Source organism: Paracoccus saliphilus, assembly GCF_028553805.1.
Classification (GTDB): domain Bacteria; phylum Pseudomonadota; class Alphaproteobacteria; order Rhodobacterales; family Rhodobacteraceae; genus Paracoccus; species Paracoccus saliphilus.
The window spans coordinates 3,634,664-3,692,334 of sequence record NZ_CP067140.1 but is presented as its reverse complement, the minus strand read 5'-3'; the positions used below and the strand labels follow the sequence as shown (position 1 = coordinate 3,692,334).

44 protein-coding genes and 8 pseudogenes (2 of these 52 running past the window's edge) are annotated in these 57,671 nt (G+C 59.0%); 25 read left to right on the top strand and 27 right to left on the bottom strand.

Going from position 1 to position 57,671, the window contains the following annotated elements:
- A pseudogene (locus tag JHX88_RS17715) lies at window positions 1–527 on the top strand (IS5 family transposase) (its annotated part extends 437 nt beyond the left edge of the window); the annotation flags it as partial.
- 134 nt (window positions 528–661) lie between these two features.
- On the opposite strand, the gene JHX88_RS17710 reads toward JHX88_RS17715, so the two are convergent.
- From JHX88_RS17710 to JHX88_RS17675, 8 genes and pseudogenes are all read right to left on the bottom strand, one after another.
- Complete coding sequence (locus tag JHX88_RS17710) at window positions 662–3,769, bottom strand: efflux RND transporter permease subunit (RefSeq protein WP_076529153.1); 3,108 nt, start codon at window positions 3,767–3,769, stop codon at window positions 662–664.
- A complete protein-coding gene (locus tag JHX88_RS17705; protein ID WP_076529155.1) occupies window positions 3,769–4,992 on the bottom strand; it encodes an efflux RND transporter periplasmic adaptor subunit in 1,224 nt (407 codons plus the stop codon). The genes JHX88_RS17710 and JHX88_RS17705 overlap by 1 nt, the downstream gene beginning before the upstream one ends.
- 254 nt (window positions 4,993–5,246) lie before the next feature.
- Window positions 5,247–5,699 carry an EF-hand domain-containing protein gene (locus JHX88_RS17700; protein ID WP_076529157.1) on the bottom strand — a complete coding sequence of 151 codons (453 nt, stop codon included), beginning with the start codon at window positions 5,697–5,699 and terminating at the stop codon, window positions 5,247–5,249.
- A gap of 112 nt (window positions 5,700–5,811) precedes the next feature.
- Window positions 5,812–6,309, bottom strand: a complete 498-nt coding sequence (locus tag JHX88_RS17695; protein WP_076529159.1) for a periplasmic heavy metal sensor — start codon at window positions 6,307–6,309, stop codon at window positions 5,812–5,814.
- 5 nt (window positions 6,310–6,314) lie between these two features.
- On the bottom strand, window positions 6,315–6,662 hold the full coding sequence (locus JHX88_RS17690) for a hypothetical protein (protein ID WP_076529161.1): 348 nt from the start codon (window positions 6,660–6,662) through the stop codon (window positions 6,315–6,317).
- A complete protein-coding gene (locus JHX88_RS17685; protein WP_076529163.1) occupies window positions 6,659–7,240 on the bottom strand; it encodes a sigma-70 family RNA polymerase sigma factor in 582 nt (193 codons plus the stop codon). Before JHX88_RS17685 ends, JHX88_RS17690 begins: the two co-directional genes overlap by 4 nt.
- Before the next feature lie 346 nt (window positions 7,241–7,586).
- Window positions 7,587–8,006 (bottom strand): RcnB family protein, encoded by a 420-nt coding sequence (locus JHX88_RS17680; RefSeq protein ID WP_076529165.1) that lies wholly within the window; start codon window positions 8,004–8,006, stop codon window positions 7,587–7,589.
- Window positions 8,007–8,514: 508 nt separating this feature from the next.
- Window positions 8,515–9,081 (bottom strand): annotated as a pseudogene (locus JHX88_RS17675) (transposase); the annotation flags it as partial.
- Between JHX88_RS17675 and tnpC the strand changes: the two are divergent.
- Window positions 9,073–9,693, top strand: a pseudogene (gene tnpC / locus JHX88_RS17670) (IS66 family transposase); the annotation flags it as partial. The pseudogenes JHX88_RS17675 and tnpC sit on opposite strands and share 9 nt — an antisense overlap.
- Window positions 9,694–10,124: 431 nt before the next feature.
- Here tnpC and JHX88_RS17660 read toward each other — a convergent pair.
- Genes JHX88_RS17660 through JHX88_RS17625 form a run of 8 tightly spaced genes read right to left on the bottom strand, consistent with a single transcriptional unit; the run spans window position 10,125 to window position 18,625 of the window.
- The gene (locus JHX88_RS17660; RefSeq protein ID WP_076528963.1) at window positions 10,125–11,231 is read right to left on the bottom strand and encodes an ABC transporter ATP-binding protein; all 1,107 of its coding nucleotides are present in this window, start codon (window positions 11,229–11,231) and stop codon (window positions 10,125–10,127) included.
- Window positions 11,232–11,273: 42 nt separating this feature from the next.
- Window positions 11,274–12,683 carry an NAD(P)/FAD-dependent oxidoreductase gene (locus JHX88_RS17655; protein ID WP_141225955.1) on the bottom strand — a complete coding sequence of 470 codons (1,410 nt, stop codon included), beginning with the start codon at window positions 12,681–12,683 and terminating at the stop codon, window positions 11,274–11,276.
- A gap of 1 nt (window position 12,684) precedes the next feature.
- Entirely contained in the window at window positions 12,685–13,560 is an 876-nt protein-coding gene (locus JHX88_RS17650) for a PfkB family carbohydrate kinase (RefSeq protein ID WP_076528961.1), read from the bottom strand.
- Window positions 13,557–14,411: a sugar phosphate isomerase/epimerase family protein gene (locus JHX88_RS17645; protein WP_076528959.1), complete on the bottom strand. Its 855-nt coding sequence runs from the start codon at window positions 14,409–14,411 to the stop codon at window positions 13,557–13,559. Before JHX88_RS17645 ends, JHX88_RS17650 begins: the two co-directional genes overlap by 4 nt.
- A gap of 20 nt (window positions 14,412–14,431) precedes the next feature.
- Window positions 14,432–15,286 (bottom strand): carbohydrate ABC transporter permease, encoded by an 855-nt coding sequence (locus JHX88_RS17640; RefSeq protein ID WP_076528958.1) that lies wholly within the window; start codon window positions 15,284–15,286, stop codon window positions 14,432–14,434.
- Between the two features lie 2 nt (window positions 15,287–15,288).
- The gene (locus JHX88_RS17635) at window positions 15,289–16,251 is read right to left on the bottom strand and encodes a carbohydrate ABC transporter permease (protein WP_076528956.1); all 963 of its coding nucleotides are present in this window, start codon (window positions 16,249–16,251) and stop codon (window positions 15,289–15,291) included.
- A 12-nt stretch (window positions 16,252–16,263) separates the two neighbouring features.
- On the bottom strand, window positions 16,264–17,625 hold the full coding sequence (locus tag JHX88_RS17630) for an ABC transporter substrate-binding protein (protein WP_272848090.1): 1,362 nt from the start codon (window positions 17,623–17,625) through the stop codon (window positions 16,264–16,266).
- The gene (locus JHX88_RS17625) at window positions 17,612–18,625 is read right to left on the bottom strand and encodes an SIS domain-containing protein (protein ID WP_076528952.1); all 1,014 of its coding nucleotides are present in this window, start codon (window positions 18,623–18,625) and stop codon (window positions 17,612–17,614) included. The genes JHX88_RS17630 and JHX88_RS17625 overlap by 14 nt, the downstream gene beginning before the upstream one ends.
- Before the next feature lie 435 nt (window positions 18,626–19,060).
- On the opposite strand from JHX88_RS17625, the gene JHX88_RS17620 reads away from it, so the two are divergent.
- Window positions 19,061–20,113: a LacI family DNA-binding transcriptional regulator gene (locus tag JHX88_RS17620; protein ID WP_076528950.1), complete on the top strand. Its 1,053-nt coding sequence runs from the start codon at window positions 19,061–19,063 to the stop codon at window positions 20,111–20,113.
- 44 nt (window positions 20,114–20,157) lie between these two features.
- On the opposite strand, the gene JHX88_RS17615 is transcribed toward JHX88_RS17620, so the two are convergent.
- A complete protein-coding gene (locus JHX88_RS17615; RefSeq protein ID WP_272848089.1) occupies window positions 20,158–21,342 on the bottom strand; it encodes a LacI family DNA-binding transcriptional regulator in 1,185 nt (394 codons plus the stop codon).
- Window positions 21,343–21,412: 70 nt separating this feature from the next.
- On the opposite strand from JHX88_RS17615, the gene JHX88_RS17610 reads away from it, so the two are divergent.
- The 4 genes from JHX88_RS17610 to JHX88_RS17590 all read left to right on the top strand — a co-directional run bounded on the left by JHX88_RS17610 (window position 21,413) and on the right by JHX88_RS17590 (window position 26,061).
- On the top strand, window positions 21,413–22,225 hold the full coding sequence (locus tag JHX88_RS17610; RefSeq protein ID WP_076528964.1) for an ABC transporter substrate-binding protein: 813 nt from the start codon (window positions 21,413–21,415) through the stop codon (window positions 22,223–22,225).
- A gap of 107 nt (window positions 22,226–22,332) precedes the next feature.
- Complete coding sequence (locus JHX88_RS22250; RefSeq protein ID WP_076528946.1) at window positions 22,333–23,847, top strand: amino acid ABC transporter permease/ATP-binding protein; 1,515 nt, start codon at window positions 22,333–22,335, stop codon at window positions 23,845–23,847.
- A 25-nt stretch (window positions 23,848–23,872) separates the two neighbouring features.
- Window positions 23,873–24,883 (top strand): Gfo/Idh/MocA family protein, encoded by a 1,011-nt coding sequence (locus JHX88_RS17595; protein ID WP_076528944.1) that lies wholly within the window; start codon window positions 23,873–23,875, stop codon window positions 24,881–24,883.
- A 50-nt stretch (window positions 24,884–24,933) separates the two neighbouring features.
- Window positions 24,934–26,061: an NAD(P)/FAD-dependent oxidoreductase gene (locus JHX88_RS17590; protein WP_076528942.1), complete on the top strand. Its 1,128-nt coding sequence runs from the start codon at window positions 24,934–24,936 to the stop codon at window positions 26,059–26,061.
- A gap of 94 nt (window positions 26,062–26,155) precedes the next feature.
- Here the strand turns inward: JHX88_RS17590 and JHX88_RS17585 are convergent.
- The 3 genes and pseudogenes from JHX88_RS17585 to JHX88_RS17575 all read right to left on the bottom strand — a co-directional run bounded on the left by JHX88_RS17585 (window position 26,156) and on the right by JHX88_RS17575 (window position 28,687).
- Window positions 26,156–26,931 (bottom strand): annotated as a pseudogene (locus JHX88_RS17585) (IS5 family transposase).
- 140 nt (window positions 26,932–27,071) lie between these two features.
- On the bottom strand, window positions 27,072–28,100 hold the full coding sequence (locus tag JHX88_RS17580; RefSeq protein WP_272848088.1) for a sulfotransferase: 1,029 nt from the start codon (window positions 28,098–28,100) through the stop codon (window positions 27,072–27,074).
- Complete coding sequence (locus JHX88_RS17575) at window positions 28,097–28,687, bottom strand: TetR/AcrR family transcriptional regulator (RefSeq protein ID WP_076528934.1); 591 nt, start codon at window positions 28,685–28,687, stop codon at window positions 28,097–28,099. The genes JHX88_RS17580 and JHX88_RS17575 overlap by 4 nt, the downstream gene beginning before the upstream one ends.
- Before the next feature lie 92 nt (window positions 28,688–28,779).
- On the opposite strand from JHX88_RS17575, the gene JHX88_RS17570 reads away from it, so the two are divergent.
- The 5 genes and pseudogenes from JHX88_RS17570 to JHX88_RS22365 form a co-directional block, all read left to right on the top strand.
- Entirely contained in the window at window positions 28,780–29,781 is a 1,002-nt protein-coding gene (locus JHX88_RS17570; protein WP_076528932.1) for a 3-oxoacyl-[acyl-carrier-protein] synthase III C-terminal domain-containing protein, read from the top strand.
- Window positions 29,781–30,713, top strand: coding sequence for an NAD-dependent epimerase/dehydratase family protein (locus tag JHX88_RS17565; RefSeq protein WP_076528930.1), 933 nt, complete (start codon window positions 29,781–29,783; stop codon window positions 30,711–30,713). Before JHX88_RS17570 ends, JHX88_RS17565 begins: the two co-directional genes overlap by 1 nt.
- The gene (locus tag JHX88_RS17560) at window positions 30,701–31,288 is read left to right on the top strand and encodes an MBL fold metallo-hydrolase (RefSeq protein WP_272848087.1); all 588 of its coding nucleotides are present in this window, start codon (window positions 30,701–30,703) and stop codon (window positions 31,286–31,288) included. The genes JHX88_RS17565 and JHX88_RS17560 overlap by 13 nt, the downstream gene beginning before the upstream one ends.
- Before the next feature lie 241 nt (window positions 31,289–31,529).
- Window positions 31,530–32,816 carry a F390 synthetase-related protein gene (locus JHX88_RS17555; protein WP_076528929.1) on the top strand — a complete coding sequence of 429 codons (1,287 nt, stop codon included), beginning with the start codon at window positions 31,530–31,532 and terminating at the stop codon, window positions 32,814–32,816.
- Window positions 32,817–33,121: 305 nt separating this feature from the next.
- Window positions 33,122–33,220: pseudogene (locus tag JHX88_RS22365) on the top strand (hypothetical protein); the annotation flags it as partial.
- A 198-nt stretch (window positions 33,221–33,418) separates the two neighbouring features.
- On the opposite strand, the gene JHX88_RS17550 reads toward JHX88_RS22365, so the two are convergent.
- From JHX88_RS17550 to JHX88_RS17540, 3 genes are all read right to left on the bottom strand, one after another.
- Entirely contained in the window at window positions 33,419–33,793 is a 375-nt protein-coding gene (locus tag JHX88_RS17550) for a hypothetical protein (protein ID WP_272848086.1), read from the bottom strand.
- Window positions 33,794–33,862: 69 nt separating this feature from the next.
- The gene (locus JHX88_RS17545) at window positions 33,863–34,282 is read right to left on the bottom strand and encodes a hypothetical protein (RefSeq protein WP_076528926.1); all 420 of its coding nucleotides are present in this window, start codon (window positions 34,280–34,282) and stop codon (window positions 33,863–33,865) included.
- 134 nt (window positions 34,283–34,416) lie between these two features.
- Window positions 34,417–35,292 (bottom strand): tetratricopeptide repeat protein, encoded by an 876-nt coding sequence (locus JHX88_RS17540; protein WP_176011507.1) that lies wholly within the window; start codon window positions 35,290–35,292, stop codon window positions 34,417–34,419.
- Window positions 35,293–35,497: 205 nt separating this feature from the next.
- Between JHX88_RS17540 and JHX88_RS17535 the strand changes: the two genes are divergently transcribed.
- Window positions 35,498–36,997, top strand: coding sequence for a hypothetical protein (locus JHX88_RS17535; protein ID WP_076528922.1), 1,500 nt, complete (start codon window positions 35,498–35,500; stop codon window positions 36,995–36,997).
- A 278-nt stretch (window positions 36,998–37,275) separates the two neighbouring features.
- Here the strand turns inward: JHX88_RS17535 and JHX88_RS17530 are convergent.
- Window positions 37,276–38,646 (bottom strand): annotated as a pseudogene (locus JHX88_RS17530) (IS3 family transposase).
- A 130-nt stretch (window positions 38,647–38,776) separates the two neighbouring features.
- Between JHX88_RS17530 and JHX88_RS22360 the strand changes: the two are divergent.
- From JHX88_RS22360 to JHX88_RS17505, 6 genes and pseudogenes are all read left to right on the top strand, one after another.
- A pseudogene (locus JHX88_RS22360) lies at window positions 38,777–38,947 on the top strand (IS6 family transposase); the annotation flags it as partial.
- 223 nt (window positions 38,948–39,170) lie between these two features.
- On the top strand, window positions 39,171–41,057 hold the full coding sequence (locus JHX88_RS17525; protein WP_076528738.1) for a sensor histidine kinase: 1,887 nt from the start codon (window positions 39,171–39,173) through the stop codon (window positions 41,055–41,057).
- Entirely contained in the window at window positions 41,054–42,406 is a 1,353-nt protein-coding gene (locus tag JHX88_RS17520) for a sigma-54-dependent transcriptional regulator (RefSeq protein WP_076528736.1), read from the top strand. Before JHX88_RS17525 ends, JHX88_RS17520 begins: the two co-directional genes overlap by 4 nt.
- Window positions 42,407–42,590: 184 nt before the next feature.
- A complete protein-coding gene (locus tag JHX88_RS17515; protein ID WP_076528734.1) occupies window positions 42,591–43,565 on the top strand; it encodes a TAXI family TRAP transporter solute-binding subunit in 975 nt (324 codons plus the stop codon).
- A 139-nt stretch (window positions 43,566–43,704) separates the two neighbouring features.
- A complete protein-coding gene (locus tag JHX88_RS17510; RefSeq protein ID WP_076528732.1) occupies window positions 43,705–45,891 on the top strand; it encodes a TRAP transporter permease in 2,187 nt (728 codons plus the stop codon).
- A gap of 104 nt (window positions 45,892–45,995) precedes the next feature.
- A complete protein-coding gene (locus JHX88_RS17505) occupies window positions 45,996–47,558 on the top strand; it encodes an argininosuccinate lyase (protein ID WP_272848085.1) in 1,563 nt (520 codons plus the stop codon).
- Between the two features lie 496 nt (window positions 47,559–48,054).
- Here the strand turns inward: JHX88_RS17505 and JHX88_RS17500 are convergent, their stop codons facing one another.
- Window positions 48,055–48,420, bottom strand: coding sequence for a winged helix-turn-helix transcriptional regulator (locus JHX88_RS17500; protein WP_076528730.1), 366 nt, complete (start codon window positions 48,418–48,420; stop codon window positions 48,055–48,057).
- Between the two features lie 97 nt (window positions 48,421–48,517).
- Between JHX88_RS17500 and JHX88_RS17495 the strand changes: the two genes are divergently transcribed.
- Window positions 48,518–49,264: an SDR family NAD(P)-dependent oxidoreductase gene (locus JHX88_RS17495; protein ID WP_076528728.1), complete on the top strand. Its 747-nt coding sequence runs from the start codon at window positions 48,518–48,520 to the stop codon at window positions 49,262–49,264.
- A 443-nt stretch (window positions 49,265–49,707) separates the two neighbouring features.
- On the opposite strand, the gene JHX88_RS17490 is transcribed toward JHX88_RS17495, so the two are convergent.
- Window positions 49,708–50,601, bottom strand: coding sequence for a LysR family transcriptional regulator (locus JHX88_RS17490; RefSeq protein WP_076528726.1), 894 nt, complete (start codon window positions 50,599–50,601; stop codon window positions 49,708–49,710).
- Window positions 50,602–50,703: 102 nt separating this feature from the next.
- Here JHX88_RS17490 and JHX88_RS17485 point away from each other — a divergent pair, with 102 nt between their 5' ends.
- Window positions 50,704–51,519, top strand: coding sequence for an SDR family NAD(P)-dependent oxidoreductase (locus JHX88_RS17485; RefSeq protein ID WP_076528724.1), 816 nt, complete (start codon window positions 50,704–50,706; stop codon window positions 51,517–51,519).
- A 585-nt stretch (window positions 51,520–52,104) separates the two neighbouring features.
- Here the strand turns inward: JHX88_RS17485 and JHX88_RS17480 are convergent.
- Window positions 52,105–53,455 (bottom strand): annotated as a pseudogene (locus JHX88_RS17480) (IS701 family transposase).
- 174 nt (window positions 53,456–53,629) lie between these two features.
- Here JHX88_RS17480 and JHX88_RS17475 point away from each other — a divergent pair.
- From JHX88_RS17475 to JHX88_RS17460, 4 genes are all read left to right on the top strand, one after another.
- A complete protein-coding gene (locus tag JHX88_RS17475; protein WP_076528722.1) occupies window positions 53,630–54,058 on the top strand; it encodes a MarR family winged helix-turn-helix transcriptional regulator in 429 nt (142 codons plus the stop codon).
- The gene (locus JHX88_RS17470; protein ID WP_076528720.1) at window positions 54,055–55,704 is read left to right on the top strand and encodes an efflux MFS transporter permease; all 1,650 of its coding nucleotides are present in this window, start codon (window positions 54,055–54,057) and stop codon (window positions 55,702–55,704) included. The genes JHX88_RS17475 and JHX88_RS17470 overlap by 4 nt, the downstream gene beginning before the upstream one ends.
- Window positions 55,701–56,747, top strand: a complete 1,047-nt coding sequence (locus JHX88_RS17465) for an HlyD family secretion protein (RefSeq protein ID WP_076528718.1) — start codon at window positions 55,701–55,703, stop codon at window positions 56,745–56,747. Before JHX88_RS17470 ends, JHX88_RS17465 begins: the two co-directional genes overlap by 4 nt.
- An 823-nt stretch (window positions 56,748–57,570) precedes the next feature.
- Window positions 57,571–57,671: the 5' portion of a Hint domain-containing protein gene (locus JHX88_RS17460; protein WP_076528716.1), read on the top strand. Its footprint extends 1,102 nt past the window's final position; only the first 101 of its 1,203 coding nucleotides appear in the window; it begins with the start codon at window positions 57,571–57,573; its stop codon lies beyond the right edge, outside the window.

The following is a 57,671-nucleotide window of genomic DNA, read 5'->3' as shown; positions in this document are numbered from 1 at the left end:
CAAGCACGGCACCCACCGCAGACGCCAATACCGCAAGGTTCATCTTGCGATGGACACGGGCACCGGAGACATCCGGGCCGTAGAATTCACGTCACGCCGCGAGGGTGACAGTCCCGTTCTGCCAGGCCAGCTGGACCAAATCCCGCCGGATCAGCAGATCGGGACCGTGACTGGTGATGGGGCCTTCGATACCCGTCGCTGCCACAGCGCGATCCTCGCGCGCGGCGCGGCACTGCCATCATACCCATCCGCAAGAACGGTCGCCTCTGGAAGGAAGATTGCCCCGCGGCAATGGCTCGCAATGACATTTCCAGGGCGACCCGGCGCCTTGGTCGGGCGATCTGGAAGCGGTGGACGGGCTATCACGTCCGAAGTCGGATCGAGGCGAAGATGCGCGGCCTCAAATTCTTCGGAGAGAGGATCGCCTCGCGAGACCCCGACCGGCGGACCGCCGAAGTCGAGGCGAGCTCCGCATCGCCCTCATGAACCGCTTCAACGCACTCGGCCAGGCCGAGATTGAACGCGTGACCCAAGGTCATCGGGGAAAGGGGAAAGCCCGTCCCGACGACGCATTCTGCAACAGCGCCAGCCTCCGGACAAAGCGGACGCTCAAAGGTCTGTTTCGTCAATGTTCCCGTTGTGGTTTGCAGTCCTGCACCTGCTAAAGCGGTTCAGAGCCTGCGCGCGCCGCGGCAATCTCGGCGTCGAGCGCTGATGCAGCCGCGCCGGGCGCCATTCCAAAGCCGGCGATCAGCCGATATGCGGCAGGGGTCAACACCAAGGTAAAGACTGTGGCGAACCCGAGGCCACCGACGATCACCCAACCGACGGCGACGCGAGCCTCTGCCCCGGCACCGCTAGCCAGAACGAGCGGCAGCCCCCCGAGCACGGTGGAGACCATCGTCATCATGACCGGCCTGATTCTCAGGCGCATGGCGTCCCGAATAGCGCTGTCGATGTCCTGTCCGGCAGCGCGGAGTTGGTTCGCGAACTCCACAATGAGGATACCGTTCTTGGCCATGACGCCGACAAGGAGCACGAGACCGATCTGGCTATAGTAGTTCAGTGAGCCGCCCGAGAAGGAAATGGCGAGCACTGCGGCGGCGATGCCGAAGGGCACCGTCACCATGATCGAAACTGCGCTGGTTATGCTCTCGAATTGCGCGGCCAGCACGAGCAGCACGATCAGGAATGCCACGCCAAAAACCAGCATGAATCCTTGCGTACTCTCGTCGATCGCGGCCGCCTCGCCGAGCAGCACGAGATGTGTGCCTTCAGGTAGGACCTCGCCCGCGATCGCTTCCAGCCGCTCGGCCGCTTCGCCCAAGTCGATACCCGCGCCGAGATTCGCCTGTGCCGATATGGCGGGAGACTGTGCCTCCCGATCAAGCGAAGAAGGGGCCACGACCTGATTCAAACTGGCGACTGAGGAGAACGGAATATATTGCCCGTCGGCAGTGCGTGTGAAAATTGCCTCCAGGTCGGAGGGGTCTTCGATCGCAGGGTCACCGGGAACGAGGGTTACGTCGACCTCCTCACCCTCCAGAAACACTGTGATGGCCGTCTGGCCCTGGGTCATCATGCTGATCGAACTGGAGATGCTGGCACTATCCAGACCCAGATCGCGGGCCGCCTCACGGTCGACTTCAACTTCGAGAACGGGCTGGACCTGCTCGCTCGAAAGTTGAGGATTGAGGAATGTGCTATCCGATTGCATCGCTGATATAAGAGCGTCGGTCGCATCTTCCAGAGCGTCCCGATCCTGCCCGGAAACCGCAAACTCGAGTCCTCCTCCACCGCCACCGCGGATGTTGAGGCTGTTGCTGGATCGCACGAATGCGGTAAGGCCGGGAATATCTCCCATTTGTCGGCTGACATCTGCCATGACCTCCTGCTGCGGGGTGTCGCGGTCGGCCCAGTCCGCCAATCGTACGATCACGAAGGCCATGCCGCTGCCGCCCCGGCCGGTCAATGACTGGACCGTGCTGATGACCTCTCTCTCGCGGTAGGGCGCCAGGACGCCTTCGATTTGCGATATGACGGTCTCGAGCACCTCGACGCTGTCGCCGGACGACGACCGTGCCATAACCATGAAGAACCCGCGGTCTTCGCTCGGGGTGACTTCCGAAGGCATTTCACGGGCTGCGCCCAGTGCGATGATCGCGACAGCCCCGGCAATGCATATGGCAAGGATCGGGGACCTGATGGTCCGATCGACGAGCGCATCGAAGCCGCGCGCGAGAAAGGATGGACGCGACGCTTGCCCGCTGGCCAGATCGTGTCGGCCGGGATCGACGATTGCGGCAAGCACCGGCGCAAGGACGAGAGCCGCGATGGATGAAAGCGTGACGCTGAAGGCAAGAACGAAGCCGAACTCCTTGAAAATGCCGCCGGCCTGGCCGGGGAGGAAGGAGATCGGAATGAAGACGGCCGCGAGCGTTGCTGTCGTTGACAGCACTGCAAAGAAGACCTCGCTGGTGCCCGCGACTGCTGCGGCGCGTCGGCCCATCCCTTCACGACGCTTTCGGACGATGTTTTCGACGACGACGATAGCATCGTCGACCACCATGCCTGTCGCCAACACAAGGGCAAGAAGCGTGATGGTGTTGATCGAGAACCCGGCCATCCAGATGGCCCCGATGGTTCCAACCAGGGCAACGGGTATCGTGAATGCCGGAATGATCGTCGCACGCGCGGAGCCGATGAAGGCATAGATGGTCAGGATCACGATGGCCGTGGACATAATGATCGAGCTCAGGACCTCCTTGATCGATTGTTCTATGAAGACACCATCGTCGGAGGTGACGGCTAACGAGACTCCCTCTGGCAGGACCGATGCAAGTTCGGCAACGGCCTGATTTACAGCTTGGGAAATGGTTAGGGTGTTGCCCACCGACTCGCGAACGATATCGATGCTGACGGAGGGTTGACCGTCAATATAGGCGCTTGAGCTCTGGTCCTCGGATGTCAATTGGACGAATGCCACGTCGGAGATCCGAGTGGTGCGATCGATCCGCAAGGTTGCGATATCCTCGACCGTGGCATCCGGGCTCGCCGAGCGCAGGGTCAATGTTTCGCTTCCTGTATCCAGCGAGCCGAGAGGGGTGTCATCGCGCAGAGCCTGGAGTGCCGTTTCCACGTCGTCGAGTGACAGCCCGCGGCTTTGTAGGGCGGTCATATCGATCTCCACCCGAAATTCCTGAAGTTGGTTGCCAGTTACGGTGATCTCGGCAACCCCTTCGATGACCGATAGTCGATCGGTAACGATGCCTTCGGCAATGCTCGTCAGCTCCGGGATGTCTGCGGTTCCGGAAAGGGCGAGCCTGACGATGGGCTGCGCATCGGAATCGTTCTGCGACACGCTCGGCTCGTCCATATCCTCGGGCAGTTCCCGCATCGTTTGAGACACGATTTCGCGCGCATCGTTCGTCGCGGTATCTATGTCGACGCCATCATTCAGATCGATCGAAATCTGGCTCGATTCATAGCTGGAGGTGGAAGAGATGTTCTTTAGCCCTTCCATTCGGCTTAGGGACGCTTCGAGAACTGCCGTCACCTGACGGTCGACGATTTCCGCCGAGGCCCCATCATAGCTTGCGCGAACTGACAGCACCGGCTGGTCTACTTGCGGCATTTCCCGTACATCGACGCCGAACAGTGCGACTGCGCCTGCAATGAGGATGAGAAGGTTGATGACAATCGCAAGCGTGGGTCTGCGCACGAAGAGATCGATCATGCCGGCCCGGGGCATGCTGGGTGCAATCTTCATCAGCTTGCCTCTCTTTCGCCGGCTCTGCTGCTGCTCGGGACGGGCGCCATGCGTTCCGCGGCCCCGATCAACGGCTGAGGCTCACCCGAAGCGCCATTGCCCGCGGGCGGCTCGTTTTCCGAGGTGATCTGCGCGCCTTCCTGAATTTGGGCGCTCCCGTCGAGAACGATCTGCTCGTCCGCACCGAGGTCGCCTTCAATCCAGGCCATATCGCCTTCGCGCATGCGCAGTTCCACGGGAACGGAAGTGGCGATACCATCACGCACCGCCCAGACTTGGGCGCCCTCATTGGTCCAGCTCAAGGCGGACGACGGGACCTGTGGTAGCGGCTCACTCTCGTTGGCGAGCTGCACAGAAAAGCTCATCCCCGGCCATAGCTTACCGTCGTCATTTTCGATCTCGGCCTCTACCGTCACAGTGCGTGTGGTCTCGTCTATCCGGCTATCGAAGGCAGAGATCGTTGCGGTGAAGTTTCGGCCAGCAAGGGCGGGTGTCGTGGCGTTAAGCTCGCGGCCCACCTCAAGCAGATCGACTGCGCGTTCGGGAAGTTCAAAGGAGAGGACGATTTTGCTGGTGTCGTCGATCGTAACGATCGCGTCGCCCGCGGAGAGCCGGTTTCCGACCCGGGCTTCGGATAATCCGATCTTGCCGGAAATGGGCGCCTCGACGATAAGTTGATCCAGAGCATTTTGCGCGCGTGCCAAATTTGCCTCGGCAAGCAGCACGGCCGTCTCGGCCTCCTGCACGGTCGTGTCGGCAACTGCCCCACTACCCGTGCCCGCGAGCGTGCGGTAGCGTTCGAGAGTTTGCCGGGCACTCTCAAGTTCGACCTCCGCAGCCGTCAGTTCGATTTCTTCCAGGTCGGACGCAAAGCGGAGAAGAACATCACCCTGTTCAACATGTTCGTTGGCAACCAGATCAACCTCTACGATCCGCCCTTCGGTTTCGGTCGTCACTGAAACACTATTGCCTGCGCGAGAGGTGCCAATCGCTGTCAGGACTTCCTGAAACGACGTCGAAGTAACCGCAACCGTTTGCACGCTGGAAGAAGCGCCCCCGCCACGTGGACCTCCAGGGCCGCCCCGGCCGGGACCGGGACGCGAGAGAGAGCTCGCGGATTCTTCGGAGCTCGGTAAGTCGCCACCGATCGGAATCCCAAAGGTCCAGAAGAAGGCCGCGGCCAGTATCGCCGCCCCGAGGGCTGTTTTCAGAAGGTGAACCATGTGGGGATATTCCTTGGGGCCGATGCAATGGAGGCGATGTATGCCGATGCAGGAGGAACTTTTGCGGTGAGATATCGGAAAGAAGGTCTGCGCGGGCCAATAAAGGCCGCCCGCGCAGACCGCTGCTCGATGAATGGAGGAACTTCGCCCGAGCGCTCATCATTCCCAATGGAGACGATGAACTCCGGCACAAGGATCGCCCTTGGTCGCCAGAGCCTCCGCGGGTAGGCGCGCGGCGAACCGCGCGCCGCCCGTCAGTTTCCGCGCTGGTGGCCCCGATGACGTTTGCCGACGCCTTCGCGCATCTCCTCAGGGCTCAGGGCCCCATCCTCGTCGGCATCGAAGCGTTCGATCATTTTGTCGACCCGCGCTTCATTCCGTGCGAGCAGCTCGGATCGAGACAGAGCGCCGTCACCGTCGGAGTCGGCCTGCTCGAAGGCAGCCTTGGCGCCTGCGCCACGTTCTCCGCCTTTGCGTTCATGTTTCTTCGATCGCCGCGTGTCGCGTTTTTCTTTCGCCGCGGCTTGCGCCTGTTCCATCTCCTCACGGGTGATAGCGCCGTCGCCGTTAGCGTCGAAGCGTTCAAACATGTCCACTTTCTGATTGGTTTCGGCGTCTTGGGACTGGGCGAGCGCAGGCGTGGCGAATGCGCCAAAGCCAGCGAGCAACACGGCCACGGAAAGGGTCAGAGAAGGAGTTCTTGTCATTGATATGTCCTGCCTTATTTTCTGGTTGCGACATAACTTATACGAAGCTCAGCCTCTTTTCCGTCGCCGCCACCAGAAAAAAATTACAAACGTCTCAGGCGGACATTGCGGGTCACCGGCGGGCGCAGCGCTTTTGGTTCTGCAGCATCTCTTCCAGCTGATCGGCATAGGCGCTGCGCTCGGCCGTGCTCATGGCAGCAATGCCGCGCGACACGGCCTCCTCGATCTTCGCCAGGCGCTCGTCGCGCGATTGCCGGATTTCGCTGAGGACATCGACAAATGCCTGCGCGTCAAAATCTTCCGAGCGCAATTCATCGAGCAGGTCTGGCATGGCAGAAAGGCGATCTCTGTTTTTGTCAAACTCGCCGTCTTGCTTTAACTCCTCGCGCAGGGCGTGACGCGTGTCGCGTGGCAATGCCATGATGACCGTAGCACCGATGTCGCCCCGTCCCGCAGAACCCCGATGATCTCCAGAGGGGGACTGCCTGATCAGTCCACCAACGAAAAGACCAGCCACCAAAAGGTTGAGCGCAAGCGAGACGCACAAAATAAGCTTCACGCTACTCCAGCGCCGGGTCGGTTCTGCGGGTTCAGGAGGGATCTTGGTCATGGCATTCACTCGCTCCAGAGCGCGGCTTCATAGTCGGCCTCGCTGTAAAGATCTGCGGGAAGGAAGCTCGAATCCGCGGCAAGCATACCGGCCGGATCGACAGCGCCGGGGAAATACAACCCAATGGCTAAACCGGCGACACCAGCGGCGGCAAGCCCCGATGCTGGACGCCAGAGGTCGCTGACCCATGCCTGCAGCCGGCCGAGAGCATTTGGCGGGCGCCGTGTTTCGGGCACTCGTTGCGCGGCTTCGGCATCGGCCATGATCCGGGCGAACAGCGCGTCCGATGGCTGCGGTGCAGCGCGCCGTGCGGCGGTGAAAAAAACCTCGAGTTCGGTGTCCGGATCGGTCATCGCTTTTGTTCCTGTTTCGGGAGAGCCGAACCATGGGCGGTCAGGATCTCGGCAAGTTTGCGTTTACCCCGGGCGGTCAGACTCTCGACCGCGGCCACATTGATCCCGAGGATTTCAGCAATCTGAGGGTTTGATAGTCCCTCCAGATGCCGCAACTCAACTGCACGGCGCTGCCGCTCCGGCAATTGCTGGAGCGCAGAGTTCAGCGCTCGCACCCTATCGTCGTCTTCCATGCGCTCTGCAGCGCCTCGCCCGGGGTCTTGCGGCTCCGGGATGGTCTCGAGAGGAACCCCTCGCACAGATCGCCGAAGCCGATCCCGGCAAAGATTGAGCACGACGGTGTAGAGCCATGTGGTGACCCGGGCTTCGCCCGACCGCCAGCTCGGTGCAATCCTCCAGAGCCTTATCATGGCTTCCTGCACGACGTCCTCGGCGTCCGGGGCATTGCCTAGCTGCCTGTGGGCATAGGCATAGGCCACAGGCGTCAGGCGAAGCGTAAGGGCTCGGGCGGCGCGCATATTCCCCTGCCCAGAAGCGACCAATAACATCTCATCGTCATCTTCTGTCATGTCATCCATGAGTATCGGGCCTGTCCGCCGGACTGTTCCGGCACAGATCCGGACATTGTTTCACTGATTATACGGACGAACCGACGATTTCCGTCGCTCGCCGATGAAAATATTCTCGTGGCTTGCCCGGAGCATCCTTCAGTCGGCACCTGAGCAAGCGGCAGGGCTCATGCGATAGCAAACAAAGTCGTTCATGTCAGCTTCCTTCAGCTCAGGTGAAAAAGCTATCGGGTCCGAACCGCGGTTTTGGCCAGTGAGTGACACCGAGCGCCGCGCCGCTTCGGCAGCACGTCGCGTTCATTATACCATCGACCGCCGGAGCGGACCCGCCATTCATGAGTGAGGGTGCTTCAAATCAGCGTAGTGCAGCCAGCGCGCCGATTAACGCAGCCACTGTATTGGTCTCTGTCGAGACTTTATAGACGTCGTTGTTATAGTGAACGTAGCGATAACCACGGCCTGGGTGGGGAAGGCCATAGTGGCGGTAATCGACAATGGCTTGGTAGCCTTTCGGCATCCGCTGTCCGGGCGCGAAGCGACGGGCACTGGACTTGGGGGCGTCCCGACGGACCTCTTGCTTTTTAATTTGCCTAGGCGCGGAGCGACGGGCGTCGGGCTTGGGGGTGTCCCGGCGGACCTCTTGCTTCTTGACCTGCCCTGGCGCGGCATGCACTGCATTTCCGCGGTGATGGTTATCTTTCCGCGGGTTATCCGCCTGGGCTGCGCCTGACAGTGCAACAAGCGATGCTGTGGCGGCGAGAATGAGACGTTTCATGGCCATTTCCTTTCGGCTTTACATAGATAAGCGTTATACGAAGCTCGAGAGCCTTTCCGTCGCTCCCATCTTGCGGATCGAGGCGGAATATGACTGCCGCTGCGATGAATGCCTCAACAAGCCCCTCTTCTCCGGCCTGCGCCATGCCTGCCAACTGATTGCGGCAGGGCGCGCGAGAACAATCACTACCGCCTGCACACGAGCCTGGACGGGCTCGCCCTGTAGAAATATAGAAACCGGTCAGGATGTCTGGAGGATGATTGATGACACAGGACCACGCCATTTTAGGTGTCACTTACAAAAGGCGGTCCGGATGAGCCATGGGACTTTGCTGTCACGCTCGCCGAGAAAGAAAATTAGTTAGCAACTCTGACCGGAATCGCGGCTTTCAGCCAATCTTGATGACTTGGTAGCTCATGCAGCGAACTTCCGCTTCCCGCCGATTCTGTGGAAAAACAACGTGCTGCAACCGCGGAAATCCAGGCTTTGAATTGGGCGCGCGCCTTTCTTAACGGGCTTTGCACACTTGCTGCGGCGCAGGAAAGATCTTCGCCAATTTCCTGAGGTTCTGGGCGGTGGCAGACCAGAGGAATTCATCATTTGCGCCGCATGGGCCGCGTAATCGGAGCCGATTTAGGCCGAGGATGCGCTTGAGGTGGGCGAAGAGCATCTCGACCTTCTTCCGAAGCTTCATCGAGACGTCGTATTGCTTGGTCTTGGCGATGTCGCGCGCGACTTGGCGGGCGTTCTCGTGTTCTTCGCGGGTGATCGATCTGGCATCGGCGTTCGGGCAGCATTTCTGTTTCGACGGACAAACCTGACAGGTCAGTTTCAGGGCGCGATATTTGGCGCGTCCCTTGCCGGTTGGTCCCCGGTTCGGATCGGAATAGTTGCGGCGAACCTGCTTCAGCTCGTGGCCCTCGGGGCAGATGTATCGATCATTCTTCGCGTCCCATTCGAAGTCGGCCCGTGTCCATGTTCCGTCGGCGCGCCCAGACTTGTCGAAGACGGGTATGTGGGGAGCAATCTTGCGGTCGACCAGCCAGCCCAGTATCGGTCCGGTACCATAGGCGCTGTGCATGCCGATGGGTTCACCGGCTTCAACGGGTTGTTCGGCGAGGGTCTGGCCAGAGAACAGGCCTGCATGGTGCTTGTGCGGCGAAAATTTGTGGATAACTTTGAACGAGACGGGTCCACCATTGCCAGGGAGGCAATCGAACGCATCGCTAGGCTCTACGCCATCGAAAAGGATGCGCGCTACAAGCCACCCGACGAACGCGTCGCCCTGCGACAGACCAGAGCCAGGCCCATCTTCGATGATCTGGAGAACTGGCTGAAGAGCCAACTGCCAAAAATCTCCGGAAAAACCAAACTGGCCGAGTCCATCGGGTACGCGCTCGGCCGCATGCCCAAGGCACGGGCCTATCTCAACGACGGTCGATTGGAGTTGGACAACAATATCTGCGAGCGGTCAATCAGACCACTGACTCTCGGACGCAAAAACTATCTGTTCATGGGGTCCGAAGGCGGCGGCAAGGTCGCAGCGATTGCCTACACCCTCATCGAAACCGCCCGCATGAACGCGGTCGACCCCGAGGCCTGGCTGACGTTGGTGCTGAACCACATTGCTGATCACAAGATCAACCGCATCGAAGAACTCGGCCCCTGGAATTGGCTGCCAAGCTAAAAGTCAACCGCAGTCACGCCGGACGGATACGTTGATGATCGTTGGTGAGGAAACGCAACATCGCCTCGATCGATTTCGTGCTCGCGGTCCAGTCCGCGGAAGCGGACACAGGGACGTAGAGATCGATCTCGCGAGTCCAGCCGTCCTGTGCATTAAACTTTCGGGAGACTCTCGTGTCCCCGGCGTTGACGAGCGCCGCGAGGACGACGAGATCAATGCCCCTCTCCGATGGTTGCAGCCCGAGGGATCAGCGTTTTACGGAACAACAAGTTGCCCTCAAGCGAACTCCCGTGGAGTGGGGGTGCTGGTTCTGGGCGCCCGGCTATTTTTCGACGACCTCGGGAAATGTCGACGATGGAATCATCCGCCAGTATCTGGAGCTGCGCTCCAATCGGGATGCTACCGGCGCAAGCCGGTAGAAAGTTTACTAATCAACCTGCTGCTGGCCCGTTCAGACGTTCGCCCTGATCGTCGAACAGATGCAGTGATGTCACGTTGGTGCGTAGGCAGATATCTTGTCCTCGGGTGAGATCCAGCGATCCCGCAAGCTTTGCGATCACCGGTCTATCGGAAAGTCCGGTATCGAGATGCACCAGTTGGACTTCTCCCAGATGCTCGATATGGTCAATGGTGCCGACGAAGATGTGGGGGCCGTCTTGATCTGCCAACGAGAGATCCTCGGGGCGGACGCCTATCCGAACAGTGCGACCGATGATATCCTCGGACATTCGCATGGCGATCTCGGCCCTGCCGTTTGCGGCATGTTCCACGGTGACGCGATTGTCATCGTTGTGAATTACCTTGCCCTCGACGATATTCATTGCCGGAGAACCGATGAATTGCGCGACAAAGATGTTGCGGGGGCTGCGATATAGTTCTTTCGGGGCGCCGATTTGTTCGACATAACCATCCTTCAGTACGATGATCCGGTCAGCAAGGGTCATTGCCTCGACCTGGTCATGGGTGACATAGATCATCGTCGTATCGGGCATGGCCTGCTTCAGCTTGGCGATCTCGATACGGGTGGCGACGCGCAGTGCTGCATCGAGATTCGACAATGGCTCATCGAAGAGAAACACGCGAGGATCGCGCACGATGGCGCGACCGATGGCAACACGTTGGCGCTGCCCGCCAGACAGCGCCTTGGGATGGCGGTCCAGATAGTCGCCCAGTTGCAGGATATCGGCGGCATGCCGAACGCGCTGTTCTATTTCGGATTTCTTCATGCCGGCGATCTTCATGCCGAAGGCCATGTTGTCGCGCACCGTCATATGCGGGTAAAGCGCGTAGGATTGGAAAACCATGGCGATGCCTCGCTTGGAGGGCGGGACATGGTTCATGAGTTGACCCTCGATGCGCAATTCTCCCGAGGTGATGTCTTCCAGCCCGGCAATGCTGCGCAAAAGAGTGGACTTCCCGCAGCCCGATGGACCGACAAAGACCATGAATTCGCCTTTCTGGACATCGAGGTCGATGCCGTGAAGTACCTCCATGGTGCCATATGATTTTCTTATTTGACGGATTGTCAGCTCGGCCATTTCGCGAAACTCCAGTTGCGGTTCGTCGGTCCTGCGGGCGGGTCAGTGCCCGGGGGTCATGTCCGATAGAATCCGGGTGATCGGGTCCGGTCGCTCATTCCGGATTTCCATTGCGTTGCGACGGCGGATGGCAGCGCGCACCAACCTGCCGCCAAGATAGCGGAAGGGTTCGGGAGGGAGTTTGAGACGTTTCCCGATCCCTACCAGTCCGCTTTCGCTCCATCGATCGCGGCTGCCGAGGGCCAGGCTGGCCAGGATGCGGCCGGCAATCGGAGTCTGGGCAATGCCTGTGCCGTTGAAACCCATACCGAAGAAGATGTTGGGATGCCCGGCCAAATGGTCAAAGACTGGCACATGATCGGCCGAGCAGTCTATGGGACCGGCCCAGTCATGGGTGATCGCGACATCCGCCAACTCGGGATAGACACGATGAAGCTCTGCGATACTGTCGCGTCCACGCTTGCTGCTGCGATTGAACTCGGCGCTGAAATTTTCGTGAAAGGCGGTCAGGCCGCTGCCGTGACCAAAGATCACCCGGCCTTTCGGTGTCCGCTGATAATACAGAACCTGTCGCTGGGAATCGCAGATCGCCGCGCCGTCGCGCCAGCCCAGCTCGTCCAACCGCTGCGGGATCTCTGCCGTGGCGATGACTTGGCTTTGCACGATGTAAATATATTGCTGCAACTCGGGAATAGCGGCCAGCCAGGCATTGGCAGCCAGCACGAGAGTCGGCGCAGTCACCTCTCCGGTCGAACTGCGCAAACGGCAGACCGAGCCCGGATGAATTTCAAGAACGGGCGAGTTCTCATGGAGGATTACGCCGCGGGCAATGGCCAGATCACGCAGGCCGATGGCCAACTTGCCGGGATGAACGGAACCGGCATCGGCTTCCACGACCCCGGTGTAGGATACGGGTGAACCGGTGCGATGGAGAATTTCGTCAGCGTCAAGCGGTCGGAAACGGTCGGCACCTGCAGCCTTGGTCATCGCGACGGCTTGTGACCATGCCCCCTCCTGGGCCGTCGAACTAGCTGTCCAGAGCCAGCCGTCAAGGCGCAGGTCGCAATCGATCAGCCCGCTGTCCTGCAGCGTCTTGATCTCGGCAATGCTGCCGGTGGTGTCAGCGCAAAGGCTGCGCGCCTCCTCTTCGCCCACGACCGCGGCCAGTTGATCGATCTCGGCATACCAGGAGTGGATTTGCCCGCCATTGCGCCCGGAGGCACCCGAGCCGCAATGCCCGGCCTCAAGCACCATGACGCGCTTTTCCGGGGCGAGTTCGCGCAGGCGCAGCGCGGTCCAGAGACCAGTATAACCGCCGCCGACAATAACGATATCCGCCTGTTGACTACCCGTCAAAGGCTCGGTGACGCTTTGCGCGTCAATATCCTGCAGCCAGAAAGAACGATCGGCAGGCGGAGCCAGAACCGGTTGGCGCATGGTGATGGGGGGCACTTCAGCGCTCCTTCGCGGGGTCGATGATGTCGGCGTATTTGGCCAACAGCCAGTTTGGGGCGGGGCGAAGTTCCTGCGGGAAGCCGCCCTTGTGGAGGCAGGTCCGGGCAGCGGCATGCGTCGCATCGGCCATGGCGTCCTGAGGTTTTGCCCCGGCAATGCAATAGGCAGTCAGGAAAGCGGCAATGAAGCTGTCGCCTGCACCGCAAGTATCCACTGCCTCGATTTTTTCGGCGGGGCAGTAATGCAATTCGCTCCCGTCGTGGAACCATGCGCCGCGGCTGCCGCAGGTCACCATCGCTTTTCTCGCGCCGCTGTTCAGCAGTGCCCGGGTCAACGGTTCGACGGAAGCGTCCTTTGCCTCGGGGCCGGATGCAAATATCAATGGGATGCCGTCCAGCGCGAGGCTTTGCGGTTGGGTCGAGACATCGATGCTGAACTGCACTTTCTCTTCGACAAGGCGCCTCACAAGGGCCGCGTCGGAATGGGTGCCTAGATGCACCCAATCCGCATCCTGCAATACCGCGTGGCGATCCGGTGAGGGGATGTAACCTTCTCCGACGCCGAGATCCTCTAACAGGAATTGCCGGTCGCCCGCCTTTTCGCGGATCAAGGTGACTGCGGTGCCGCCGGGGAGGCGCTCGACGTCCTGTGGCGGCAGTCCGGCTTTGGCAACCTCCGCCAGCAAAGCCTCGCCCTCTGCGTCTTCTCCGACGGTGCCGAAATACCGGGCGGGCCAGCCCTGTCGTATCCATTGCACCGCGACGTTCAGAGCGTTGCCGCCGACCGCCATGGCCTGCTGATCGACATAGATATCCAGGCAATTGTCTCCCACCGCCACAAGCTTGGCCTCACGATTGGTGGTCTGTTCGATCATTGTACGATCACCTCGCCGTCCAGATGCGGAGCAATGGCCGCAAGGTTGCGCTTCAGGGCGGTAACCGGATCCAGGGCATAGGTCCCATCACCGAAAGGCTCGAAGGAAAGACGGCCACGGTAACCGGCGGCGGCCAACTGAGCGAGCCAGTCACCCAGAGGCAGCTCCCCGTCACCCCAGACGAGATGCCCGGCGGGCTTGCCATCGGCGATATGCACATGTGAAAGAAGCGGTCCGAAGCGTTTGACATAATCCGCCACGCAGTCGCCCGCCGCGTGCATCGCCACCATGTCCAACACGATGTCGATATTGTCGCGTCCCAGCTCGTTCAGCATCCGTTGCAACCCCGCCGCGTTCAGCAGGATATTGCTCTCTACTCTCTGCAACGGTTCCAGAAGACAGCGCAGACCGAGTATTGCGGCATGATCGGCAATGCGCGCGATGGCCTCGACCGAGCGATTCCATGCGATATCAGCAGGTTCGTTTTCGTAACCCCGCCCTGAGGTCAGGAAGATATGCTCTGCACCCAGCTCTGCTGCGATCTCGGCTGCACGGAGGAAATGGGCGATGCTGGCTTCACGAAACGCGGCATCGCCCGAGGCGATGTTGACAGGATATAGCACCTGTTCGGGCGTCAGGCAGCAGACTGAAATGCCGTTGTCATCCAGGATGGCTGACAGCCGGGTGATATAGGGGGCGTTTGAATGGAACAGATCCAGATGCGGAGCGATTCCCCAAAGCTCCATGCGAGACAAGCCGTGTTCGCGCAGGGCTTTGGCGACGGTCTCGAACGGGACATGCTGAAAGCAGAAATTCGAGCCGATCAGTTGAGAAGTGGCTAGCTTGACCATGAAAACCTTGTTCCGTTTAGTTACTTGCCAATGCCTTCCGTCAGACCGCGGATGAAATACCGCTGCATCAGGAAGAACAGGATGACGATGGGCAGGGCCGAGATGGTCATTGCCGCGAAGACCTGCGCATAATTCGTGCCGTGCTTTGCCATCAGCGAGGTCAGACCAACAGGCAATGTCTGCACGTCCAGATCGCTCGTGAAGATCATCGCGAAGAGATATTCGTTCCAGGCGAAGAGGACATGCAGTATGACGCTGGACACGATAATCGGCCGGCATAGCGGCAGCATGATCCGCCAGAATATCTGCCGGTCGGAAGCCCCATCCATGCGTGCGGCCTCATCCAGATCGGACGGTAATTCCAGCATATAGGCCCGGATCAGGAAGGTGGTGAAAGGAATACGAAAGGCAGTGTATAGAATGATCAGTGCCCAATGGGTGTTGTAGAGCCCGATCGACTGCATCATCCGCACCAGCGGAATCAGTGCCACCGTAGGGCTGAGCATCATGCCGCCAAGGATGAAGGCCGTGATGATGGGTTTTGCCGGCATCCGGGTTCGGGTCAGGCCATAGGCTGTCCATGCGCTGATCAGCACGGTGCAGGCCGCCGAGGATGCCGTTACCACGATGCTCGAAACGAGGAAGCTGCGGACCCCCTGATTCCACGCCGCAACATAGTTTGCCCATGAAAATCCCGTCGGCAGATCGAAGGGGGCGTTGAAGATCTGGGAATTGGTCTTGAACCCGCTTAGCGCCATCCACAGAAGCGGGTATATCACCAGAATGCCCAGGCAGAGCAGGAAGCCCAGCAGGACGGCCCGGGCGAGTGTGCTCCAGATGTCGGTCGGTGCGGTTTGCTGAGCGGAAACAGGCATTGTCACAACTGCACCCTCCGTTTTCTGGTGTACCAGACTTGGGCGATGCCGGTGAGCATGGTCACCACAAAGATGATCGCGGCGATTGCAGCTCCGTAGCCGAAGTCATTCAGGATGAATGCCTGCTCGTAAAACCATGTACCAAGGACCTGACTGCTGTTGCTGGGGCCGCCGCTGGTCATCACCATGACCTCGTTGAAGACCTGGAAGGCGCCGGTAATGGTCACGATGATCATCAGGCCGGACATTTCGCGGGCCATCGGGAATGTGATACTGAACAATTGCCTGACCGGACCTGCTCCATCCATGGTTGCAGCGTCGTAGAGTTCACGTGGAATTTTCTGAATTGCGATCGAGAACAGCAGGGTGGAATAGCCGAAACCCTGCCACTGGCTCATGGCGATGATCCCGAAAATGGCAGTGCTTTCCAGCGCGAGCCATGGATGCGAGAATTGCTCGAGCCCCAGAAAAGTCAGCGCGGCGTCCATTAGTCCGACATCGGGCTGATAGATGAAGTAGAACAGCAGCCCGGTAACGGTCGTCGAGATCGCCGATGGGATGAAATAAACCGCGCGCCAGAAATTCCGTACCCGTCGGTTGCGAAGCCCTTCTATGATCGCGGCAAGAACGAAGGCGCAAAAGACTTGGAAGAAGATCGATATCAGGGCGTAGAACGTGTTGTTCAGAAGTGCGCGCCAAACGACCGGATCATCCAGCAGGCGTTGATAATTCGTCAACCCGACATTGCTGACCTCGCCGGTGAAAATGTCTCGATTGGTCATGCTGACACGGAAATTCTCTACGATAGGGATGTAGATGAAACCGCTGACGATGATTACCGCGAGAAGGACCCATCGGAGCGACAGTAGCTTGTCGAACAGCCGTCGCGTAGGCGACGGGCCTTGCATATCGGTGATGGCGCCGCACGAGGCTGCGCCATCAGGGGTTTGCCGGATCGTCTCCATGGCCCGGACCGCTTACTGCCGGGCCGCCGAAGCCGCGTCGCGCACCGCGCTCATGACTTCTTCGGGGGCCATGCTGCCGCCGGTCAGCGATTGCAGGCCGGACAGCCAGGCCGCCGCGACACGCGGGTGGTTCACCGTATCGAGCCAGGGCATCAGGTAGCTGGCCTTGTCGATATCGGCCATTCCCGCCACGACATTCGGATTCATCGTCGTCTCGTCCGAACCGCCGATCACCGCACTGGGCTGACCATAGGGGCTGGCCGAAAGGATCTTGCCGTTTTCCTGTGATGTCACGAATTTGAGGAAATCTATGGCAAGCGGAATATTGTCCGAGGCCGCGCTGACCATATAGCCTTCAGGAGCACCTTCAATGGCGTCCGGATCGCCCTTGGCACCCTCGGGGACGGGCAGTTTGAAGAACCCAAAATCTTCGGGCTTCATCGTGGTTTCCTCGGTGGCGGATTCATCAAATTCGAGGATCTCCTGGTAGTACATGGCAGATCTCTCGTCGCTGAAGGCCTGTACCGCGGTTTCGTAAGAGGTACCATTGGGGGCGCCATCAGTGCAGCGTTGACGAAACTCGTCGAATTGCTGGAGTGATGCGACATAGCCGGGATCGCTGTATTCTGCCGTGCTCGGGTCGAAATCTTTTTCGAGCGTCGCGACCGGCACGTTATAGACGAGCAACTGGCCGAGGTAATGTACAACAGGCCAGGATTCTTTGTTTCCCAACGAGACAGGGGTGATGCCCGCTTCGTGAATGCTGTCGCATGCCACCAGGAGTTCTTCGAAACTTTCCGGAACCTCAACTCCGACATCAGCAAAGATTTTCTTATTGTATCCCATGAATTTGGCGTCGAGGTACAGCGGGACGCCAAAATTGCGGTCATTATAGACGAAAGCGTCCAATGCGGCCGGAGTCAGGGTCTTGCCCCATTCCGAGTCCGGGCCGACGACAGGGGTCAGATCGACAGCGCGATCACCGCGGATGAAGTTTCCGCCCCAGGTTCCCGTCCAGGTGAAAAAGATGTCGGGGAGGGAGTTCGTCGCGACCAGTGTCTTGGTCTTGTCTTTCACGCTGTCGTCGGTTTCCTGGATGAGCTCGATTGAGACGTCCGGATGCAGTTCCTGGTATTTTTCAGCGATGTCGACGAAATAGGGTGACAATTGCTGAGAACCGAACTTCGTCAGGATCGACAGGGTACCACTGTGATCGACCTGTGCATCGGGATCTGCGACGACGACTTCTGCCGCCGCAGGATTCGCCAAGACCAGGCCGGAGATCGAGCATGCCGACAGCAGAAGTGTCTTGATATGCTTGCTTGTTTTCATTGTTACTCTCCCTTGTTGTTGGTGGTGATCAGTATTCGACACGCTTGTAGTAGCGTCGCGTGGTCAGTGGATGATCGCGTAGCACCTCGAGATGCGCGCTCAGCCGTTCCAGAAGGGTGGCCAGCAGGATCGGGGAAATCATCGCGCGGACATCGTCGCTGATGCCGGGCAGTTTCACGCTTGCCGTATCGAGGACACGTACCTTGTCGGTGTAGCGGCGGGCGAAGTTCTCGACACGCTCGGAAAGCGGCCGGTAGGCGTCTTCACCCTTGAATACGAAGACACTAACGCCGGGCTCAACCAATTCCAGCGTACCATGGAAGAAATCTGCTGCATGAACGGGGCGCGTACGGATCCACTGCATTTCTTCCAGAATGCACATGCCGTAATAATGAGCTTCGGGCCAGACCGAGCCGGAACCAGTAAAGATGTGATATGTCTCGTCCTTGATTTCTGTCGCCAGCCGGGCGGCTTCGGGCTCGAATGCCTCCTTGGCATCGGCCAGCAGCGACGGAAGCAGTTCCAGTTCGGTGACGATCCGGTCATAATCCGTGATTTCGCCGCGTTCATCCAGGATCGCCAGAACCAGCAAGAGAGTTTGCAGATAGAAGGACTCGGAAGAAGTGTCGTCTTCGGCGAAATTGGTGAAATTGTAATCCGCCTGTTGCGCTAACGGGGTGTCGGAATGGCCGGTCAGGGACAGCGTCCTTGCACCGGTCTTCTTGAGGAACGCCAACAGTTCGACACTTTCCTTTGTGGTGCCTGACAGTGATGGCAGCACGACGAGGGCAGAGGCATCCAGGCCTGCTGGCGGGTCCAGCACGACCTGCGCCGGTAGTGCCGCGGAGATGGGAAATACGGAATGCCGCGAGGCCAGTTCAATGGCCGGAAGCGTCAGCAGCTGAACGCCACCCGTACCCATGAAGAAAACTCTCTCGATCCCTGAGGAAAGGAGTTCCCTGACCAGCTTCCGCATGTCGTTGGCAATGCCGACCGCGCCGCCCTGAATGGTCAGAAAACGATCCTTGTCGAAGTTTAGCATCTCACGTTCCTTGTCTTTTGAGTTGCCGGCCCGATAAGTGCTCAGCGATGTGAAGGGCTGTTGTGGTGCAGGCGGCCGGTGAACTTTTACTTGATCAGATGATTTATGATACCGATCTCATTCGCTGCTCTAAAAAAATCGGCGCAGCCTTGACTAGAGGCGTGATACCGATCTCATAACTAGCGTCACATAAAATTCTCATTCTGGCAAGCGTCGAGGAGAATTTTTTCTTAGTTAAGATATTTATATCTATTACAAGTAATTAACTATTATTTCTGGAGAGGTCGCATGCCGTGGTAGCAAGGATGTTATCGCGACCGTAACGACGACCACGCCTGATGGGGCAAGAATCGATTTCACTGACTCTCGGTTCTCGGATGCAGTTTGCCTTGAGGTTCTAATTGTGGTTATCGGCTACCCAAGTAAATCTTCTCGATGGCGGGGGTAGTCCTGCCAGTAACAAAGGATTCAACCTTGCCACGCAAGACAGTCACCCTGAAAGAGGTTGCTGCCGCTGCCAACGTCTCGCGGGCGACAGCCGCGCGTGCCCTGAACCGATACGGCTATGTCGGGGACGAGGCGGCATTGCGGGTTTTCGAAGCTGCCGACCGGTTGGGCTATCGTGGAAATCGCGTAGCGCAGGCATTGCGGCGTGGTGATCTGCCGCTGGTTGGATTCATTCCGGGCGACATTCAGAACCCGTTCTTCGCGCGAATTGCCCATGATCTGGATGTGCATCTGCGGCAGCATCGGCACAATCTCCTGATCGCCAGCAGTGAAGAGGATGTCGAGCAGGAGAAAGAACTTCTCGACAGTTTGCGGGCGCTCAGTGTGCGGGGAATGATTGTCGCGCCGACTTCGGCTGCTGAAACCAAACATTTCGAAAGCATGAGTCGCGAAGGCACGCCCCTTATCATGATCGACCGCTATGCGGAGGGAGTTTCCTGCGACAGTATCTTGGTCGACAACGAAGGCGGTGCCCGCGAGGCGATTGACTATCTGATCTCCAACGGGCATCGGCGGATCGCCTTTCTGGGGGATGAGGCGCGCATTTTCACTGCGCAGGAACGTCTTTCGGGTTACAGACAATCGCTCACGTCGCATGGTATGGAAATTGACGAGCGTCTGATTGCCGTGTCCAAGTCCACGATCAAGCACTCCGTTGATGCAACCATCCGCTTGTTCAGCCAGGAACAAAAGCCGACCGCTATCTTCACGGTCGACAGCTTGATGACTCAAGGAGCCCTGGTCGGTTTGCGAACCATGGGGCTTTCGGTGCCGCGGGATGTATCTCTGGTCGGTTTCGACGATTTCGACCTTGCCACGTTCATAGATCCCCAGATTACCGTGGTAGCGCAGCCGATCAGCAAAATTGGTCCGCTGGCTGCAGAAATCCTGTTGAAGCGGATCGAAGGGGACATGTCGGAGCCGCAGCATCGCAGATTCGCAACCAAACTGATCGTCCGCGGATCGGTGGCGCCGATCTGAGACGGAGCCGGGGCGTGCTCAACGGGAAGCCGTTCGGTTCCGGGTCAACTTGTTGTCCGGGATTTGTCCGTCGAGCCGCGATCTATGAATGGCGTCGGAATTACGATCTGATCTGGAGGTGTTGCCTGACCTTCCAGACGAGCGATCAATCGTTTGACGGCGGTTTGACCGAATAGATATGTCGGCTGGTCGATGACCGAAACTGGGGGTGAGGTGACGCGGGTCCAGTCCGCATCGAACCAGGAGACGAGCGACATGTCCTTGGGCAGCCGTATCCCGCGCGCTGAAAGCGAGCGATAGATTTCGGCGCCAATAAGGCTGTCGGATGCAAGTATCGCGGTGAAGCGCTGCTCATCCGTCAGCAGCTCGTCGATGATGCCGTCAATAGAACGGCTGTCCACAGCTCCGCCCCGCACAAATGAGGCGGAATTGGTAATGCCCGTCCCGTGCATGGCATCCATGAAGCCGTGCACCCTTTCACGTACGGCAGAGATGGGAATATCCGACAGGCCTGAAAGTCGTCCGTCCTTCAGATCGACCGCGGTCACATAGGCGATGCGTCTGTGACCGTTGACTAACAAATGCTCCGTCACCTCGGTTGCAGCAGCATGATCCCCCCCGCATACACCATCAGCGCCGAGATCGGGAACCCAGCGATCTAGTGTGACGACTGGCGTTCCCGCCTTGATGGCGTCCGTCAGGTGACGAATATCCCGGTCATCGGTCGGCGCAACGATCAGCCCGGCCACCCGCTGTCGCAGTAGAACCGAGACCATCTCGCGTTCCTGCTCGGGCCTCTCTCCGGAATTCGCGATGATGACATTCAGGCCCGCTGCGCGTGCCGTATCGCTGATGCCGCGAACCGCGCGGCTGAAGAAGGCGTTTTCGATATCGCCGACAACTACGCCAATCAGCCCGGTTCGTCCGGTGCTCATGGATCGGGCCAATTCGTTGGGTTGATACCCAAGGCGATCCGCCGCTTCGATGACTGACTGGCGGGTTGATTCGCTGGCCACGCCATAACCGCCCAGTACTCGAGCCGCCGTGGCTTTAGATACATTTGCTGCCCGCGCCACGTCCGCAACCGTTATCGAGCCTTTTTTCTTGTTCATAATCAATTGCCTGATCTTGCCGCTTCGATGCCTATACAGTTGGTGTGAAACAAATAATAGGTGATATCTTGACAGATTGATACCGGTATCATTACGGTTGATACCGGTCTCAATCAAGATTTGATCGATTTCGAACTCATCGACGGTTGATCGGAGAAAAAGGGGAGGAAATGGGATGTTTTATGGGATGACAACGCGTTTCGCGTCGCTGGCGGCAGGTGCATTGCTGGCGTTCGGAGGAACGATTGCGAGCGCGCAAGCAGATGAGGACAATCCCTATAACCTGATTCAGGCAGGGACGGTCAGTGTCGGGACACTGGGCGATGCAAAGCCTTATGCGTTCACCACTGCGACGGGAGAATTCACCGGGTTCGACATCGAGTTCCTGAAGGAGGTGTTGGGTCGGATCGGCTTCGCCGAGGATCAGATCCTGTTCACCGGTCAGGAATTCGCAGCCTTGCTGCCGTCAGTGGCCAATGGCCGTTTCGACATTGCCGCTGCGGCGGTCGGGATCACCGAGCAGCGCGAGGAGGTCGTTGATTTCTCGGATGGCTATCTGGCAGGGTATCTTTCGGTACTGTCGGGTGATGAGGCGATTACCGAGGATACGTCCAGCTTGGGAGGTAAACGGCTGGGTGTCGTTCAGGGCACCTTGCAGGAGATGTATGCCAAAAAGAATTTCCCCGATGCTGCGATCGTTCAGTTCCCCGACAACAATACCGGGGTGGCTGCACTGAATAACGGCACTGTGGATGCGCATTTCCTCGATTACGAGGCAGCCAAGGACTATGGCGAGCGTTATGAAGAACTGAAAATCAAGGCGAATATCCCGTCTTTCGATGCGCCGGCGGGTTTCGCGGTCAAGCCGGGCAATGACGCCTTGCGCGAAGCTTTGAACAAGGCGATGCATGATGCGATGCAAGAAGGCGTCTGGCGCGACCTTTACCAGAAATGGTTCCCGGGCTCCCCGATGCCCGAGCAATATCTCCCGAAAGAGTAATCCTGGGCAATCACGTCACCGGTTGCCGTGACCATACCGGCAGCCGGTGGGATGAGTTTCATGTCGTGATGCGAATGCAGGCGCGATCTCTTTGAAAGGGTCTTCTCATGTGGCTGGAAAACCTTCGCCGGACGTTCCTTGACTGGGACGCCATGGCCGAAATCCTGCCGATCATGCTGACGGTCGGTCTGAAAAACACACTTATTCTGGCAGCTTTCTCGACGGTGATCGGGATCATGATCGGTGTCATACTGGCGGTTATGGGTATTTCGCGCGCGGCGTGGCTGCGGTGGCCGGCGCGGGTCTATACCGATATTTTCCGTGGTCTGCCTGCAATCGTGACCATTTTGCTGATCGGGCAGGGCTTCGCTGGGATCGGTCGCGAGATTTTCGGACCCTCGCCCTATCCACTTGGTATTCTGGCGCTCAGCCTAATTGCGGGCGCCTATATGGGCGAGATCTTTCGCGCCGGGATTCAAAGCGTCCCCTCAGGCCAGATGGAGGCCTGCCGCGCTCTGTCCATGAGCTACAGCGAAGGAATGCGGCTGATCGTCGTGCCACAGGGGATCCGCCGGGTTCTTCCTGCCATGGTGAATCAATTCATCTCCAATGTGAAGGATTCAAGCCTCATCTATTTCCTTGGGCTGCTGGTGTCCGAACGCGAGATCTTCAGGGTGGGACAGGATGCTGCCGTGGTCACGGGGAATCTGTCGCCCCTGTTGCTTGCTGGGATCTTCTATCTGGTTATCACCGTGCCTCTGACCCATCTGGTCAATTACATCGACCACCGCCTGCGCACCGGCAAGCGCATCTCTCGTGGTCAGCCTTCCAGCGGTTTGGAGGAGGTCGAAGAATTGAACACCGCCGTGTCGCAAGAACGCGAAACAACGCGGTTCAGCGGCGGCAGCCTGTCGGTCGAGGGGTTGCGTCTGAGCTATGGTGCCCTCGAGGTGCTGAGGGGGATCGATCTCGAGGTTCCCAAGGGCACCGTGACTTGTGTCATCGGGCCATCGGGTTCGGGCAAATCGACTTTGCTGCGCAGCCTTAACCGGCTGGTGGAAAGCAATGCAGGGGTGATGAAGCTGGATGGCGAGGATATCCGGCAGATGAAACCCGAAAAGCTTCGTGCCCGGGTCGGCATGGTGTTCCAGCATTTCAATCTTTTCCCGGATCACACCGCCCGCGAGAACATCATGCTGGCGCTGACCAAGATCAAGGGAACCGGTCGTGACGAGGCGCGTCGGATCGCCGACGCCCGGTTGGCCGAGGTGGGGCTACAGGGGCGTGGCGATCATCGGCCCAGCAATCTGTCGGGCGGGCAGCAGCAACGTGTCGCTATCGCCCGCGCCCTGGCGATGGAGCCGGAGGTCGTGCTGTTCGATGAAGTCACCAGTGCGCTCGATCCGGAACTGGTCAAGGGTGTGCTGAACCTGATGGCCGATCTGGGCCGTCGGGGCATGACAATGGTGGTCGTTACGCATGAAATGGGCTTTGCCCGTCATGTTGCCGACCGGATCGTTTTCATGGATGAAGGCCAGGTCGTGGAGGCCGGTCCGCCCGAGCAACTATTCACGGCTCCACGCACCGAACGGCTGAAGAAATTCTTCGCCGAAGTCTTGTAGTCACGTGAAACCTGGAGAAATCGATATGGAACCCATCCGCTGGGGCGTTCTCAGTACTGCTGGAATCGGCATCAAGGCGATGATTCCCGCGCTGAACGCTGCGTCAAATTGCGAGCTGAGGGCAATCGCCTCCCGGCAGAGGGACCGTGTCGGGATTGTGGCCCGTGAGTTCGGGATCGAGAGTGCTTATGGTAGTTATGACGAATTGCTGGCCGATCCCGAGATCGACGCAGTGTACAATCCACTGCCCAATCATCTGCATGTGCCTGTTACGATACAGGCATTGAAGGCGGGAAAGCATGTGCTGTGCGAAAAACCGCTGGCCATGACCGAGGCAGAGGCAAGGCACGTCGCCGAGGCGGCATCGACTGCGGGAAGACAAGTGGCTGAAGCGTTCATGACTTGCCACCATCCGCAATGGGTGCGCGCGCGTGATCTGCTGCGCGAGGGTCGGATTGGTAGGCCATCGGCGATCCAGGTGCTGTTCAGCTATTCCAATACCGATCCCGAAAATGTCCGAAACAAACCCGATATCGGCGGCGGCGGGCTGTATGATATCGGTTGTTACGCGGTTCGGGCGGGTCGCTGGTTGTTCGGCTCTGAACCCGAGGCGGTTTGCGCCGTGATGGACCGTGATCCGGCCTTCGGTACCGACCGGCTGACCAGCGGTGTGATCCGGTTCCCGGATGGTGCGCATTTGAACTTTACCGTTGCCACGCAATCCGCATTGGCGCAGCAAATGACCGTTCTCGGTGCAGAGGGCTATATGCTCTTCGATGCGCCCTTCAATTGCCCGCCCGATCATGCGGCAAGGCTGGTCATCGATGACGGTTCGGACCTGTTGGGCAAGGGCAGGCAGGTTGAAATTCTACCGCCCGCCAACCAGTACCAATTGCAGGCCGAGGAATTCTCCCGCGCGATCCGCAGCGGCGAAACTGCGCTGAACGGCCCTGTGGATGCCATTTGCAATGCCGCCACGACCGAAGCCCTGACTCGCGCTGCCGAAAGTGGAGGATGGGAGCCGGTCACGACCTGAGCCCGTCCCGTTGGCACCAGAAGAATTACCAAGATAACAGGAGAACCACCATGCAACCGGCCGCCCTGACCATTGAATCCGCCGTTATTATTGGCGGAGGTATATTCGGCGTATCCACTGCCGTTCATCTGGCCCGCATGGGCGTCTCGGTCACGCTGCTGAACGATGGCCCCCTGGGTTCGGGCGCGTCAGGCCGGTCACTTGCCTGGCTGAACAGCGCCCGCCGCCGTTCGCTGCCTTATCATCGATTGCGGTTGGCGGGGATCGACCGCTATCGCTGTCTTGCGGATCGCCATCCCGGTGCGAACTGGATCAGTTTCGGTGGTGGGCTGACATGGGACGCGGCGGATGAGAGCAACGAGATCGCGGCTGTATATCGCTACGAGCGTGATCTGGGCTACCAGTCGGAACTCTTGTCGGGGGGCGAGGTCGTGGAACGGATCGTAGGGGTCAATGGCGACGCCGTGACCGCGCCCGGCGCGATCCTGAACGCGAATGAGGGCTGGATCGATCTGCCCTCACTGATCAGGCTTATGGCGAAAGAGCTTCTCTCTGCTGGCAGCAGGATCGTGACCGATTCCGGTAAGGCGGAGTTGATCGTTTCCGAGGGCAGGGCGACCGGGGCACGGGCCGCCGATGGCAGGGAGTTCTCCGGCGATGCAGTGCTGCTGGCGACGGGCCCTTCGGTGCCTGCGATGCTAGCCAGTCATGCGATCACAATAGGCGATGCCAGCCCCATCGCCCTGCTGGTCGAGACCCGGCCCGTGGCCCATCCGTTGCGTGCGGTTCTGAACACACCGCGTGTCGCGATCCGGCCGACACCGAACGGGGCGTTTTTCCTCGATTCAGGTTGGTCGGAAGACGAGGTCGTTGTGCATGGGGACGGCAGTTTCGAGGCCCGCCTTGAAACCGTTACCGGCCTGCTGGAGGAAGCCCGCAAGGTTCTGAACCCGATACCCGAACTCGAAGTTGCAGGTGTTCACCTTGGTCCGAAGCCTATCCCCGGCGATGGCGAGCCGGTTTTCGGAGAGCTTTCGGCGCTTCCAGGCTGCCATGTCGCCTTCAGTCACAGTGGTGCAACACTTGGCCTGATCGTGGGCGAGATGCTTGCCGAGGAAATGGGCCTGTCGATCCGCCACCCGATGCTGGAGAGTTTCCGTCCCGAGCGTTTCGGTTGAGGGATATACTTGGGAGGCCATTAAAACTGCATGGCATCAAAGCCAGCCAATATGTTAGATAGTACCGATTGGCTGGGCTACATCCCTATAAATTTCAGGTCCAGAAGATCGTGATTGCGGCAAGGATGATGGCGTTGAGGAAAATGTCGCCACATCGTTCGTATCGTGTCGCAATGCCGCGCCAGTCTTTCAGGCGGCCGAATGCATTTTCGATACGATACCGTTTCCGGTAAAGGCGCTTATTGTATCTGCTCGGCTTCTTGCGCTTTTTTCGTGGCGCTATGCAGGGACGAATGCCGCGTTCTCTGAGGGCAGCACGCAACCAGTCAGCATCATATGTCTTGTCGCCCAGAAACCGCTTGGCCGGCGGCAGATAACACAGAAGTACGAGAGCGCCCCGGCTGTCTGCCACCTGGTCCGGTGACAGGAAGAAGTCCAACGGTCGACCCTTGCCATCGCCGAGCATGTGCAGCTTGGAGTCCAAGCCGCCCTTGGTGCGTCCGATCACCCGCGGAGAATCCCGTCCTTCGGGAAAACGATCCCCCGGATCGTTTTCTGATCCTCGGACTTTCGTAGGCTGGCCGCCGTGCGGTGCGCCTTCAGGAATGTGCTGTCAATCATCAGGGTATCGCCCTGGGTCCTGGGGGGTGCCAATTCCTGGAGTATTCGGGCGAAGATGCCCATCCGGGACCACTGGGCGAACCGATTATACAGGGGCTTGTAGGGGCCATAGACAGCCGGGGCATCCTCCCATCGGAGCCCGGTAGTGGGGCAGATCGGTGCGTTGTGGGGAATGCGGAACTTGCGCGGATGGCTTGCAGGGGAGCGGGACGAGATCCTTACGCGCCGTGCCGCGAGCGTCGAGGCGATTTCGGGACTGCCCGCCTGGCGCTTGAAAAGCGCCGGGGCCTATTTCGCATGGATTGAACATCCTTTCGACATTTCTTCGGCCGATCTGGCTCCGCGCATGGTGGCCGAGATCGGAGCAAGAGGAAGTTCCTACGAGAAGGTTATGATAGTTCTGCCAAGGCTCGCTCGCCCGGAGCGCACGCGTCTTGCAGTTCCCGGCGCTCCCATCGGGTCAGGGCCTTCATTCTTTGCGAGGGCTTTCGCGGGAATGTTTCGGCGCGATCAAGCCAGCTTTCGGGCGCAGATCCCGTCAGGAACAGCCCCAATCTTTCTACTTCCCTGCGCGGCTCGTTACACAGTTCCTCGTAGCGCAGGATCAGTGGGGCAGCGCCTTTCAACCCTTCCAGCCCGGTTTTCGTGACCGCCGACCAGAAGGCGCCGGTCTTTTGCAGGCTGGGTCGGGTATCGAGAATCCGTGACAGGCCGAAACGACCGCCAATGGCTGAGAGCAAGGGCCAGATCCGGCCGCGCCCGTAGTGATATTGCGGATGCAGAAGGTCGATGCCGAAATGACGCAGATGCCGCCACATCCAGATCGCCAGGCGGACGGCCGGATAGTCCCGCATCGACAACGCCGTTTCCGGGCCGTCGCGCAACAGAAGGACCGGGCGGGCTTCGGGGAACATCCTGCGCAGTGTCTCCGCTGCGACCAGCGATCCGCCCGAACGTTCGACCCAGACCCCTCGCCCGCCCATCCGTACGGAAAGATCGGTAAACAGGGCGCGATAATGATCGCCCAGTTCCATGTCGCCGCGTTGTTCCATAGTTGTTGCGAGATCCCTGAACAGGGCATCGGGATTGCTGCTCAGATGTGGCAGGGTGATGGCGAGGATTGGGGGGCAGAGATATGGATCATGGGCTGGTTGACTGACATTTCCATACAGGAATTCCCCAGGAGCTGCCGAGGGATTGCCAACCTGTGACAATGTGCGTGAAGGCTTTGCCAGTTGTGACCAGAAGCGGGCTCCATCCAGCCTGTCTGGACGGAAGGCCCATGGACCGGCTGTCGAAAACAGTTCCGATAGCGACAGGATGTCCGGATGGCTGCGCAGGATCCGCGAGATGAGGGTGGAGCCGCAGCGTGCCGAACCAAGGATCAGCCCGCCCGGCATCGGATCAGCTTTCGTCATGTTTTGTCGGCCTCGATCCATGTCAGCATCCGTTCTACTGCGAGACGGGCAAGGCTGTGCGGATCCTGCGCAGTGACCAGATCCAGCCTTTCAATAGCGGCGAGGGCGACAACTCCATGGACTGAAAGAAAAAGTTGCTCGGCCAGTTTTCGGGCCGAGGTCCGGGGATGCAAATGTCCGATCGGTTCGGCGATTCGGTCGATCAACTCGTCGATCAGCGTGGTGTACCATTCCGGGAAGGTGTCGGTCTGTCGGGGACCCTCGAACAATCCGCGCCAGACCACCCGGCGCGCCAGCATGAAGTCGACATAACCATCCGCAAGAGCCAACAGGTGCTCGCGTGGCGCGGCCGGGGGCGCGGCATCGAGCATTTTGGCCAGTTCGGTGAAACTGTGACGATTCACCTCGTGCAGAACCGCATTCATGTTGCCGAACAGGTTATAGATCGTGCCGGGGGTCGTATTGACCGCCTTTGCCAGGGCGCGGGCAGTCAGCGCAGCCGGTCCTCCTTCTTCCAGAAGATTGCGGGCAGCCTCGGTCGTGGCCGAGCGGAGTTCGTCATGGTCGTAATGTCGTGGTCGGGCCATTTATCAATCCTGAACGATGTTCAAAAATATACTTGACGGGTTTGATCCTTGTTGTCAATATTAGTGAACGTCGTTCATTAACGTAGGTTCCCATGACCGAGACAGCAACAGCTCCGATCAGCATGACTATTCGCGGCACTGGCAGTTACCTACCCCGCGACACTTTGGAATCGTCCCAGATTGATGCACGTTTCGAATGGGCGCCGGGCACATGTCTGAGCCGATATGGGATCGAGATGCGCCATGTCGCGTCAGAGGATGAAACCACGTCCTTTATGGCGGCAGAGGTTGCGAAACATGCGCTGGACATGGCCGGTTGCAAGGCCGCCGATCTGGACCTGATTCTTGGTGCCTGCGGTGTGATGGAACAGCCTATTCCGTCCACCGCTGTTCTGGTGCAGAACCGGCTTGGTCTCGGGCGCTCGGGTGTCCCGGCCTATGACGTGAACGCGACATGTCTCAGCTTTTTGCAAGCGCTTGATCTGGCTGCGATGCAGATTTCCTGCGGGCGTGTCAGGCGCGTATTGGTGTTCTCGTCGGATATTGCTTCGGTGGGGCTGGATTGGGCGCATCCCGAGGCGGCCGCAATCTTCGGAGACGGTGCTGCGGCAGTGGTCGTCGAGGCCGGCGGTGAGGGTGCTGTGCTCGCTTGCGATTTCCGGACCTATGGCGAGGGTTGTGACGCCTGCGTGCTGGCGGCGGGCGGTACCCGTGTAAACCCGGCGCGCGGGATCAGGCTCGGAGATGATCGGTTCCGCATGGATGGTACGCAGGCTTATCGCGTTGCTTCGCGCCACTTGCCGCGCTTTATCGCTCGTTTGATGCGAAGAGCCGACCGGGTGATGGAACAGCTTGATTGCGTCATTCCGCATCAGGCAAGTGCACAGGCATTGGAGCACGCCGCCGGGATGCTGCGCCTTGCGTCGGACCGGATGATCGACATATTCGGCAGAACCGGCAATCAGATCGCAGCCTCCATTCCCACCGCCCTGGATCACGCGGTTCGATCCGGCAGGTTCAAGCGGGGAGATGCCGGTCTGTTGATCGGGACCTCGGCGGGGATTTCGATCGGCGGAGCGGTGGTGCGGTTTTGATGCGCGCGCTGGTAACAGGGGCAAGCGGATGCCTGGGGCGGGCGCTGGTGGAGGAACTGAAGCAGCAGGGCCATGAGGTCGTCACCACGGCGCGCAGGCCGGTGGATTTGCCCGGTTTTATCGCTGCCGATCTGATGACGGACGATTTGCGACCGTTGGTTGCCGGGATTGAGACGGTTTTTCACTGTGCGGCGCTAAGCTCTGCCTGGGGCAGCAGGTCGGAATTTCGTGCGGCCAACATAAGCGCCACAGAACGATTGTTGGAGGCCTCCGAGATCGCCGGGGTAGGGCGCTTTGTCTTTGCCTCCTCGCCCAGCATCTATGCCGACGGGACCGATCGGCTGAACCTGACCGAGAATGCCTTGCTGCCATCGCGTTGCATGTCGCTTTATGCCGAAAGCAAGCGGGCGGCGGAACGCATCGTGCTGAATCATGATGGCGCAATGCGTTGCACGGCGATCCGTCCTCGTGCCATTTACGGACGCCATGACAGGGCGTTGCTGCCGCGCCTGATCGAGGCGATGCAGCGCGGCAAGTTGCCCATGATCGATGGGGGGCGGGCCCTGATCGATGTGACGCATCGCCGGGATGCGGCCCGAGCGATGATCCTTGCCGCGGATGGCCCCGGTGGGCATGTCTGGAACATAACCTCGGGAGAAGCTTTCTCCTTTCGCGAATTGGTCGAGATCGCGGGTCGACGGAGCGGTATCGCCTTTCGGACGTTTCCGATTCCTTACCGCCTTGCCGAGCTACTGGCAGCGATCTCTGAAACCGCTGCCCGCATTGGCGGCGGAAAGGAGCCACGCCTGACCCGGCAGGCGGTCGCGTCGCTGGGGCGCAGCCTGACGCTGGATATCTCGGCGGCCCGGCGTGATCTTGGCTACAGGCCTTTGGTTTCTTTTGAGCAAGGGGTGGCGGAATGCTTCGCGTAACCACGCTGAAGATCGGGGAATGTCGCGCACCGGGCTGGGGCGCAGGGATGGGCGGGCTTGCAGCCGTCCGTTTCCCGGCACTGGCAACCCTGATCGAAACAGAGAGCACCAGGATATTGGTCGATACCGGATACGGTTCCGTCTTTTTTGCCGCAACCAAGGGCTTCCCGGCCCGTATCTATCGCTGGTTGACTCCCGTGACATTGCCCGCGCATGAAACCTTGCTGCGGCAACTGCCCCGGATGCCGGATCTTGTCATGCTGACCCATATGCATGGCGATCATGTCTCGGGGCTGATGGACCTGCCCGCGGAGATACCGGTGATCGCGTCGCGCGAGGCGATTGCACATCTACGTGGTCTCACTGACTGTGCCGTGATCGCTGCTGCCTGTCCTCCGCTCGTGCGTGACAATGTGCTGGCTCGCAATCCGTCTCCCGTCGAGGCGCGGGCCCTTGTCCCGACCGATCTGCCCGGTTTCCCGGATGGCTATGATCTATTGGGCGATGGCCGACCGATCTGCCCGGTTTCCCGGATGGCTATGATCTATTGGGCGATGGCCGTCTGCTGGCGGTAGATCTGCCCGGGCATGGTGTCGGGCAGATGGGTGTGTGGATTCCCGAACTCTCCCGTTTCCTGATTGCAGATGCGGCTTTTGGACGTGCTGCACTACGCTTGGGCCGGATGCCCCCGCATGTTGTGCTCGCGCGTCTTGGGGATGCGGGCGCCTATCGGCGAACATTCACGGCGCTGCAGGAACTGATGCGGCGGCGCCCGGATATCGTTTTCGACCCCTCTCACTGCCAGGAGGCCATGCCATGAGCCTGTTCGCATTCCTGACCGCGCGCTACGGAGGCGGTTTCGCCTCGCGTGAGCAGATTAACCGCCATCAAGACCGGGCTTTTGCACATTTCCGCAAGCGGATCATGCCTCGGTCCCCGTTCTATCGTGATTTCGCGGATACGCCGCTCGATCAATTGCCGCGCATGACCAAGACCCTGTTGATGGAGAATTTCTCGGCCATCAATACCTGCGGAATTGACCGTGACCGCGCTTTCGAGATAGCCCTGCAATCGGAGCGAAGCCGCGATTTCAACCCGTTGATAGGCGATGTCGCTGTCGGACTTTCCACCGGCACGTCGGGTCAGCGGGGACTGTTTCTTGCGTCGGAGAGGGAGAGGCGGCTTTGGGGGGCAACCATGCTGGGCCGTTATTGGCCTGAACTCTGGCGTCGGCAGCGGGTGGCCTTCTTCATGCGGGCGGATAACGCGCTTTATCGTAGTATGTCCAATCGCATGGTGCGGTTTGAATTCTTTGATCTACTGGGTGATTTCGATAGCCATGTGATCCGGTTGGAAGCACTGGACCCGTCGGTTCTGATCGCGCCTGCCCGGATCCTGTCGCTGCTTGCGCAGTTGCAGGAGAAAGGCCGGCTTTCGCTTGCTCCGCGTCGAGTGATTTCGGTGGCCGAGACGTTGTCCGGCGATGACAAGGCAGGCATTCACCGGGCTTTCGGGCGGCCTGTCGATCAGGTCTATCAGGCAACCGAAGGCGTGCTGGCCATGACATGCCCGGCGGGCAACCTGCATTTGAACGAAAGGCTGATGCGGATCGATGAAGATGTGATCGATTCCGCGAGCGGGGCGTTCTGTCCGATCATCCACGACTTCACCCGGGAAAGTCTACCAATTCTGAACTATCGCCTCGACGATGTGCTCATCCCGGACCCGCGCCCCTGTTCTTGCGGCTGCACGAGCAGACGTATCGCGCGTATCGAAGGGCGAGAGGATGATATGTTGTGGTGGCCGGGCGTGCTGGGCAGGGTATTGATCCCCGCCGAGGCCATTCGCACGGCCATTGCCTGTCTTCCATGCCGCATCCGCGATTATCGGGTGATCCAGCGTGGCGACGATCTGGAATTCTGGCTCGATGGAGCGAAGGACGGGGCGGAAACTCTGCTTGCCGAAAGGATCGCCGATCTCGGCAGACGCCTGAATTGTTGCCCGCCCCGGCTGGTCTTTCGCCGTGGCCTCCCTGCGCTTTCGGACGAGAAACGCAGGCGCATCATCGTGCTGACGCAGCCGGTTCAGTGCGCAGCCGAATAGCTGGCGCTTGGAAGCGACCCGCGTTTTGTGATTGGGCTGGATCAGAGGGTACCGCCTTGGTATCGTCGGCCCCGTGGCCGGTGGTCCGAAAAGAGCGGAATTATATGTGCTGGCGCAGTTGACGTGCATGTCGCAGGAAGCGATATCGGCGCGCTTCACAATCTGTGTAGCGTGGTTACGGGGCATATTCAGGATTTGCCACCGAGCCACCGGACATTTGCTGGTCCGGCGATGGATCAAAACTCAAGAATCCCCCGGATTTTCGTGTCCTGCGCGTGTTGGGCCACTATGATCTGACACCGAGAATGCGGCGCATTCGCTTTGCGGCCGAGAATCCGGAAGGTTTCGCTGTGCTAAAGAATAGCCATGTCCGTCTGGTCTTTTCGCCTTCCGGCGCAATGCTGGTTCTTCCGACGCTTGGCGCAAACCGAATGGAACATTGGCCGCAGGGCGAGGCAACGCCGTATCTCGGCTTTGTTGAAGGGGGGATGCCCCTCCCGACGGCATCGCAATGTGCCATTGTGGTGAGTGTTAAGGCCATCACAAAAGGAAGGAGCATCCATTCCGCCAGAGGAAGACAAGAGAGCTGCAGTGCTTCTTCATCAGGCCTGTTTGCTTTGCCTGTTGGAGCGCTGGCGATATCCGACGAATGCACCGCCCAAGGCACCAATTCCGGCACCGATCAACGCATAGGGCAGGAAGGTACCGATCAGGCCGCCATTGGCGGATGAGATTGCGTCGGCCGCTTCTTCGGCACCAAGATTATTCGCCCTTGCGTCCATCATCGCCACCATTCCCGGCTGGTCGCATTGGTCGGCAAACGAAGCGGCTGCCTCATCACTGTCGCCGTAGATATCCGCGACTATGCTTTCGCATCGCTGTTGATCCGTGGCGGGAACCATCGATCCCGCGAAATGCAAATAGAGTCCGGCCGTCAAAAGAAGCGCGGCAATGCAAAGAAGTAAAATGATCTTCATGAAAGAGCCCTTATTGGTGGAATGTTCTGTTCGCGGGTCACTGGCGCCATAGAGGTATGCATAACCGTTTCAATCACCCATTAGATTCTCACAATATCGCAATCGTTCCTCTGTCACAGATGTCTTCGTTCCGCGGTTGGCCGATGGATTCCAGGTGCTCAGCAAATGTTCGCAATCCTTGATTTCGGCATCGGTTCCAAGATCCTGAGCTTCCACGAGCTCTTTGCACATGATGATATAATCCTTGTGACCGTCCTGGACGATCTGGAATTGAAAGGCGGGTGAATCATACCAGCGGAACAGATCCCCGCGGCATTCCGCGTAGCGCTGGTCGACCGCGTCGTCAGCTGCCTGGGTGGCTTCTGCAACCAATGCTTCCTCCATGCCAGTGTGTTGATGTTCGTTGTATCGATCCTTCGCCCAATATCCTCCACCCGCAATGAGAACGGCGCCGATTGCCCCTATCAGAATGACCTGTGTCTTTATCATGAATGCCTCGTGGAACTGTTATGATGCCTCAGAGTGGCCTGGAGATCATATGCGTTACCGCTTCCGGTAAGGTCGGCTGCCGTCTCTTGATCGTCGCCGGAAGGTGGCGTTGTCTGAACAGGGAAGTACGGTACTCATTTGCGCTGTATTTTCGTGTCTGGCAGCAGATCGAGATTAGCCATCATGTCGCGACCGAGCCTCGGCATTGTCGGGTAATCCTCTCCCTTTTGTAGCGCCTCGGCCATGTCCGCAAGGTAATCATATTCCATACTGAAGGCGCCATGTTCCAAGATGTAATCTTTCAGCGCCAGAAGAAGCTCCGTATCGTATTTGTCCAGAAGCTCATCATAATCGGACATCAGAGCTTTATCGTCCAGCAGCCGGACAGCCTTTATCGGATCGGCGGGGCCACCGATACCATTGCGCACCATGAGTGCCAGCATATACCGCGCTGGTCCGAAACCGGGGTCGATGTTGACCTGCTCTTCAAAAAGCGCGCGGGCCTTTTTGAAATCACGCGGAACCCCCACGCCTTCATAATACATCATGCCGAGGCGGTTCTGGACATAGAGGCTGACCTGATGGTTCCTCGCCCGGGTTAGAAGCCGGAATATTTCTTCGGGCGGCACTTCCGGCAGTTGCGCTTCCGGACCAGGGTAGTCCTTACGAAAATATTTGAAACCGAGATTTGCAGCGGCAACATACCCGCCTTTTGCGACCGCCACTCGATAATATTCGATCGCTTTCGCCCCATCCTTGTCCACTCCGTAGCCATTGCTATACATATGGCCCAGCTTTGTTAGGGCACGGATGTTGCCGAGATCGGCCCAGTAATCCAGCGCAGGTTTGGCGACCAGATATTCTTTGTCATCGTATTTATGCAACGCGGCTTCAAGCGACGGTGGCCGCCAGGGCGGCTCGACCCGTTTTTCACCTAGCAGATAGCCTGTCGCGAAAAGAGCCGTGCCCAAAGCAACAAGAGCAACGAATGACAATATTAATCGAAGCATTAATCTTTTCTCTTCAATGGAATATACTGCATATATCTCCATCTCGGCGAGAACAAGACTGGTTAGTCAAGTGCCGAGTTTGCTGTTTTTTCTACAGAGCTTCGAGCTTGATCCCGAAACAGGTATCAACTACCCGTTCACATGACTAACCTTTTGGTCAAAAATCCATTCCCGGACGTCTCCACTTTTGAAGAGGGTATATCACATGTATCTACGAACCGGTCTGACAGCCGTCATGGCGTTTTTTCCTGTCTCGATGGCCTGGGCCGTTCCGGCCACGGATGAAGGTGCCGAGCATCTGGCGGAGGTTTTTCAATCCTATTTCGGTAACACCGAAGGGGTTGTCTTGGTGACTCCCGACGGCGAAAGTTACAATTTGACGATCGACGCCGCGCCGATCTTGTCCGGCCTCGCCGATAAACAGGTCCAGTTCGAGATCCCCAGCCTGACCTATCAGTTGACGGATAATGGCGATGGCACCTGGGGCGTCACCGAAGATCAGGAACTGTCATGGTCATTCACCGTGCCGGGCCTGTTCGAACAGACAGGTTTCGCGAAAAGCCAGTCGAGCGGCATATGGGACGAGGACTTGAAAGGATTTGTCGAGCAGAAAGGCGTGATGACCGACTATGTCGTCGACAATGTGAATTATGTGCCTTTCGAGCAGGACAGCGATGAGGCCTTGCCCCTGGATGAAAAACCGGAAACCCGAGTCTTTTCGCGTGACCATCAGCGCACCGGGCGCATGGAATTCGAGATGACTGGGGTGGCCGGGCAATCCGGAGGGGTGGATCAGGCCATGAGTTTCCGCGCGGAGGAAATCGAACAATCCATGGAATACATCGTGGATACGAATGGGGCGCCGATGAATTTCGGCATGACGGCTCCCGGTTATGATGGCACCTTCGATATCGAAGGCGCCCGAAGCGAGGGAATTCTTTCGCTGCTCGCGTGGTTTGTCGCCCATCCCTCGCAGGAACTGATCACCAGCTCGCAGGAAGAGCTGCGCGGCGAGCTTGGTGCAGCCATGCCCCTGTGGGACAACCTGTCCATGGATGCCACGCTGCGCGACCTGAAGATCACCTCGCCCATTGGGGTTTTCGGACTGGCCGAGATGGAATTCATGCTTGGAACCTCTGGCGCGATTGCCGATGGCCATCTGCAGGAAAAGATCAGGGTCGCTGGTCTCAGCATTCCCGAGAACCTGCTGCCGGCATGGGCGGGGCCATTGCTCCCGCAAGAGGCCGCGCTAGATTTCACCTTTTCCGGCTATGACCTCGCGGCGCTGGCTTCGCTCGCCATCGATGGCTTCGACCTGACGGCGGAGGATCCGTTTGAGGCGCTGAATCCGGATCAGGTGATGAATGCCGCTCTCCCGCAGGGCAATATTCAGGCGCAGGTCGCCCCCGGCCATCTGAAAGGTGCGGATTACGCGATCAACTTCGAGGGAGATGGCAGGTTTGGGCCAGCGCAGATGCCAAGCGGCTCCGCGCGCATCTCGGCGACCGGGCTGGACAAGGTCGAGGAGGCACTGACCTCCGCCCCGCCGGAAGATGCCGGTCAGCCCCTGATGATGCTGCGCATGGCCAGGGCCCTGGCGCAGCCCGGCGAGGACGGCAATCTTGTCTGGGAAATCGAAGCCGCACCCGGCGGGTCGGTCTCCGTCAACGGCCAAGTCATGAGCGGCCCGACCCCGCAACCCTGAACATATCTGTTAGCGTCCATCCCGCTCGCCATGCGGAAGGAATGGGCGCACCAGTCTTTGCGGTCGAGTGCAGTAGCGATTATCATCCGACCTCACGGGCTCTCGGCGTCACATTGCGATGCAAAACGGGGATCCAAAATTGGCCTGAATACGGAGAACACCGACATGCAGCAGCTATACGCCTTCTCCCTTTTTGCCGTTTTCTGTCCGTCGTCAGAACAATTGGCACATCTCGGGGCGTAAATTAGCGGAGAGTTGGCCTCGTCATTGGTTTGATCTTATGCGGCGAGCTTGCGGTGTTGCAAGCGCCGCTGTTCGATGGTCTTTCGCGTTGTTTGAAGATGGTCTCGGCCCTGCCGAAGTAGGCATCAGCGGGCGTTACGTTGTTCAGGCTTTCATGGTATCGCCGGTGATTGTAATGTTCGACGAAGGCCTCGATCTGGGCTTCGAGATCGCCCGGGAGGAAATAGTTTTCCAACAGGATGCGGTTTTTGAGGGTCTGGTGCCAGCGCTCGATCTTGCCCTGGGTCTGGGGATGCAATGGGCCCCCGCGCACATGGCTCATGCCTTGCGCCTCGATGAACTCCGCCAGTTCGTCCGCGATATAGCTCGGGCCATTGTCGCTGAGCAGCTTTGGCTTGTGCAGCACGGCAGCGCTGTCGCAGCCCGAGGCTTCCAGGGCCAGCTCCAGCGTATCGGTCACATCCTCGGCACGCATGGTGGTGCACAGTTTCCAGGCGATGATGTAGCGCGAGTAATCGTCGAGCACGGTCGACAGATACACCCAGCCCCAACCGATGATCTTGAAATAGGTGAAATCGGTTTGCCACATCTCGTTGGGGCGGCTGGTCTTGCGTTTGAACTCATCGGCTGCCTTGATCACCACGAAGGCCGGGCTGGTGATGAGATCATGTGCCTTGAGGAGCCGGTAAACACTGGCTTCCGACACGAAGTAGCGCTTTTCGCCCGTAAACCGCACGGCCAGTTCTCGCGGGGGAGAGCTCGGATTGCTCCAGCGCCATCTCGATGATCTGGTCATGGATCGTGGCGGGGATTCGGTTCCAGACTCGGCCCGGCGCGGATTGACGGTCCTCCAGCGCTTCAGGGCCGCCTGCCAGATATAGATCATACCAGCGGTAAAAGGTTCGGCGTGCGATGCCCAACTGCTCCAGCGTGCGCTTTACCGGCAGGTGGGATTGCTCGACGATCCGGATAATCTCGAGCTTCTCGGATGCGGGATACCTCATTCCTCGTCGCCCCCATCCGTGATCATGCTTTTTTTAAGCAGCCGATTTTCCAGAGTGAGATCGGCGACGCATTCCTTCAGGTCATGCGCCTCACGGCGCAGGCCCTTCACCTCGTCGGTGGTCGCGGCACGGGCCGTGTCACCGGCCAGGCGGCGCTTGCCGTTCGGCGTGGCCTCGAACCGGTGGCGGCTCACGCCTCACTCCATGAACTCCTTGGACCATGTGTAATACAGGCTTTGGGCGATCCCTTCGCGGCGGCACAGCTCGGCGATACTGCCATCGCCACGCAGGCCTTCAAGCACGATCCGGTTTCGCGGGTTCTCTCGAACCAGTGGCGTTCACCCGCTCAATGTCCTCCGCGGAGAAATGGCGCCGCGTCTTGCGGCGGATATCTTTCACCATCTGATCGGCGGGGGCTTTGGACGGTGATTTCGATTTTGAGGATTTGGGTCTCGTCTGCGTTCCTTCGTCACTCCGACGAGACCCAAATCCTCCTTAAATCACAACCTCAAATCTGTGCCACGGGCGCTGACGGCCGACAGAAGGCTTCCGACCGCCAGCTGGATTGCAGCGCTTCGTGTCGATGCAGTCCGCAGCTCGAAATGCCTTCTCTGTCCCAGCCCGCCGTCGCGCCGCCCTCACAATCCGTTCCCACCGACTGGAAGCATTCGAGGCATGGAAATCCGCAGCGAATGTCGCCTGATCCACGTCCGGCATGTCAACTTGCAGGACGGTCGAGTCAATGTGACATCACCGTCCAAGGGAACTCTCCCCATAAAGCTCAAACGTTCGGGATGGGATGATGCATTTTTACAGAGCCTTCTCAAAGGGGGGAGAGACCGTGATCCAAATGCGATAGCTCTGCCCGGCACAACTATCTACATTTTGCTTAATGTGGACGATACAGGTGTTACAGATAGGGCAAGATGATCAGAACTTCGCTACCGCTTACAGATGATGTGCTGGAAAGTCGCAAAGGCGCTCTTTTCCGGACACTACCCCTTTGCATCGGGCTTGCCCTGTGCATTGCCCTGTTAGTTTTCGGCGTCGGACCGCTCACCAACTACTATCTGTCGGAAAGTAAAGCCCGTGGCGACAGCACAATGAAGCTGGCCGTCGCAACGCTGGACGGTGAACTTGCTCGATACGAGCGCTTACCACAACTTCTGGCGCAGCAGCCGGTTTTGCGAGAAGCGGTCTCGCACTCGGACGATCAGGGAATCGTGCGGGCGGCGAACGACTATCTTGAGTCCGTTAATACTTTGCTGGGGTCGTCTGACCTTTACATCATGCGTCCAGACGGTCTGACCGTGGCCGCCAGCAACCACAATTCCGAGTTTCCCTTCATTGGGCAGAATTTCTCTTATCGACCCTATTTCGATGACGCCCTCGCGGGTAGGCTGGGCCGGTTCTATGGGCTGGGTACGACCTCTGATCGCCGCGGCTACTATTTTGCTGCGCCGGTGCAGGACGATGACAAAGTCACTGGAGTCGTTGTGCAAAAGGTTGATCTGGACCGGCTTGAAAGCAGCTGGAGGGCATCGGAATATGAAATCATCGTCACCGATCCAGAAGGTGTCATTTTCCTTTCGGCGCGTGAGAAATGGACATATTCCTCGCTGGCTCCGCTTAGTTCCGAGATGCTGGATAGATCGCGCGAGGTTCAACGCTATGCCGGCAGAGAGATCGATGTCCTGCCAGTGAAGCAGACCGGCAGTTATCAAGAGCATCAACTGGTTGAGGTCGCTGAAAAGGATGAAACCCGGACCTTCATGATGATCGCGCAGGCCATGCCGGATGCCGGATGGACAGTACGGGTACTGGTCGACATTTCCTCGGCCCGACAACAGGCCTGGAACATGGCACTCATCGTGATCCTGGCTGTTTCTCTGGCAGCGCTTGCCGCTACTTTCCTGATTCAGCGCCGAAACCGCGGACTTGAACTGGCAGCCTATCATCGTGCAACGCAAGCGCTGCTTGAACGACGCGTTTCCGAGCGTACTGCCGAGCTGGGCGCCGTCAATCGGCGGCTGAAAGGCGAAGTCGAAGAACGGCGAGCGACCGAGACAGAGTTGCGGCGAACGCAGCGGCGCCTCGTCCAATCCGCAAAGTTGGCAGCAATAGGTCAGATGTCGGCTGCGCTCAGCCACGAGTTCAACCAACCACTTGGCGCAGTGCGTAACTTTGCCGACAATGCCGAAACATTTATGCAGCGGCAACGCTATGACGAGGCGCGCAAGAATATCGTCCGCATCCAGGGTCTGGCCGACCGCATGGCAGAGATCAGCCGCACGCTGAGGAATTTCGCCCGCAAACCGAGGCAGCAACTCGAGCCGGTCGACCTTTCCGGACTGGTTCGCGATAGTGTCGAAGTCATCTCATGGCGGCTCAAGGACAGGCCCGTAGAAATTTCGATTGATAATGTCCCCAATGGGCTCAAGGTCATCGCGGAACCTGTGCGCTTGCAGCAGGTGTTGGTGAACTTGATGGCCAACGCTCTGGATGCTCTGGACGACGCTCAAGACCCGCAAATCAGGGTTTCCACGGAATCTGTGGGTGATGGTGATACAATGACGCTCTGCGTCGCGGACAACGGTCCCGGGATCCCTGCCGATTTGCGTGAAAGGATTTTCGATCCATTTTTCTCGACCAAGGGCGTGGGTCAGGGATTGGGTCTAGGCCTGTCGATATCATACAATATCATCCGCGATTTCGGTGGCGAGTTGAGATTGCGCGATGCACCCGGCAGTGGCGCAACATTCGAGATCGAATTGCGAACCGCATCGGATGGTGAAGGCGAGGCATCGACATGAGTGGACGGGTATTGCTGATCGATGACGAAGAGGACATCCGCCTGTCCATGGAGCAATCACTGGATCTTGCCGGATTCGAGGTCGAGAGCTTTGCGGAGGCCCAATCGGCACTGGACCTGATCAATTTCGGATTTCGCGGAATAGTCGTGACCGATATCCGCATGCCGGGCATGGACGGGCTGACATTCATGAACAGGGTGGCCGAAATTGATGCCGAAATTCCGGTTGTCCTGGTGACGGGACATGGTGATGTCCAATTGGCCGTGCGTGCCATGCACGATGGCGCGCATGATTTTCTGGAAAAGCCCTTTCAGGCGCAACAGCTCACCGATATCGCGACGCGCGCGATGGATTTCCGGCGCATCATACTTGAAAATCGGGTGCTGCGCGCGGCAGCCGGGCAGGTCGATGATCTTGAGCTGCGCCTGGTAGGCAGGTCGAATGCGATGATTGACCTGCGTCGCCGTATGCGCACTATCGGGCCGACAGAGGCCGATGTTCTTATTATCGGTGAAACCGGTGTCGGGAAAGAAGTCGTGGCCCGTGCCCTGCACGATCTTTCTCCGCGCGCGACGAGGCCATTCATTTCGATCGATTGCGCGGCATTGCCTGCCAGTCTGATCGAATCCGAGCTGTTTGGACATGATCCAGGTGCCTTTGCCGGTGCCATGCGCGAGCGATATGGCAAGTTCGAGCACGCACAGGGCGGAACAATCCTGCTGGATGAGATCGGTTCCATGCCGATCGATATACAGGGGAAGTTTCTCAGGGTGGTTGAAAACCGGGTCATCACCCGCCTTGGATCGCATGATGAACGCCCGCTGGATGTGCGTTTTATTGCAACCTCCCGCTCTCCTCTCGAGGAAGAAGTGGCTGCTGGCCGTTTTCGGGCCGATCTGCTGTACAGGTTGAATGTCGTTACCCTGACCATTCCTCCGCTTTCAGACCGGCGCGAGGATATTCCGCTGCTGTTCAGTAAGCTGGTCCAGGAGGCCGCTTCGAGATATCGTTGCGATCCGCCGGTGATTTCGCCGCGATTGATCAACCAGGTGAATGCCGCCCAATGGCCGGGCAATGTGCGCGAGTTGCGCAATGCCGCTGATCGCTACGCCTTGGGTGTTGCTCTTCAGCCCGTAACAGATTTGGGCGAAGAACCAATGCGCCTTGCAAATCAGGTGGCCGAGTTCGAGCGCAATGTCCTGATCGGCGCACTTCTCAGCCATGGCGGCAAGCTGAAACCGGTTTACGAATCTCTCGGCTTGTCGCGTAAATCACTTTACGAGAAGATGCAGAAATATGGCATAGACAAGAAGCAGCTTGGCCTCGAAGCGGAAGGTCAGGACGACTGATGTAGCAAAGTCGGGACATGATTTCCGGCCAATGTTACGAAATCCACCCATTGCTGCATCGCGGCGACGGTTTTCTCGCGCTGACCGTAGTCAGATCCCTTGCCGCAGCAGGGCGCGCATTGCTTTTCAGAGCACATTCCACGGGCAGTTGCTTGTGGGAAAGATGCATTTCGGGAGGAATTCAATGCGTATTTACCGTATCGCCGCCGTTGCCATGTCCGCAATGATGCTGGTTCAGCCTGCCATCGCTCAAGAGGATCGCGAGGATTGGCCAGGAAGCTTGACCATCGGCACCGCCAGCCAGGGCGGCACCTATTTCATTTATGGCACGGGTTTGGCAGCGATGATCAGCCAGAACCTGGGCGTGAACGCGTCAGCAGAAGTCACCGGCGGACCGATACAGAACGCGACGCTGGTCGAGACCGGGGATCACCAGATCGGCCTGTTGACCATGGGGCCGGCATATGAGGCCTGGACAGGCGAAAGCGAACTGGCGCCCGGCGTAGAACACAAGCAGTTGCGTGCACTGTTTCCGATGTATCAAACCCCCTTCGAAGCAGTTGCGCTCGCATCTACCGGAATAGACGATGTCTCCAAGCTGGATGGCAAGCGTGTGTCTGTCGGACCAGCGGGCGGAACCGCCGCGACTTACTGGCCGCGCTTTTTCGAGGTGATTGGTGTCAGCCCGAATGTCAGTTTTGCCGGAGCCAGCGACTCTACCGGGCAGGTCAAGGACGGTCTGATCGACGCGTTCTCTTTCGCCGCGGGTGTTCCGATTTCGGCCTTCTCCCAGATCGCAGCAGAAAACGAAGTGAGCATCTTCGGATTCACCGAAGAGCAGCGCGGACAGATCCTTGAGGCCATGCCCGAGGTTTCAGCCTATGACATCCGTGAGGACATGTATCCCGGCATTCCAGCGCATGGCACCGTGGCGATGTGGAATTTTGCCACCGTCTCGGCAGAGATGCCCGAAAGCCTAGCCTATGAAATCACCAAGCTGGTGATGGAGAACAACGAGGCAATGTTACAGATCCATGCGGCTGCTGTCGAAACGCTTCCCGAAAACGCGGATCAGAACACCTTCCTGCCTTATCATCCGGGCGCGGTTCGCTATTTTGACGAGGCCGGGATCGAGATCCCTGACGAGCTGCGCGGCTGAAGTGCAGCAGCGCCCCGGTATGAAGCTGGGGCGCCATTCTCTCTGACAGCAACGTGCGGAAGGTCTTGCCGCACATGATCCGGACAACCGGGCGGGCCGATCGCCGCCGGTCTTGTCCTCATTTGCAATGGAGCCTTCGATGTCCCATTCCAGCCCGTCACAACAGCCTTCCTCCGAACTGGAGGGAACCGTCGTTGCACAATCAGTCGATGACGAACCGCTAACCTCGACGCAACGCAGCCTGCAGGGCCGCATCGGCCTGTTCTTTGCTGCGCTTTGCATCGGCTATACACTGTTTCATATCCTTGTGATGAACCTGTTCCCGCTTGAGACTTGGGCCTATCGCATGATCCATGTCACCGGCGGCTTGGTGATAGGGTTCCTCGGCTACTCGGCCCTGACGCAATCTGACGAAGCCATCATAGACGAAAACGCCCCTGTCCGGCGCGGTTGGTCGGAAAAGGTGCTTCTTGCACTTGCACTGGCAGGCACAGGCTATGCCTTCGCGATGATTGCCTATGCCTGGCTGGCTTGGTGGTTTGCCGGCGCAGCCAATCCTCCGAGCTTTGTCTTTGGCAGCTTTGGTGTTCCGTTGATCCTGGGCACCGTCGCGGCAATAGCTGCTGGCTGGCTGTATTCCGGACGCGATCGCGGCAGGATCTACGAAGGCGACTGGCTACTGGGCATCGCATCAATTGCGGTGCTTGGTTATATCCTGTTTGTCGTGGGCGCATTGCGCCTGCGAGCGGGAACTGCGATGGCACAGCCGGGCGATCTGTATGCGGCTGCCGCTGGTGTCATTCTGATCCTGGAACTGACTCGTCGCCTGACCGGGCTCGTGCTGGTGGTCATCGTGAGCGTCTTCATCGCCTATTCTTTCCTGGGGCCCTGGCTGCCGGGGTTCCTCAATCATCGCGGCTATGACGCTTCGCGCTTCTTCACCTATATCTTCACCGATCAGGGCATCCTTGGTGCACCAATCGCAGTCTCTTCGACCTATATCATCCTGTTCATCGTCTTCGCCGCCTTTCTGCAGGCATCCAAAGTCGGAGACTATTTCATCAACTTCGCCTTTGCGGCCGCGGGGCAAGCGCGCGGAGGTCCAGCCAAGGTGGCGGTATTCGCCAGCGGCCTGATGGGCATGATCAATGGCACTTCGGCGGGGAATGTCGTCTCGACCGGATCGCTGACCATTCCCTTGATGAAAAGGGTCGGCTACCCGGCAAAATCGGCTGCTGCAATCGAGGCCACGGCCTCGTCCGGTGGCCAGATCCTGCCCCCGATCATGGGTGCAGGTGCCTTCATCATGGCCGAGGTAACGGGCATACCCTATACCGAGATCGTCGTCGCCGCGATCATACCCGCCGTGCTTTATTTCATCTCGGTTTATTTCATGGTCGATCTCCAGGCCTTGAAATTGAACATGAAGGGGCTGCCGCGCGCAGAACTGCCAAAATTCGCGGTGCTGGTTCGTCAGGTCTATCTGTTCCTGCCGATCATCATTCTGATCTACACGCTGTTTGCCGGCTATTCGGTTATCCGGGCGGGCACGCTGGCGATGATCTCGGCCGCCGTTGTCAGCTGGCTGACACCGCATCGGATGGGACCGCGCCAGGTGCTGCATGCGCTGGATATCGGGGCGCGCATGTCTATCCAGATGGTGACGGTCTGTGCGGCTGCCGGGGTGATCGTCGGTGTGATTGCTCTGACCGGGGTCGGCGCGCGCTTTTCCACTTTGTTGCTGACAATTGCCGATCAGAGCCAGCTGCTGGCACTTTTCTTTGCCATGTGCATCTCGGTCCTGCTCGGAATGGGTATGCCGACGACCGCGGCCTATGCGGTTGCGGCAGCCGTTGTCGCGCCGGGCCTGATATCGTTGGGAATTCCCGTTCTGGTCGCTCATTTCTTCGTGTTCTACTACGCGGTGATGTCTGCGATCACGCCACCGGTAGCGCTTGCCGCTTATGCCGGCGCCGGACTGTCTGGCTCGGACCCGATGAAGACCTCGTTCGAAGCGTTCCGCCTTGGCCTTGCCGCCTTTATCGTCCCGTTCATGTTCTTCTCGTCACATGAACTGCTGATGCAGGGGGAATGGCTGGACATCCTGCATGTCTTCGTCTCGGCGATGCTGGGCATGTTCCTGCTGTCAGCCGCGGTCATCGGTTATTACTTCGGTTCGCTCAATATCGTGCTGCGCGCGGTTTTGCTGGCAGCCGCGCTGGCCATGGTCGACGGGGGCTGGCTCAGCGATCTGATAGGCCTGGCTGTCGCCGGTGTGCTTTTCATCCTGCAACGCGGGCTGTTGGCCCGTCAGCCGGCAGACTGATCGCATGAAGTCGGGCCGCCAAGCTTACGGCACTGTTATTGCTTGGTGGCCCGAAACAGGCAATTCAAGAAATCGACAACTCAATCCTTGGAGGAGGAAACACGATGACCACCCATAATGATGTATCACCGTCGGGGAAATCCCGTTCGATGCAACGAAGGATCAGGGTTCTTACCGGGGCTGCCATGACTGGTGCAGTTCTGTTTTGCACCGGCCTGGCTGCGGCGCAAACTGCGGACTCGGCCGAGCGCGACGAGTTTTTCTGGTTGGGCCAGATCAACAAGGCAACCACCGTGATCAATAGCGAGGAAGGGTTGCTGGACAGTTCGCTAGCACCGGACATCGCCAGGGCGCTGGCAACGGTTATCGAAAATGGCAACCAGCCGGGCGCAGATCGTCCCGGCACCGTCATTTCCTTCGAGCCGCTACTGATCGAGGAGGGTGGTCTCGACGTGACGCTGATCCATGCCGGACGGTCCAGCCAGGATATGCACGCCACCTACAGAGCTGCGATTCTGCGTGACGGGCTTCTGGAAATGGCCGAACAGCTGAATACCACCATGGAAACCATGGTCGAACTGGCGGCGCAGCATGTTGATACCATCGTGCCCAACTACACGAATGGTGTTGCGGCGCAGCCCAATAGTTATGCCCATTACCTGCTAGGGCATGCCGCCGGGTTCGACCGCGATGCACAGCGCATTCGCGAAGCCTATGCCCGAATGGACCGCTCGGCGATGGGCACCACTGTCCTGAATGGCACAAGCTGGCCTCTGAACCGTGAGCGTATGGCAGATTATCTCGGCTTTGACGGGGTCGTAGACAACGCATATGACGCCTCGCAGATCTCATCGATGGATCAGCCGGTTGAAACCGGAGCCATCGTTACATCCATCGCGCTGCATACCGGGAATTTCGTCGAGGACGTGATGACCCAGTATGCACAGAGCCGACCGTGGATCCTGCTGGAAGAGGGCGGCGACAACACTTACGTGTCCTCTGCCATGCCGCAAAAGCGTAATCCGGGCATTCTCAACTCGACCCGCAGCGACGCCTCGCTGGCGATTACACTGGCGATGGGACCGGTCATCCAGACCCACAATATCACGCCGGGAATGAGCGACCCAAAGGATGTGGACGAAAATGCCGCTATGGTCGATGCGGGCGTACAAGTGCTTGCGCGGCTGGATCGGGTGCTGAAGGCATTGCGGATCAATCCTGAGCGCGCATTGGAAGAGTTGAACAGCGACTGGACGGCATCGCAAGAGGTTGCCGATATCCTGATGCGTGATCACGGCCTGCCCTTCCGTGAAGGTCATCACGTCGCATCCGAAATCGTCAGCTACGCCCGTGCCGAAGGAATTACGCCACTCAATTTCCCATATGCCGAGGCACAGCGAATCTATGCAGAGACCGTCGCGGACTCGGATTACCCGCAAGAATTTCCGCTGAGCGAGCAAGAGTTCCGGGGCGCGCTCGATCCTCTGGCCATCGTCAGGAATCGCGCGACGTCAGGTGGCCCACAGCCAGCCGAAGTTGAGCGGATGATTACCCAAGCTCGCGAGCGGCTGGAAACGGACAAGCAGTGGATTGCTGAAAAGCGCAGCCATATCGACGGGTCGCTCGATCGTCTCGATCAGGATTTCAGTGAGCTACTGGGGAAATGATGGCCCTCAGATTTCCTGCCCCCGCAACCAATGCCAGCATAAGTCACCCATAATGCAGATATAATAATAGCTTAGGCCGTCTTTGGGGCGGTCGTTCTGCGTTCAGCTCGTCTGGTTTGATAGGGCGCCCGTTTTCGTCGTATCTCACGAGTATGAATCCCTTTCGATCCGGCATGTGGAGCGGGGATCACCGGATGGCCATGCCGATGATGAGGAGCACAAAATCTACGCTATAGCCCTCTCAGCCGCACGATGCGGATTTCAGTGCTAACTAGCGCAGTTTCATTAACGGTTTTGGCCATTTCCCGAATGGCCGGATTGGGGTGGGAAATGGACTGGCAAGTTTCGGGTGACTATGCTGGGAGGCTGCCGTTCTTCTGATTAATCAGCTTCGGCGGCATCGCGCCCTATGTCGGTCGGCGATGAAGATGGACGCTGTGTCTACGCTATAGCCACCTGACGCGCGCCATGGCTTGCCGGCAAGACATTCGCAAAGTCAGGCGGCGTTCTCCGCCGCGGACGTGCCGCGCCGTGACATAAGTTTTTCAACCTCGGTCATATGTTCCGTTCCCCAGGCGCAGAGTGGCTTCAAGGCTTCAGCGAGGGTCTTGCCGAACGCAGTGAGGGAATACTCGACTTTTGGCGGAATTTCCTTGAAGTCGAGCCGGTCGACGATCCCATCAGCCTCCAGTTCCTTAAGTTGCTGAATGAGCATCTTGTCACTGACATTGCCGATGGCGCGCCTCAGGTCGCTATAGCGTCTGGCTTCGTGGGCAAGGTGGAACAGGATCAAAGGCTTCCACTTGCCACCGATGACGGCCAACGCAGCGTCCATCCCGCAGATAAAGCCAGATGTGGTCATTTCGTATGCTCCAATTAATACTTACTAAAAGGTGCATACTGGAAGAATAGAAAGCAAGCCTCTATTTCGAAGCGGTCATCATTTACAGGAGATCGAGATGGGCAAACTTGAGGGTAAAATCGCCGTCATAACTGGCAGCAACAGCGGTATCGGTCTGGCGACCGCCAAACGGTTCGTGGCGGAAGGCGCCGAGATTTTTATTACCGGCCGTCGTCAGGAGGAACTGGACAGGGCGGTGGAGACGATCGGCTCCGGAGTGACCGCGGTGCAGGGCGACGTTTCGCGTCTGGACGATCTTGATCGACTGTTCGCGACGGTGCGTGCGAAGAGCGGAAGAATAGACGTTCTCTTCGCCAATGCCGGGCTTGGAAAGCTGGCTCCGCTTGGCACCATCGACGAAGCGTCGTTCGATTTGTCCTTCGACGTCAATGTCAAGGGAACGCTGTTCACGGTGCAAAAGGCTTTGCCGCTTATGCAGGCCGGTGGATCCATCATCCTCACCGGTTCGACCACCGGCTCGACGGGAACGCCTGCGTTCAGCGTCTACAGCGCGACCAAAGCTGCAATCCGCAATTTTGCCCGAAGCTGGGCGCTGGACCTGAGAGGGACAGGGATCCGCGTAAACGTGCTCTCTCCCGGCGCCACCGAGACGCCCGGCCTCAAGGGCCTAGCAAAAGCCGGAGAGGAGGATGCGTTGCTGGAGGACTTTGCCACGCAGATACCTCTCGGTCGTATCGGACGCCCCGAGGAGACTGCGGCGGTGGCGCTCTTCCTTGCCTCCGACGAAAGCAGCTTCATGACAGGTAGCGAGGTCTTCGCTGACGGCGGGGTCGCACAAGTCTGACAGTCCGATCGAATCCCGGCCCTGAGCTTCCTTACTTGGGGTCTATTCTCCCAACAGCACGGGAAACGCCGCTTCTGCGCCCAATAAATTTGCGGCACGCTCTACTGCGCTACAGCTTGGAGGCGGACCGGGCGGAATTCGAACGGAGATGGCCAAATAATCGGCCGCTCTCGGATGCATCATAAACAATTTCCGCCTGTGGAAACTGGTCGAAGCAGCTTGATGACCGACATGTGAGGCATTCCGCTCCGACAACTTTGGTTCGTTCACCGGCCTCTAAATTGCCAACAGCGAGAACGAAGGGAAGAGCAGGTTTCAGCGGTCGCTGAAGCGTTCCTGAAAGGCCGGAATGGGATAGGAAGCGAAAGCACCTGCGCTAAGATCATTCAACTCTACTCCTGATCTCTGCAAAACACTCCACTTCATTTTTGAATTTCACACCTTCACACGGCCCTGCTTGTTCGAAGCGCCTCCTTGAACAGTTCGAATGCTGTGGTGCCCCGCCGATCGGGGTAGTAGAGGTGGTAGCCTGCGAACGGCTCGCACCACGGCTCCAGCATGCGAGTGAGACGGCCATCGGCAATCGGTGCTGCCACCAGGTCCTCCAGAATGTAGAGGACACCGAAACCCTCAAGGGCGGCGGCCACCAGCAAGTCGCCATCGTTGAAGACCGGCCCGCGGCCTGGCGTGACCGTTACCGCACGGCCGTCGCGCTCGAACGACCAGGGGGACAGGTTGCCCTGCGCGTCGCGGTAGGCAATACAGCGATGCGCCGTAAGGTCGGCTGGTTCCGTCGGTGCTGGATGGCCGTTCAGATAGCCGGGAGCGGCCACCACCGCGACGCGAAGTGGAGGACCGACAGCCAGCGCTATCATGTCCTTCTCCAATCGCTCGCCAAGCCGGATTCCCGCATCGTGGCGACCCGCCACGACGTCAGTCATCCCGTCCTCGACGCAAACCTCCACTTCGATGCCCGGGTGGCGGCGTACGAAAGACGGGAGCATCGGCCACAGCAAAGTGTCCGCGGCGTGTTTGCCCGTCGTGATCCGGACGGTGCCGATCGCTGCCCCGCGTGACTGGGACAACGCTTCGATCTCGTCATCCAGTCCGGCCAGTGCCGGCGTCAGCGTGGCGAGCAGGCGTTCGCCGGCAGCAGTCGGGGCGACGCTGCGCGTCGTGCGGGAGAGTAGACGAAAGCCGAGCTGGCCCTCCAGCCGCTTCATGGTCTGGCTCAACGCCGACTGCGTGACTCCGAGCCGCCTTGCGGCACGCGTGAAGCTTTGGTCGGAGGCGATCGCCGCAAAGACGGCGAGGTCGCCGAGTTGATCCGGATGCATTGATGATTCCTGCTACTGGGGCTTATTAATAATAAGGCCATTGTTCTTATAAATTAGCAAGGCTAACTAGTCTAAAACTGCGTAAGAAGCGAGGAACAGGTGATGAGCAAGGTTTGGTTGGTGACAGGCGCAAGCCGCGGACTTGGATGCGAGATCGCGCGCGCGGCGCTCGATGCGGGCGAGACGGTAGTGGCAACGGCGCGATCCGCCGACGCGGTGCGCGATACCTTTGCGCACGAACACAACCGCCTCCACGCACTCGCGCTCGATATCACCGACGCCGAAGCGCCGAACGCGGTCGTCACAGAGACCATCGAGCGGTTCGGTGCAATCGACGTGCTGGTCAACAATGCGGGCTATGCCGAACTGGGTTTCTTCGAGACCATCACCGATGCCGCGGTGCGGCGCCAGTTCGAGGTTAACCTGTTCGGCACGATGAATGTCATGCGCGCAGTCGCCCCCCACATGCGTCAGCGTCGCTCAGGCCTCATCGTCACCATCTCCTCGGTTAGCGGGTTGGTCTCCAACGGCGGAGGGGCGGTCTACTCGGCTTCTAAGTTTGCAGTCGAGGGATGGATGGAGGGCTTTGCGCAGGAGTTGGCACCGTTAGGCGTCCGCTCACTCCTGGTCGAGCCGGGGATGCTGCGCACCGACTTCATGGACGGCAAGTCGGCGCGCTTTGGCAGTATCGACATTCCAGACTATGCCGAGGCGATCGCGCAGTATCGCGCATTCGTAGACGGGGCCAACGGCAACCAGCCTGGCGATCCGAAGCTGCTCGCTGAGAGGATCGTGGCACTTGCTTCGCATGGCGAGGTGCCATCGCGGCTCGTGTTCGGCGATGACGCACGGCAGTGGGCGAGCGCGAAGGTCGACCAATTGCGGCAGGAGATCGTCCAGTTCGCCGATCGCGGCTGACACTACAGCCCAAGGCGCCGGCAAGGGAGTGATTAATCGGCCCCAGCAGTGACCCTCGGGCGCTTCCTAAAGACGAACCTCCAACGGGACGGCCGGATCGGACCGAAAAGTATCACGGAGGCGGCGCAGGCTTTCCCGAAATCTGTTCCGGATTACCCATTCTAAAATGGCTGAGCTGAGATGGAGAAACGGGGATCGTTCTGCCGTTCGAATGACGCTTCGAAGGAGTCGCCCAGGGCTTTAGAACGACGTATATGGGGTCGAGTCGTTCCCGTACGTCATGTTCAATATCCGCATATGTGGCCCGTGCGACTATCTGCGGAGTCTGCGTAGCCATGTCGCAGAATATCGCGCTATAGTGCATAATCGGCGGGGCTGGCGGGCCACGGCCGATAGTGATGATTACTACGTCTACGCCATAGCCCTACATAATGATTGAGAAAGTGCCCCTTGTGACACGGAACAAGGAAATTGGAGGCTTTTTTGATAAGGGGTAACTAGTCTTACAGCGTCACAAACGATTGATTGACTTGAGCGCAGCATGGACATCGCATTACTCGGCGAGCGAGTACGACAGTGAGCATTTTACGCGGCGTCGCGATCGAGTTTGCAGTGTGCCGTTCGGGCCGTATCGGTGGCTTTGCCGGGTCGGGAACCGCAGGGAATGGGAGGTTTCTCGCAGTTCCCGGCGGTGACAAATCCTGAGGGGGGAATTGTCTCCCGTTCAGAGAGAAGGAAACCATAGGCGGCAATGCACAGGCTGGCATGATGGTGAAATCCTCGCCAACCTCTTCCTTCGTAATGGCCCAGGCCCAGTTCTTGCTTGAGCTCGCGATAGTCTCGCTCGATCCGCCACCGCATCTTCGTGGTCGCGACGAGATCGTATAATGTCATCGTTTCCGGCAATGTCGAAAGCCAATATTTGAGTGGTTCCTTGTCACCTTCTGGCCACTCGACAAGAAGCCATTCTTCAGCTCGCGGTTGGGTGAGATTATAGTCTCTGGAAGCGACACGCAGTCGCACGGCAGCAAAGCGTGACGCCAGCTCGACATTGGTCCCCTCGCGCCATGTAACGGTCTTCCACGCATCGACCGGCAGACCTTCTGCAAGCGCCTTGACGGAAAACGGCTTGTGATCCTTGCTGCGCTGCACCAGCTTGGGCGGCCGGCCTTTGCCACTCCATGTTTTGGGTGGCAGCGGCCCTTCGCCCAGACGCCAGACGCTGAGTGTCGGCTGGACGCCTACCGAGCAAACGAGCCCCCATATCGGTCAGTTCCTGGCGAAACCTGCCATCTGCACCGTAACCGGCATCGGCAAGGGCGACGCCCACTGGCGTCTGTGCGGTGAGTGCAGCGCGGATCTGATCGATCGCAATCTGCGGCTTGGTCTGGAAAACAATCTCGTCCGGTATCTTTGCCTTTTGGCGCCGTTCGGGATCATCCAGCCAACTCTCCGGGAGGTAAAGCTGCCAGGCGACCGGCAAGCTGGCGCCATCGTTCGCAACGGAAAGGCTGACCGCAACCTGACAATTGTCCTGCTTCCCAAGCTGCCCGCAATACTGACGGGCCACACCGACAGAATGCTTCTCCTTTTTGGGACAGCCCGTGTCGTCAACGATCCAGGCGGTGATCGGTCCGCCGCGCTCGACCATGTGCGGCAAAACCCAATCGCGACCCCTCCCCATCAATGCTTCGTCAGACCAGGGCGCTTGCCCCACGAAATACAAAAGTGACTGATGCTTGGCAGAAACACGCGTCGGCGCCGTCACCGCCGCCAGCGGCTTCACGCTTTTGCGTGCCACAGGCATCATCAAACCTGTGCAATAGTCCCGAAGGGGTACCGCGCGATCCGCATGTCCGATGACTTCGATCAACGCTTCCACATACCCGTCAAACGCGCTGGCAGCCCTGCCGTCCGTACTCTCCATGCCGCTCATCCATTGCAGTGAGTCAGCAGCCTATCACAACAAATCGACAAGCGAATCCCCCAGACCCCACTCTTTGTGACTCAGTAAGAATAATTGCAACGCGACACTGGCCCTTGAATCCGGCAGCGAAGTTCATTAGCTGGCTAACATTCCACTGTAATTAGCACGCTAAGCATCAACATCATGCCCACCGACACCGCCATCATCGACTCTCTTCTGCAGGTCATGCGGACCTTGCGGCGCCATTACGACGACTGCGCGCGCGACATGGGCCTCACCATGTCCCGGGCGCGGGTGATCAGCGAGTTGACCCGGAAGGAAGGCGTCACACAGACCGAACTGGCCTGCGCGCTGGATATCGAGGCGCCGACACTGAAACGCCAGATCGACGCGCTGGAGGTTGGGGGTTTCGTTATCCGCCGCCCGATCGACGGCGATGCCCGCAAGAACGCGATCTTCCTGACCGAGCAGGGCCGCGCCAGCCAGGTCACCGAGTTCAGCCGCAAGCTGCGTTCGGATGTGCTGGAAGGGATCGCCCCGGAGGATCTGGCGCGCACCCGCGATGTGCTGGACAGGATCGCGGGGAATATCGCGAAATTGGGGCGGACATGAGCGACGCCCCGCAACAGCCCGCGCCAGACGCCCCGCCAGCCGGGCCACCACAGCATCCGCCGCTGCCGGTGCCGCGCGCGCTTGCCTATATGGGCGCCTCGGTGATGCTGGCGCTGTCGCAGGGGCTGGGGCAGGGGTTCGTCTCGAGCAATATCCCGCAAATCGCCGGGGATCTGGGCATCACCACCAGCCAGGCAAGCTGGCTGATGGCGGTCTACATGATCCCCCGCGCCGCCCTGCCGGTCATGCTCATCAAGATCCGCACGCAGTTCGGGCTGCGCCGCTTTGCCGAGATCGGCATCGTGATCTATGTCGCGGTGGCCTTCGCCTCGGTCTGGATCAGTGATTTCCGCTCGGCGGTGGTGGTGCAGCTGCTGTCGGGCGCGGCGGCCGCGTCGCTGTCGACGCTGGCTTTCCTTTACATGCTGGAACCGCTTTCCCAGCAATGGAAGATGCGGCTCGGCCTGCCGCTGGCCATGGCGGTGATTATGTCGGGGCCATCGCTGGCGCGGGTCGTGTCGCCGGCGCTGATTGGTGATGGTGGACTGACATGGCTACACCTGACTGCGCTTGGCATGGCGATGCTGTCACTGACGCTGGTCTACCTGCTGCCGCTACGCCCGATGCCGCGCATGAAGGTCATACAGCCGCTGGATTTCGTCAGCTTCCTGCTGATCGCCTGCGGCTTCGGCGGGCTGATCATCGGTTTCGTCATGGGGCCGATCCATTACTGGGTCGAGCAGCCCTGGATCGGCTGGCTGCTGGCGGCCTCGGTCGCCGCCCTGACCGGAGTGGTGATGATCGAGCTGAACCGCAAGGCGCCGATCATCGATATACGCTGGCTGACCAGCCCCGCCATGCTGCACCTGACCGCGACGCTGTTCCTGTTCCGGCTGATCCTGTCGGAACAGAGCAGCGGCGCGCCCAGGATGTTCTCGGCTCTCGGGGTGGCGCCCTCGCAGATGGTCACGCTATTCTCGATCATCGTGATTGCCAGCCTGATGGGCGGGCTGGCCTGCATCGCCTGGATCAAGCCGGGGCGCGAGAAATGGTTTCACCTGGTCGCCCTGATCCTGATCATGGCCGGCGCCTTCATGGACAGCCAGTCCACCGTGGATACAAGGCCTGGGCAGATGCTGCTCAGCCAGGCGATGATCGGTTTTGCGGGGATGCTGTTCCTGCCGCCGGCGATGATGGCCGGGCTGATCAAGGCGCTGGCGCGGGGGCCGCAATACCTGCTGTCCTTCGTGATCGTCTTCATCTCGACCCAGAGCCTTGGCGGGGTGCTGGGCTCGGGCCTGTTCACCAGCTTCATCAACCACCGCCAGGCCGCGCATCTGCAGGCATTGTCAGAGCAGCTGACGCTGACCGACAGCCAGACCGCCTCGGCCATCGCCGCCCGCGCCGCCATGTTGGCCGCGCAGATCCCCGATGCCGCCGCGCGCAAGGCGCAGGCTATGTCGTCGCTGGCGCAAGAGGCCAGCCGCCAGTCCTATGTGCTGGCCTATAACGACGCCTATTTCCTGATTTTCCTCATTGCCGGTTTCACCGCGAGCGCCCTGCTGCTGCATGTGTTCCGCGACTGGCTGGCCGCGCGTCTCGCATCAGGGCGGGACGCCACATCCGAGACGGAATCCGCATCATGACCAGATCACATATCCTGCCCACCGCCATCGCTCTTGTCATCGGCATTGCCGGGGTTCTGCTGCTGCTCTTCGCCTGGCACCTACCGCCCTTCCACCCGGCAGAGCCGACAACCGAGAACGCCTATATCCGCGGCAAGGTCACCACCATCGCGCCGCAGCTTTCGGGCTATGTCAGTGAGGTTGCGGCCAGCGATTTCATGACGGTCGGGAAGGGCGATGTGATCGCCCGGATCGACGACCGGATCTATCGCCAGAAACTGGCCCAGGCAGAGGCGCAGCTTGCCGCCGCCAGGGCCGCGCTACAGGTCGGCCAGCAGAAGGTGGCCTCGGCCCAAGCGACATTGCGGGCGAACGAGGCGGGGCTGGCCTCGGCGAAATCGGCGCTGGAGACGGCGCAGACAAGCTGGGACCGCGCGCGTGAATTGCGGACACGCGGCGTCGCCTCGCAATCCTCGGCTGACCAGTCCGAACTGGCGCTGCAACAGGCGCGGGCCTCGGTGACGCAGGCCGAGGCGCAGCTGGATGTTCAGCGCGAGGCGGTCAATTCGGCCAGGGTCGCGCTGTCGGCGCAAAAGGCCGATATCGCCAGCGCCGAGGCGGCGGTCGAACTGGCGCGGATCGATCTGGACAATACCGTGATCCGCGCCCCTGCCGATGGCAGGCTGGGCCAGGTCTCGGTTCGCGAGGGGCAATATGTGACGCCGGGCAGCGCGCTGGTCTCGCATATCGGCACGGATGTCTGGATCGTGGCGAATTTCAAGGAGACCGGGTTGCACGGGATGCGCGTGGGCGAAACCGTGCGCTTCACCGTCGATGCACTGCAGGGCCGTGCCTTTACCGGCAAGGTCGAGGCGTTTTCCCCGGCCACCGCCTCGGAATACAGTCTGATGGCGGGTGCGAACGCCACCGGCAATTTCACCAAGATCGCGCAGCGCCTGCCGGTCCGTATCTCGATCGATCCGGGGCAGGAGATGTCGGAATATCTTGCCCCCGGCCTGTCGGTTGTGGTCCAGGTGGATACAGAGGGCCGGTCGCGGCGATAGGGTATGGGGCGGATTGTGTCCCGCGATGGCCGGGGGCTGCCTGCCCCCGCCGCGCTTCGCGCATAGCGACAATTGAAGGAGTTTCGGCGGACCTTTCGGGCGCGGCTTTGCGCCAGCCGATAGCTCTCGCCATTCATTGCGAGAATGCTGACCTCGCAGGCGATCCAGACGAATGGATCGCCTGCGAGGGAATGGGCGCTCGACTGGGGTGGCACGCAAGACAACCTGTTCACGTCGAAAGTCAGACTTTGCATCTGACTCGCCGAAGCTCGATCAGGACATGAAGGCTCAAATAGGGCTCTTCATGAAATCAGCTCTCGTATTATCGGCGGTAGCTCCGGCATTTGCGGTTAATGCAGCACTTGTCGAGCCTTTGCATGGGCGTTGTTGCACAAACGAAGGTTCTTGCGTAGGACCCCCATTCACCGGTTATTTTTTGCGTCACATTAATGCAAGATCTTTCGACGCAGGGCAACTAATGCGCAACGTTCTTCGATTGTGCAACAACGCCGGTTAGCGCCTATCTGTGTATACTAGAAAAACTAGTTCTCTTGAGAAATGTATATTGTCTTCAATTTTTAAAGCCGGCGTGATTGGTGCTTTTCGGCGGTACGAGTGATTTTTATGCTTCCTTTATTTTTTTTTGTTGAATAATCAGCAAAACTGACATCTTATGCAATTGCTTCCGGGCTGATTGCGACGCTTACCGATTTCCTGTTTCCGCAACGTTAGCTTGCGTAGGGGTGCCACCCTGCGCGCCTGCTCCTGTACCCAGCCTTCTTTCCCGGAGGCGTACATCGGTGCTAACGACAAGGATGCAATTATGACTTACATATCGGGGATTGACCCGGGTATTTCGATTGACGTGGATACTGGTGTCATCGACACTAATGAATTGTCTCTTCTCAATGCATTCGGGCCAGC

What these genes read in the sequence shown, in the direction of transcription:
- JHX88_RS17710 (WP_076529153.1), bottom strand. Translation starts at nt 3,769, where the DNA reads ATGAAGATTGCACCCAGCATGCCCCGGGCCGGCATGATCGATCTCTTC.
- JHX88_RS17705 (WP_076529155.1), bottom strand. Translation starts at nt 4,992, where the DNA reads ATGGTTCACCTTCTGAAAACAGCCCTCGGGGCGGCGATACTGGCCGCG.
- JHX88_RS17700 (WP_076529157.1), bottom strand. Translation starts at nt 5,699, where the DNA reads ATGACAAGAACTCCTTCTCTGACCCTTTCCGTGGCCGTGTTGCTCGCT.
- JHX88_RS17695 (WP_076529159.1), bottom strand. Translation starts at nt 6,309, where the DNA reads ATGACCAAGATCCCTCCTGAACCCGCAGAACCGACCCGGCGCTGGAGT.
- JHX88_RS17690 (WP_076529161.1), bottom strand. Translation starts at nt 6,662, where the DNA reads ATGACCGATCCGGACACCGAACTCGAGGTTTTTTTCACCGCCGCACGG.
- JHX88_RS17685 (WP_076529163.1), bottom strand. Translation starts at nt 7,240, where the DNA reads ATGGATGACATGACAGAAGATGACGATGAGATGTTATTGGTCGCTTCT.
- JHX88_RS17680 (WP_076529165.1), bottom strand. Translation starts at nt 8,006, where the DNA reads ATGAAACGTCTCATTCTCGCCGCCACAGCATCGCTTGTTGCACTGTCA.
- JHX88_RS17660 (WP_076528963.1), bottom strand. Translation starts at nt 11,231, where the DNA reads ATGGCCGAGCTGACAATCCGTCAAATAAGAAAATCATATGGCACCATG.
- JHX88_RS17650 (WP_076528961.1), bottom strand. Translation starts at nt 13,560, where the DNA reads ATGATCGAACAGACCACCAATCGTGAGGCCAAGCTTGTGGCGGTGGGA.
- JHX88_RS17645 (WP_076528959.1), bottom strand. Translation starts at nt 14,411, where the DNA reads ATGGTCAAGCTAGCCACTTCTCAACTGATCGGCTCGAATTTCTGCTTT.
- JHX88_RS17640 (WP_076528958.1), bottom strand. Translation starts at nt 15,286, where the DNA reads ATGCCTGTTTCCGCTCAGCAAACCGCACCGACCGACATCTGGAGCACA.
- JHX88_RS17635 (WP_076528956.1), bottom strand. Translation starts at nt 16,251, where the DNA reads ATGGAGACGATCCGGCAAACCCCTGATGGCGCAGCCTCGTGCGGCGCC.
- JHX88_RS17625 (WP_076528952.1), bottom strand. Translation starts at nt 18,625, where the DNA reads ATGCTAAACTTCGACAAGGATCGTTTTCTGACCATTCAGGGCGGCGCG.
- JHX88_RS17620 (WP_076528950.1), top strand. Translation starts at nt 19,061, where the DNA reads ATGGCGGGGGTAGTCCTGCCAGTAACAAAGGATTCAACCTTGCCACGC.
- JHX88_RS17610 (WP_076528964.1), top strand. Translation starts at nt 21,413, where the DNA reads ATGACAACGCGTTTCGCGTCGCTGGCGGCAGGTGCATTGCTGGCGTTC.
- JHX88_RS22250 (WP_076528946.1), top strand. Translation starts at nt 22,333, where the DNA reads ATGTGGCTGGAAAACCTTCGCCGGACGTTCCTTGACTGGGACGCCATG.
- JHX88_RS17595 (WP_076528944.1), top strand. Translation starts at nt 23,873, where the DNA reads ATGGAACCCATCCGCTGGGGCGTTCTCAGTACTGCTGGAATCGGCATC.
- JHX88_RS17590 (WP_076528942.1), top strand. Translation starts at nt 24,934, where the DNA reads ATGCAACCGGCCGCCCTGACCATTGAATCCGCCGTTATTATTGGCGGA.
- JHX88_RS17580 (WP_272848088.1), bottom strand. Translation starts at nt 28,100, where the DNA reads ATGACGAAAGCTGATCCGATGCCGGGCGGGCTGATCCTTGGTTCGGCA.
- JHX88_RS17575 (WP_076528934.1), bottom strand. Translation starts at nt 28,687, where the DNA reads ATGGCCCGACCACGACATTACGACCATGACGAACTCCGCTCGGCCACG.
- JHX88_RS17570 (WP_076528932.1), top strand. Translation starts at nt 28,780, where the DNA reads ATGACCGAGACAGCAACAGCTCCGATCAGCATGACTATTCGCGGCACT.
- JHX88_RS17565 (WP_076528930.1), top strand. Translation starts at nt 29,781, where the DNA reads ATGCGCGCGCTGGTAACAGGGGCAAGCGGATGCCTGGGGCGGGCGCTG.
- JHX88_RS17560 (WP_272848087.1), top strand. Translation starts at nt 30,701, where the DNA reads ATGCTTCGCGTAACCACGCTGAAGATCGGGGAATGTCGCGCACCGGGC.
- JHX88_RS17555 (WP_076528929.1), top strand. Translation starts at nt 31,530, where the DNA reads ATGAGCCTGTTCGCATTCCTGACCGCGCGCTACGGAGGCGGTTTCGCC.
- JHX88_RS17550 (WP_272848086.1), bottom strand. Translation starts at nt 33,793, where the DNA reads ATGAAGATCATTTTACTTCTTTGCATTGCCGCGCTTCTTTTGACGGCC.
- JHX88_RS17545 (WP_076528926.1), bottom strand. Translation starts at nt 34,282, where the DNA reads ATGATAAAGACACAGGTCATTCTGATAGGGGCAATCGGCGCCGTTCTC.
- JHX88_RS17540 (WP_176011507.1), bottom strand. Translation starts at nt 35,292, where the DNA reads ATGCTTCGATTAATATTGTCATTCGTTGCTCTTGTTGCTTTGGGCACG.
- JHX88_RS17535 (WP_076528922.1), top strand. Translation starts at nt 35,498, where the DNA reads ATGTATCTACGAACCGGTCTGACAGCCGTCATGGCGTTTTTTCCTGTC.
- JHX88_RS17525 (WP_076528738.1), top strand. Translation starts at nt 39,171, where the DNA reads ATGATCAGAACTTCGCTACCGCTTACAGATGATGTGCTGGAAAGTCGC.
- JHX88_RS17520 (WP_076528736.1), top strand. Translation starts at nt 41,054, where the DNA reads ATGAGTGGACGGGTATTGCTGATCGATGACGAAGAGGACATCCGCCTG.
- JHX88_RS17515 (WP_076528734.1), top strand. Translation starts at nt 42,591, where the DNA reads ATGCGTATTTACCGTATCGCCGCCGTTGCCATGTCCGCAATGATGCTG.
- JHX88_RS17510 (WP_076528732.1), top strand. Translation starts at nt 43,705, where the DNA reads ATGTCCCATTCCAGCCCGTCACAACAGCCTTCCTCCGAACTGGAGGGA.
- JHX88_RS17505 (WP_272848085.1), top strand. Translation starts at nt 45,996, where the DNA reads ATGACCACCCATAATGATGTATCACCGTCGGGGAAATCCCGTTCGATG.
- JHX88_RS17500 (WP_076528730.1), bottom strand. Translation starts at nt 48,420, where the DNA reads ATGACCACATCTGGCTTTATCTGCGGGATGGACGCTGCGTTGGCCGTC.
- JHX88_RS17495 (WP_076528728.1), top strand. Translation starts at nt 48,518, where the DNA reads ATGGGCAAACTTGAGGGTAAAATCGCCGTCATAACTGGCAGCAACAGC.
- JHX88_RS17490 (WP_076528726.1), bottom strand. Translation starts at nt 50,601, where the DNA reads ATGCATCCGGATCAACTCGGCGACCTCGCCGTCTTTGCGGCGATCGCC.
- JHX88_RS17485 (WP_076528724.1), top strand. Translation starts at nt 50,704, where the DNA reads ATGAGCAAGGTTTGGTTGGTGACAGGCGCAAGCCGCGGACTTGGATGC.
- JHX88_RS17475 (WP_076528722.1), top strand. Translation starts at nt 53,630, where the DNA reads ATGCCCACCGACACCGCCATCATCGACTCTCTTCTGCAGGTCATGCGG.
- JHX88_RS17470 (WP_076528720.1), top strand. Translation starts at nt 54,055, where the DNA reads ATGAGCGACGCCCCGCAACAGCCCGCGCCAGACGCCCCGCCAGCCGGG.
- JHX88_RS17465 (WP_076528718.1), top strand. Translation starts at nt 55,701, where the DNA reads ATGACCAGATCACATATCCTGCCCACCGCCATCGCTCTTGTCATCGGC.